Below are 50,561 nucleotides of genomic sequence, written 5' to 3' on the forward strand. Positions count from 1 at the left end.
GAACCCACGTATCCAGCTTGGAAGGCTGGTGTTCTACCATTGAACTACACCCGCACAGCTTGTTGTCTGTGTATCTCTGTCGCATCAACGAATATTAGTATATATGATGAAACTGTATTTGTCAACACTAAATTTAAATTTTTTCTATTTTTTTAACAACATATACAAATTATCATCTGACAAACAATTCTGTCAGGCAGATAAAATCATCCGTTTCGCTGCTCAGCTCTATACCGAATAACTGCTACGCAGTTTATCAGAAGGAGCTTTCACTCCTCCTGATATAAGCAAATTTCCACCTGCTGCTTATTTGTAAAATAATTCCTGTTTACAGTGTTAACCAGAGATCAGTTCTCCCAATCCCATACATTCGTAGCTTCCACTTCACTTTTTGGTTTCTTGATCACAAGTTCAGGACTCTTCGCACTGACCTTGGTGTTTGCCGGAATAGATGCTGTAATAAAGGTATTACCTCCGATGATCGTATTCTCTCCGATCACAGTCTCACCGCCCAGCACAGAAGAGTTAGAATAAATCGTCACATTATCTCTGATTGTCGGATGTCTCTTCACATTGGCAAGCAGCTGTCCCTGACGGGTGGAAAGCGCACCAAGAGTCACACCCTGATATAATTTCACATTCCTTCCAATCTCTGTAGTCTCACCAATTACAACACCGGTTCCATGATCAATGAAGAAATATTCTCCAATCGTTGCGCCCGGGTTAATATCAATTCCTGTATAACCATGTGCATACTCAGACATTATTCTCGGAATAAACGGTACATTCTCAAGATAAAGGACATGTGCAAGTCTATATACATAAATTGCATAAAATCCAGGATAAGAGAAAATAATTTCCTCTTTACTCTTAGCAGCCGGGTCACCGTCAAAACCTGCCTGCAGGTCAGTCAGCAACATACGCTGGATTTCAGGAACATTGGCAAAAAATCTCTCTGTGATCCGCTCTGCATGTTCTTTGGCCTTCTGTTCTTCTTCACCCTGATATAAAAATGCAATCTCAATCTGCTCCTGTAAGCAGTCATACAGATCATTCAGGCGGTATGCCACATAATGCTCCGGGAACACACTGGCACTGGAATCCACACTGAAATATCCGGGAAAAATAATGGATCTCATATCTTTAATAAAGTTAATGATCTCTTTCTTATTCGGAAGACGTTCTCTGTCCTTTCCCAGAAAGAGTTCTTCTTTACGGTAAGTATCTGTCAGCTTCTCCACAGCCTCCAGAATTATTTTCTTTTTTTCTGTCATGATCGTCACCTATCTGCTTTCCTCGCAGCTGCTTATTGTCCCCGGACAATAGCAATCCAGAGTGTACACAACCGCATTTTATTACTATCTTATTACAGCAAAACCATTTCGTCAATAAAAAAAGAATTGACCTTTCCGTAGATTCCTTATATAATAAAAAACAGTTCCGGTTACACTTTAGAACTGTTTTTAATCTTAATATGGAGATGTACCCAAGTGGCTGAAGGGTCCGCACTCGAAATGCGGTAGGCCGGGCAACCGGTGCGAGGGTTCAAATCCCTCCATCTCCGCTCTTTCTTTGTAAAATTCTTTATAATAAAAATGCACAATAAGCTTGACAATCGTTGCTTTTATATGTATAATTGCAACAGTAAAAGAAATTTTACAAGTTGGTTTTGATAGGGGATTGGTCAAATGGTATGATAGGGGTCTCCAAAACCTTTGGTGGGAGTTCGATTCTCTCATCCCCTGCTCTTAAAAACGCTCGAGAACCTTGTATTTACTGGGTTTCGGGCGTTTTCGTTTTATCTCGGATGATCAAAAGTAATCATAGAAGTAATCAAAAAGATACTATATGAATCTATTATACTGATCCACATAGTATCTTTTTCAGGCAATCTACAATATTGTCAACAAATATTTCTTCTTAATCTTCTACTTTTCAATCTTCTCTTTTTTTCTGGGTTTTCTCTGCATTGCTGTATGCCATAGCATAAAAGATTTCCTGGGAATTGAGCTTGACATCATTCAGGCTTCTGTCTGCATAATTTCCGGTTTCTGTCAGTCTCTTTCCTTTTTCATCATCATTCATCATGGTCTCGAACATCCAGTCCAGACGTTCTTTTAATTTCTCATTAAGAACCGGAGCAGCCACCTCCACACGACGAACTGTATTTCTTGTCATAAAGTCAGCAGATGCAATATATATTTTTTCTCTTTCTTTTGTACCGAAACGGTAGATTCTGGAATGCTCCAGATAACGGCCTACAATACTTACAACCTTGATATTCTCTGTATATCCCTTAATCTCCGGAATCAGACAGCAGATACCTCTGACGACCATCTCTATCTTTACTCCTGCCTGAGATGCTTCCACCAGTTTATTGATGATCACCTTATCTGTCAGGGAATTGATCTTGATTCCAATATAGCCTTCCTTTCCCTGTTTCACCTGGTCGATTTCTTCCTGTATCATATCCAGAACTCTGTTCTGCAGACATTTCGGTGCAACCAGAAGAAGATTGGATTTCTCAACAACTTCCCCTTTCAGAAGTGCCGCAAACACTTCTGCTGCTTCTTTTCCGATTTCCTGGTTTGCTGTGATCAGCGACAGGTCTGTATAAAGTGCAGATGTTTTTTCATTATAATTACCTGTACCGATCTGTGTAATATAGGACACACCCTTATCTGTTTTTCTGGAGATCAGGCACAGCTTGGAATGTACTTTATATCCATTCAGTCCATAGATTACTCTGCAGCCAGCTTCTTCCAGTTTTCTGGAATATTCAATATTGCTTTCCTCATCAAATCTGGCTCTCAGCTCTACAAGTACAACAACTTCTTTTCCGTTTTCTGCTGCTTCCACCAGAGCATCTACAATCTGGCTCTTGTCCGCCAGACGATATAATGTCATCTTGATGGATACAACAGAATCATCCTTTGCAGCCTCATTCAGAAGATTAATAAAAGATCTGATATTTTCAAATGGATAGGATAACAGTACATCTTTCTTCATGATCTGTGGAATCAGGGCACTCTTGTCATCTAGCTCCGGTGTCATTCTGGGAGTTCTTCTCTGATAGAAAAGTTTGTCCTGGGCAGTATTCCTCAGATATCCCTGAAGTCCGAATACAAAGGACATATCAAGCGGAACCCTGGTCAAAAATACGTGTTCTTTATCCACATGAAGCTCCTTACAGAGTGAACTTATCATCTTTTTATTTAATTCTCTGGATAATTCCATTCTTACAGGATTCATTCGTCTTCTCTGCTTGATCAGATTCTCCATTGCATCCCTGTAATCCAGATCCTCATCATAAATGGTTTCTGTATCAATATCTGCATTTCTGGTAATACGGAGCAGCGCTTTCTCCCTGATCTCATAACTCTTAAACATTTTCGGCAGAAAATGAAGAATCAGTTCCTCTGAAAGCATGAAAGTCCCTTTTCTTGTAGGAATATCGATCAAACGTCTGAATACAGTATTACTGCAAGGGATAATAGCTGTTTTTGTTTTTCCACCCTTGCTCATCAGTGATGCCACTGCATAAATATTTTTATTTTTCAGGAATGGAAATGGCTGCTGTTTGCTCACAATATTTGCAGACAGATACGGTGCGATCTCCTGATCAAAATATGTTTCCAGAAGCTTGCCTTCCTCTGCCGATAATCTGTTAAAATTGATCAGACGCACTCCGTAAGGCTCCAGTTCTCCCATCAGCTGTTCATAGATAGCTGCCTTTTTCTGATCCAGATCTCTGGTGGCCTGAATGATTGCAGTTACCTGTTCTTCACTGGTCATGTTTGTTTTATTCTCACGTATTACTTCAGATGCTTCCATCTGATCCATCAGAGTTCCGACTCTGACTCTATAAAATTCATCCAGATTTGACTGATAAATAGCGGCAAATGTCAGTCTCTCTGCAAGCGGAACTCTTGGATTTCCCGCCTCATTTAAAACTCTCTCATTAAACTTCAGCCAGGACAGTTCTCTGTTCATCATATATACAGGTACCGTAATTTCTTTTGTCTTTTTCTGTTGTTTTTTCATTCGGATAATTCCTCACTCTTTTTATTCGTGATATCAGTGGCAAAATTTATCAAACCTTTTGACTCTGACATCCCATAACGTTTAGAATTATAAACTTTGAATATCAATTCCATGGAATGTCCATGTTATATTTACGTAAAATTTCCAGTCAAACAAATAAATTTATCTGTTTCTCAATAAAAAAGTGATTTCTGCTATTCTATAGCAGTCCTTTCGCTACCTGTATTTTCTGTACGCTTCCCAGACTTACTGCCATACAAAGAACAGATAATACGAGTTTTGCTTATAGCATAGATGATTATCCAATAAAAAACAAGACTGCCCAGATTATACTTCGGACAGTCTCGCTTTTTATTTACTCATTCACCGGATTCACATGAACCATACAGTGTTTTACATTTTTAAAATTCTTCTCTATACTATGATGAACATTTTCCGCAATGTCATGTGCCTCATTCAGTGGAATCTCACCATCTGCTGAGATTTCAATATCCACATACATCTTAGAACCAAATAATCGTGTCTGGAGAAGGTCGATTCCCTTCACTCCTTTCACTCCCATGATCACTTCTCTCATGCTCTCTTCTGTTGCCTCATCGCAGGAATGGTCAACCATCTTATCAATTGCATCTCTGAAAATATCCACAGATGCTTTCACGATCAGTACACAGATTGCAACACTGGCAATCGGATCCAGGATCGGGAAGCCAAGTCTTGCACCCAAGATACCGATAAATGCACCAACAGAAGACATTGCATCTGAACGATGGTGCCATGCATCCGCCATCAGTGCACCGGAATTTATTTTCTTCGCAGCACTTCTGGTATACCAGAACATCCACTCCTTCACTACAATAGAAACAACTGCCGCAATCAGTGCCAATGTTCCGGGAATTGCAATGCTTGCTCCTGAAGTACTCTTAATAATGTTCTCAATTCCACTCATGCCGATTCCGATACCGGTTGCCAGAAGTAACCCGGACAAAATAATGGAAGATACACATTCCATCCGCTCATGTCCATACTGATGCTCCTTATCGGATTTTTTGCTGGATAAATTCACACCGACTATTACTACGAAAGTACTTCCCACATCAGATGCTGAATGAATCGCATCTGAGATCATGGCACCTGAATGTGCCAGAATTCCGGCAAGTAATTTAAATAAGGAAAGTAACAGGTTTACTGCAATACTCACACCTGATACCTTCATTGCCACCTTATGTTCCCATGCAGGCTCTTCCTTCTTAGCTGTCATGTTACTGTTTGTCTTGTCTGACATTGCTGTCATGTTTAATTTTTTTGTCTGTTCCATAACCAGGACCTCCTAAATTTTCTTTTCAAATATATAAGCTTTTGCACTTTCCTATATTTGAGTTTACAGGTTCTTCCTATGTCACATACATTGCGCCACAGTCAGAAAACATATTTCCTTTCTGTGACTTATCAAAGTGCGGTCTTACAGGGGTCTTTTTGTATTTCGGAACTGCACCTGTCTCAGAAAATCCTCCTAAAAAAATCCCTCTAAAAGAAAATCTTTCCAAAACATACTTTTCAGAAAACAAAAAGACACACCTGCGGAACATACACTGTCCCACAGATATGTCTGAAAATTTTCATATCTGCTGCCGCTTCGCGCGGCCCGGCCCCACGCCCTCGAGCATCTCGGGCATCGCCTGCTCAGTTTGTACTGTTGATCTCGCATTCTGTTGAATGTAATGCAGTGCAAAGAGAATTAATGTTACATATATCAATTCACAAATAGCATGATGTGAATCAAACAACAAGTCATATTATAATAGTTTTATAAGACTGTTTCTAATTGACTTTCACTGATGATACACTATAGTATATCGGTTAGTCAAGCCAAATGTTATTGAATTTTTTTATCATTAATTCAATATGCAATATCTGCCGTTCACATTCCTCTTAATACAGCGCAAATTGAGTTTCTTCTTCATATTCTCTGGCTCTTTCTACAGCTCTCTTGTCAATATCCGAAGTAATCTGATTTTTCCTGCTTATACATCCGCCTATATTTTTCTGTAATTTTCTGCATTATCTCCCATTTATTTTCCATATCCTCAACAAGCTTAAACTGTGTACGACATCGATCCAGATTATGGTTTTCCCTGTGAATCTTAAAATAATGATCTCCTTCAAGATAATCAGTAAGAAAGCGCATACCACATTCAAAAGTCATCACTTTCGCTCCAAACGGGAGCAACTCCATTTCTTTTGAAGTGAGTTTTCCGTTACATCCTTTCAGAAATCCTCTTAAATAGATTTCATATAAATTCATATCACAGGATACTTTGGTCAAATCAATCTCATCTTCTGCTGCTGTACTGGCTCCAAAACGAATAGAATCTCCAAAATCGTTCATAGCCAGTCCTGGCATAATCGTATCAAGATCAATTACACAAATTCCTTTTCCTGTCTTATCGTCAATCATAACATTATTTAACTTTGTATCATTGTGTGTTACACGAAGCGGAATTTCACCTTTTCGAATCAAAGTGTCAAAAACTGTTGTCAACTTTTCATGTTCCAAGACAAACTCAATTTCCTTTTTTACACTTGCTTTTCGTCCACAGATATCTTTTTCTACTGCATTTTGAAATGCAAGAAATCTGGCTTTTGTATCATGAAATCCTCTGATGGTGTCATGCAGAGATTCTGCCGGATAGTCTGATAGTAACCCCTGAAACTTTCCAAACGCTACAGCACTTTCATAAAAGTCTTCAGGTTTTTCCACCTTGTCATAGCTGGTAGCATCTGTAATATAAATGTATGATCGCCAGTATTCGCCCTGGGAATCTATCACGTATTTTTTTCCGTTTTTAGCAGGAATAAGATTTAACGTTTCCCTTTCAGGATCCCCGCCCATTTCCACAATTTTTTTCTTTAAATGTTCTGTAACTCCTATGACATTTTCCATTAGTTCAACAGGTTTTTCAAAAATTTCCCTGTTCATCCTCTGTAAAATCACATTTAATGAACCCATGTATCCGATTTCATATTTCAGTAAAAATGTGTCATTAATATGGCCACTCCCATATGGTTTTATAAAGACCAATTTTCCTTCATATTGAAATTCATTAATAACTTCTTCTAACTCTTCTTTGGAAATTTTATTCATTTTTAATCCTTCCATAAGTGCTGAGGATATATACCTTCATCTTTCAATTTCTCAATTGCATTCATTACCAGTGGTTTATCTTCTCTGTAAGTCACGCCATACCATTTATCTTCTGATTCCAGTACTGTAACTATGGCCTTTTCAGATTCGATCAGTTCACTTACAACTGATGGAAGAAAATATTCACATTTCATAGGATTTTCTTGAAGACCTTTTTCCAGAAAAGCAGGAAATCCTTTTTTTATTTCCTGTAAAATACTTTCTGTAAAGCCCCACATGTTCATAGACACCAGTGTCTCTCCATCCAGTTCTTCCCATGTCTGGCCCTTATCCTCTGTAAAGACAATTCCGGTTTTCCGCTTTTCAATCTGTGTTCTTTCCACAATTTGTACCAGTTTTCCTTCCTGATTAACCGTACAGATTCCTCTGGAAACATCCCCATTATCTGTCACCGTATTTTTCAGACGATATCCCACCATTGTATATGAATATTTTTCTGTATCTTCATGTGTTGTAAGAAAATTATAAATAACAGAAAACGCATGATATCCATAATAATCATCTGCGTTAATTACTGCAAACGGACCATCTATTTTATCAGCCGCGCTAAGCACTGCATGAGCAGTTCCCCACGGTTTTTTTCTCCCATCTGGAACCTGATAATTTTCAGGAATGTTCGAAAGTTCCTGAAATGCATAGGCAACATCCATAAATTTGCTTATTCTGTTTCCGATCACTTCTTTAAATTCTTCTTCATTGTCTTTTTTTATAATGAATACAACCTTTTCAAATCCTGCTCTTCTCGCGTCATAGATAGAAAAATCTATAATGATGTGCCCTTCCCTATCTATAGGATCAATCTGTTTTAACCCCCCATATCGACTTCCCATTCCTGCTGCCATAATCACTAAAACTGGTCTCTTCATAAAGCTGTCATTCCTTTCTCTTCCCACTGATGTCCTGCATTATTTTCTGCCTGTTTTCTGTAAACATACCTTGTTCTGTCCTTCTTTAAAAAAGAATCTGCTGATCTGGCCGTTATATCTGACGATTACATTTCCTTCTTTTAATGCACTGATTTTAATATAGTACACTTTTCCATTTTTCCAGCTAAAATCAACCGTGTATCCTCCTCTTGCCTTAATCCCTTTAATCTGTCCTCTTTTCCATTGTTCCGGTATTGCAGGTAATAATTCGATGTCATTGTTCTGACTCTGTAAAAGCATTTCAGATATAGCTGCTGCAAACCCAAAATTCCCGTCAATCTGAAACGGAGGATGTGCACAGAACAAATTAGGATAAATTCCTCCGCCGGACATATCCACTTCTGTTGTATGAGTAAGATTGACCTGATTTTTTAAAAGTTCAAATGCTTTCTCTCCATTTTTAAGTCTGGCCCAAAGACTTGCTTTCCAAACCATACACCATCCGGTTCCCTGACTTCCTCTGCGGTTTAAGGATATTTCACACGCTTTTTTCAACTCCTGGTCTGTCTCCTTTATAACATTTCCAGGATATAAACCGTACAAATGAGATACATGTCTATGATGAATATCTGTTTCCCTGTAATCTCTGTACCATTCCTGAAGCTGTCCATCATGACCGATTTTAAAAGGCGGCAGCTTCTTCAATGCAAACTCAGTTTCTTTCTCCAACACATCAACTTTAAGAATTTTACATATCTGAAGGTACGTCGCAAACAATTCCTTTAATATGGAAATATCCATAGTAGAAGCAAAAGTTACGCTGTGTTTTTCTCCTTTCCTATCTAAAAAGCAATTCTCAGGAGAAGTGGACGGACAAGTGACAAGATAACCATCATATTCCGTTAAATATCCAAGATAAAAACGAACGGCTTCCCGTATTACCGGGTATGCCCTGTCTTTCAGAAAATCCCCATCTAACGTATAGCAATAATGTTCCCACATATGCCTGCAAAGCCACGCTGAACTCATTGGCCACAAAGCATACTGGCACGGACTGCCATCCTGTGCATATTTCCCAACCGGATCAGAATTCCCCCATATATCTATATTGTGATGACTAACCCAGCCCTCAAGACCATATAGTTTTTGCGCTGTAATTTTTCCCTTTTTAACGGTTCTGTCAATCAGTTCAAAAAGCGCAGTATGGCAGTCACCAAGATTACAACTTTCAGCCATCCAGTAATTCATTTCTGTATTGATATTGACTGTGTAATTTGAGCTCCAGGGCGCTCTCATCTGATTATTCCAGATTCCCTGTAAGTTTGCAGCCTGTGTCCCCGGTTTCGAAGAACAGATCATGAGATATCGGGCATAATGAAATAATAAAGTGGCAAACTCCGAAGTATTTTCACCCTTTTCAAAGGCTTTCATTTGTTGAATTGTGTCTGTCTTCTCAAAATAATCATCAGATTCCCCCATGTGAAGATCTAATCTGTCAAAAAACGAATGGTATGTCTCCAGGTGGTTCTGTTTTAATTGCTTATACCCCTTATACTCAGCACACTTCAATATATCGCTCATAAATTCTATAATATTATCGCAACCATCAAAATCTGTCTTTCCGGTCAGAATAATATAAAAATCATCACCGGTTCTAATGGTCAGACCATTTTCATTTTTTTCTATAGTACCTGATTTCAGAACTGGTTTCAGCATAATTCCAAATTTAATCCCTGAGTTTTCTTTATACCGGATTGGTTCTTCGCATTGATAATAATTGGGAGCTGCATAAACCGGAGCATTTGCCTCGAATACCAGCATATTTTCACTTTTTCTCCAGACGCAGGGCATCTGGCTTCTTAATGAAACATGTACTTTTACTTCTGAATCACTGTCTGTTGATATTTTCATCACCAGAACATTATCAGACATACTAACAAATGTTTCTTTCTGATAAGTTACCCCGCCCTCAATCCAGTGTACTGTATGTAAAGCATCATTTAGTGACAGTTCCCGTTTATACTCCATTATCTCATTGTTTCCATTTTCTGTCAGCATCTGTACATCAACAGTTCCCACAGGAAGATATGCTGCTGTCCAGTCTCTTAGAATATGGGATTTTGCATATTCTTCCGCCTCATTGTATCTGCTTTCAAATACCAGTTTTCTGATATGATTCCAGTCAGGAAGATCAGGATACGGTTCTGACTGCTTCTGACTGCCAGACCACAAAGTATCCAGATTTAACTCTATTGTCTCCTGTCTGGTGCCTCCCGAAACCATGGCTCCAATCTCACCATTTCCCAGAGGAAGCGATTCAATCCATTCTTTTGCCGGTTCCCTGTAGTTTAATTTCCACTGCATATATTCTGTCTCTTCCTTTATTTTATACTATTTTCGATTCATCCATTTCCCACTGGTAAAATCAGGTATAGCAATTGGCTGTCCTCCCATAGAAATAGATTCTTCTGCAAGTACAGATATACTCATCCATGTTGCCATATCATAAACATCTATTACAGCTTCTGAATTTTCCTGAACACATTTGATAAAATCTGAAAATACAAGAAAATCCATTCCATCATGTCCTTTTTTTACTCCGGCATCCAGATATTTTTTCCATACAGGATGTTCATATTTATCTCTGTATTCCTCGACATTTCCCCAATGTTTTTTCCACTCAAAATGATCTTCTGCTGATTTCTCTCCATCAAGGAAAATAGAACGGTTATCTTCCGTATACATTCCTTTTGTTCCCTGAACTGTAAATCCTCTGGAATAATATCTTGGCAATGTGGTATCCAGAGTCAATAAAATTGTTTCCCCATTACTGCATTTAATAATTGTATTAACAATATCTCCCTGATTAAATGTTGTATTTGATAATACCTCATCATCTGCCTTCTTCTCTTTGATATATTCCTTTAAACCGGCTGCCTTTGAGGAAACAGAAGTTAAAGAAAGGAGTCTGTTGCCTCTGTTAATATGAAGTATTTTTGCAATAGGGCCTAATTCATGTGTCGGATAATTTTCTGTATTGCGATGAATGTAATTGGAAAGGCGATAATGTCTGTTTTCCTTTCCAAATGCAACTTCTTCTCTCAGGTCATGACGATAACCCCCCTCACAATGAACAATTTCGCCAAGCACTCCCTGTTCTGCCATGTTTAATACCATCATTTCGTCTCTGCCATACAGACAGTTTTCCAGAAACATAACAGGCACTTTTGTTTCTTCATATGTTTCAATTAATTTCCAGCATTCACGCAATGAATATGCTCCACCTACTTCACATCCCACATATTTTCCTGCTTTCATTGCTTCAATACACATCTCTACATGCATATCCCAGGATGCACAGATGATAACTGCATCTACATCCGGCATCTGCAGTACTTCTTTATAATCTGTCACCATTTTAGGAGTGTTTCTTCCACTCTTTTCAATCACTTTCGCAGCTTCCTGACATCGGTCTTCATATTTATCGCATACTACAACAAACTCTGCATCCGGATGCTCTAAATATGCAGTTTCCAGAAGTCCTTTTCCTCTGGCTCCAAGACCAATCATTCCTATTCTGACTTTATTTCCCATAATATTTTTCCTCCAAATATCAAATGTTTTTATATCTTATCCTTTTATTCCCTGTAAAGCGATTCCTTCAATAAACTGCTTCTGGAAAAGAGCAAATAATATAAGTAATGGAAGGACTGCAAGAACCGCACCTGCCATCATAACCGGATAATCTGTTGCATACTGTCCCTGAAGATAGGATAATCCGGCTGAAAGGGTCATTTTTTCCGGTGATGTGTTAACAATCATCGGCCACATCAAATCATTCCAGGCACTTCTTAAAGTAAGAATAGCAAGAGCTACCAAACCTGGCTTTACAAGAGGAAACATAATTCTTGAAAAAATCATAAAATGATTGCAACCGTCAATTCTCGCCGCATCTTCCAGTTCGTTCGGAAGTGCCATAAAAAACTGTCTCATCAGAAATGTTCCAAAAGCACTGAACAATCCTGGTATAAATAACGCCGGTATTGTGTTTAACAATCCCATTTTCTGTATCATCAGATACTGTGGCAGGATAAAAAAAGATGATGGAACCATCAGTACAGCAAGCAATGTTCCAAAAATAATATTTCTTCCTGGAAATTTGATTCTTCCAAATGCATATGCTGCCATAGAGCAGAGGATTAACTGTACTACTACGATGACAGTGGCCGTAACAGCTGTATTTAAATACATTTTTGCAAATGGAATCTTTGTAAACACTGCCGCATAATTTGAGAATAACGGTTTTTCCGGAAATATCTTTAACGGAATACAAATTGACTCTGCCTGTGTCTTTAATGATGTAAGGATCATCCATACAAATGGCAGTAGCGTTACTATCATACAAAGAATCAGAATTATAAATACAATTACATGACCCCAGTTTACTTTTTTCGACTTCATAAGAGTTCCTCCTATTCGTAATTAACCCATTTTTTCTGAAGTTTCATCTGTAATGCAGTAATGAGCATAATGATCAAAAACAGAAATACTGCAAGTGCTGATGCATATCCCTTCTTTGAGAACTCAAATGCATTCTTATAAAAATAAACTACCATACTTTGTGACGATTCCATTGCAAGACCTGTTTTCTGTATCATCATATAAATGGTATCAAATGTCTGGAAAGTTGAGATCAATGTGGTTACTAACACAAAAAACAATGTAGGTGTTATTAATGGTAATGTAATACTAAAGAACTGTCTGATTCCACTGGCACCATCCATTGATGCAGCTTCATAATAACTTCTGGATATTCCCTGAATTCCAGCCAGCAGAATAATCATATTATAACCAACACTGCTCCATACACTTACAATGCAGATTGCAATCCAGGCTAATTGGGGATTACTTAAGAACTGAACCGAACCCATTCCAAATATATTTAAAATGTAATTGATAATACCATAATCACTATTAAACATCCATCTCCAAATCATAGCAACTGCAGCACTCATTATAATCGCAGGTATGAAATACACTACTCTGAAAAAAGATTTGCCTTTAATCTTCATATTTAAAAATACGGCCAGAAGTAAAGACAAAATAATTACTGATGGCACAATCACAAGAACATATCTCATGGTATTAAATAGTGCATGCCACATTGTTGAATCGTGAAACATTTGTATGTAATTTTCCAATCCGACCCATTTAGTTTTATTAAAAGCACCAACCTCATGAAAACTGTCATAAAACACTTTAAAAATAGGGTAAAAATAGAACACTCCAAGGCCTAAAACCAATGGTAAAATCATGGTATAGCCGGATATATAGTCCATTTTTTTCCGTTTACTGATTGCCTTCATATACCACTTCCCCTTTCGCATTTTATTAAGAAAGGCACTTGCTGACAACGCAAATGCCTTTCCATTTTATCCAATCCTTATTCACTGGCTAAAACTTCGTTCATCTTTTCTGCAAGAGTATCACAGGCATCTTTTACATCTACCTGAAAATTATATGCTTTCTTAAGTTCTTCTGCCTGATATTGTTCCCACTCTGCTGTATTTTTGGATACAGGATATGGATAGGAATATTCCTTTGACGCTGTAACAAATGTAGAAAGATTATAGGCTTTATTCTTATCTACCCAAATATCAGCAGTTCCTTCATAGGCTGGAATTGCAGCTCCCATTTCAGCAGAAAGTTTATTTGCCTCTTCACCTGATAAAAACTCAACCCATTTCCATGCTGCTTCCGGATTTTTCGTATCTTTATAAATACAATTTCCAAGACCATGAATTACTGTGGCCTGTTTTCCATTAATAGATGGAACAGGGGCAACATCAATATCGTCTTTAATATCTGAATCAAGAACCTGACTCAGAAACCATGATCCGCACCAGTACATTCCAAGTCTTCCGGATAAGAACTGTACATTTCCCTTGATCTCTTCCAAAGATGCCTCTGATGGGCTTACTCCATCTTTCATCATATCTACCCAACACTGTACACCTGCCTGAGTTGCTTCTGTATCATAACCGGACGTTTTCTTATCCTCAGATACAATAGTTCCTCCATTGGCAAAAATGGTGTTATAAATAGCTATCTGTGTTTCATATTCGGCAGAAATTCCGTATACACTTCCATCACTCCTGGTTAACTGTTTTGCAATGTCTGCCATATCATCCCATGTCCAGTCATCTGTTGGATATGGAACTCCTGCTTCATCAAAAATCTTCTTATTGTACCATACACCGATTGTGTCAAAATCTTTCGGAATTGCATACTGTTTTCCATCAACATTATAAAGTTCAACCAATGCCTCCGGATACTTTCCTGTATCAATATTATCTTCTTTAATACGGTCACTGATATCCATCAGAACATCTCCGTCCGCATATTTCATGATATTTGGACCGTTCATCCAAAATACATCTGCAATACTTCCGCCAGTTGCTCCTGCCTCAAGTTTTGTCCAGTATTCATCCCATGAACTCGGTTCCAACGTAACTTTCACATCCGGATACTGCTCATTAAACTTCTCTATGCATTTTTCAAAGTATGGTTGCTGGGTTGTATCCCAGAATGCATATCTTATCTCTCCCGAAATTTCTTCTTTTCCGTCTGTTTTTTCTTTCTCTTTAGATGATCCACATCCGGCCATGCTCCCAAGTGCTATCACACAGCTCAGCCCCAATGCTCCCGCTTTTTTCAACTTCATTTTGTCACCCTCCTTTATTTGGTAGATTTATCATAATCGAATTTCAGACAAATCTCCATTCACTTCATTGCCATTAATCTGTACATTATTTCCTTTTTTCTTATAAAAAAAGGCGAAAGATGCATCTATCTCAAGAATCCATCTTCCACCACTTTTTTCTTGCACAATATTTACTTTTTTCTTTTGATTTATTTACTTTTTAATGAGTCCACAATCTCATCTTCTGAAATATCTCCTGACAGATATCTGAAAATATTGGCTTCAAAATCTTCTTTTTGTTCAAAATCCCAGTCATTTCCAGGAAGTTCCCTGATAATATCCGCTTTCTTCAATTTAGCATATGCTTCATATATAACATCGTTTTGTCCCGAAAGATCAGCTATATTTACGTTCGGATTCGAAGGTATCTGACCAGTTTTTTTCCATATTTTCGTCTGCACCTTTTCACTGAGCATATATTTCAGAAAACGTATACAAGCTTCTTTTTGTTTTGTATCACTGGAACTTCCAATAAAATATCCGGGATACGCAGATACCATCGCCACATCTTTATTATTTTTGTCCGGAAACATTGCATATTCCATTTTTAATTTAGGATTTATCTTCTGTTCACTGTCTATACCACCGGCATAAATTGCCGAATGCCCTACATTAAAACTTCTTAATCTATCCCTGTATGTATAATTTTTTTCCACATCAGCATAATCTTTAATTTCATTTAATAATTTCAACGCCTCCGAGATACTTTTCTCATCAGAATCAGTATCTCCAATATATGACTGCATCATACATTCAATTGTGTTATAATCCAGATGCATGGAAACCGTATCCAGTTTCTCCTGCTCTGCCCATTGTTTTATCTTCTTACAACATTCCAGAAATTCTTTCCAGTTTTCCGGCGTTTTCTGTATCTTTGCATTTTCAAATATCTGTTTATTATACCAGTAACCACCTGTATTCAGAACATCTGTAACCGTATAGAGTTTTCCATCTGCAGTTTTCCATTTCATCAAAGTTTCCGGAGCAATCATACTCTGAAATTCTTTATCCTTTTCTATATAAGGCATAATATCAATCACATATCCCTGAGTAACCATAAAAGAATATAATGTATCGATTCCTGTTTCGCCGATATAAATGAGATTTGGCAATTTTCCTACAGAAATCATTTCTTTTACTTTTGATGTTACATTTTCCGGCGAAGGCATGGATATCATTTTCAGAGAAATATCCGGATTATCTTTTTCGAATTCACTATATATTTCCCTCATGGCCTGATTATCTTCTTCCATTGTTCCCCAGCCATGTAAAAGAACAATACTGATTTCATCTGACTGTGACAATGTTCCACATCCTGATAAACACATCAGCAACATCAGAAGAAGTATCAGACATTTTTTCATAACGATTTACCTCCGGTAAAGTTTCTCATACTCCTTCGGGGAATATCCTGTATATTTTTTAAAAACACGTGAAAAATATGCCGTATCTTCCCATCCTATACTGTCTGCTATTTCATAAACTCTCATCTTTCCGTCTTCAATATATTTCCTGGCAATTTCAATTTTTTTCTGATTAATCGTTTCGAACAGTTTCTCGCCTGTCCGTTCCTTATATATTCTGCTGATGTAACATCTGTTTGCATGTACCGCATCCGCAATAAGATCCAGGCTTATTTTCTTCGTATAATTTTTCTCTATAAATTTGTTAATGGAATCAATCAGTTCATCCGCAGTCTGAATTTTTTTATTTTTCTTTCTGACAAATGATAGCATCATACTTTCCAGACAATCTTCAATCTCAATAATCCGTTTTGTTTCAAGAATCAAATTGATAGCATCTTCCTGTTCCATATCGAATCCGGTTACTTCATCATCTCCATATTCAATATACAATCTGTGACACTCGGAAATAAACAGAATAGCGGCACTTCGTATATAAGAGTCTGAGTAATCTCTGATAGCCGAACGTAATTTCTGCATTTCTTCCATGCATACATTCTCATCCCCACTCCGCATACAACTTATAATATTACAGACAATTTTATTCAATTCATTATCATTCAGTTTGTTTTTCTGTCCTGCGTATACTTCTGTTCTGTTCTTCTCTGAACGATTATCTTTCTTCAATTCTTCAGAAATTTCTTCCAATGCTTTGGGAAGATCTTCAAACAAATTACTCTTTATCACATATCTTTTCACCTGAAATACAATCGCCTGTTGAGCATATTTAAAATCTTCATATGCCGTAAGCAGCACAACTACTATATCCGGATAATTCTCATGTATCCACTGCGCAGCCTCCATCCCTGTCATAAGTGGCATTTGTATATCCAGTATTACGATATCCGGTTTGTATTTTTCTACAGCATTTACTACTTCTTTCCCATTTTTTAATGTTTCTGCAAGATGACATCCCAGTTCACCCCACGGAATCATTTCTTTTAATGCTTCTCTTATAAATGGTTCATCATCTGCTGCTATAACCTTCCACATATTAATTCCCTTCCCGCTAAATTCCTATTCAAGCATATATCCGCAATTGAAACAGGGGATACCTGATTCGGTTAAACTGTTCTATCCTTTCTCATAGGAAGACAGACCGTAACTATTGTTCCTTTTCCAATCTCGCTCTGGAATAATACGCCATATTTATCACCATAAAGATTACGTATCAGTCTCTGAATGTTCATGACACCTACTCGAGGATTCTTATTATCTTTCCTGTCATCCATTTCATTCACATTAAATCCTACGCCATCGTCTTCTACAACAATATTTATAGAATCTTCAGAAGCTTCTCTGATTGCTACCCTGATTCTGCCTTCTGTTCCCTTTGGCTCCAGTCCATGGATGACCGCATTCTCTACTATCGGTTCTATACAAAGTCTGGGGACATAACATTCCTTTATCTCATCAGACTCCCATTCAATATTATAGGTAATGATATCCTTAAATCTTTCACTCTGAAGGTATAAGTAAAATCCGGCTATTTCCATTTCTTCTTTTAACTTTATCTCAACCTCATTTCTTCTGAACAATTTTCCTCTCATTAATCCTGCAAAAGATGTTACCGTCTGATATAATTCTTCATCGCGGTGTTTTTTTACCTTAATAGCAATCATTGTCAGTACATTAAACATAAAATGTGGATTTATCTGAGCTTGCAGATACTGAAGCCGCGCTTCTTTCACAAGTAATTGTGTTTCATATACTTCTTTGATCAGAGTTTCAATTCTCACTGTCATTTCATTAAAAGAGTTGCTGATCTGCTGAAACTCTAAAATATTGTAATTCTCCAGCTTTGTTTCAAAGTCTCCCGTTCCAACCTGTTCAATTTTTTTTACAATTCTCTGTAACGGATAAGTAACCCTCCTTGAATAATACAATGCTGAAACTACTACTGCAATAAACATAGATACAGCAATTGTCCAGGCCAGCTGAAATCCCGGTCTAATATCCAGATATAATTTACTTTTTGGTATTATTATGTAAGTAGATAAACCAAAACTGTCCTGATTTTTTTTATACAGATATTTTTTATGATCTTTTTTTATTTCTCCGTCCAGATTAATCAGCTCATCTTTTAAAATTCCATTTAATCCTGTTCCCCCTATTTCAGTCCCATCATTCGTCTGTATTGACCAGTAATATGTCTGATATTTTTCCAGTTTGGAAAAAATCTTGTTGATATTTTCCATATCAAATATTGCAACACAATATCCCATACGTTCCATGTCATCATCATAAACAGAAAAATAACACTCTATTTCCTGACCGTTTTTTCTGTAATAGAACATTTTGTCCTGGTCTCTGTATCTTTTAATTCCATCAATTATACGTGTATTCTTTATATTATCTGCCGATTGTGTCTCCGGATAAAAATGAATCCCTTTATACTCCATATTTTTAGAAAATACATAATAGTCACTTACAATCGGAAATGTATCCGACACCATATTCTGATTGGAAAAAAGGTTGATTCCCTGTTTCATTACTTTCTCAATTCCCTCTGTCGAACCGGTACGGAAAAAATAATTCATATTTTCATTTTCACTCAGATATATCACTGATCTTTCCCAGAACAGCAGATGATTTGTAAACTGCTTTTCCACACTTTCCATATAGAAATCCATATCTTCGCGCAATGCAATTGAAGACCACTGGAATATGATAACGGATAATCCTCCACCAACCAGAAGCATTGTCATAATACTGGTCCACACAAGCATATTCACCATTTCAGACCGAATTGTCTTTTTGTTCTGTCTTTTTATTCTGTCTTTATTCTTTACTTTCATATATTAAAATTTCCTGTTATCTGGAGTATTTTTACTATAATTTTATCATAAGTGTCAGATTATATCCAGCACTATATGCAGAAGATATCCATCTTTCAACTGTCTTAATGTTACTGTTCACTCGGGAGTTTGACACATTGAAATGCAAAAAAGTACCTCAAATCCTTGAAATAGGCTTTTTTTTGTCAAAATTCTATTTTTATTATATAGTAATATTTAGTGATATATTGTATAATAGTGACAGAGGTGATTATTATGCGTATAACAACATCAAAATCAAAAAATTCCGAGTCCTTTTACATCACTCAGTCCTATACAAATGCCAATGGGAAAAGCACTTCCAAAACCATCCGAAAATTAGGTACGTTAGCTGAATTATCAGCGCAGCTCCACACGGATCGTGATGGAGTTGTTGAATGGGCTAATGAACAAGCGCGTCTTGAGACTCTGAAATATAAAAGTGAAAAAGAAGATGCTACTGTTATGATTCCGTTTCATTCCAACAGACTTATGGACTATCATAAACAGAAGCTATTTTCTGGTGGATATCTTTTCCTTCAATCGATTTACTATGGGCTTAAGCTTGATTCTGTCTGCAGAAAAATCAAAAGCCGACATAAATTCGAATATGATCTTAATGCGATTTTATCTGATTTAATTTATACAAGGGTTCTGGAACCTTCCAGCAAAAGTTCTTCCTTCCGAGCAGCAAAACAGTTCCTTGAGCCTCCAACTTATGAACTTCATGATGTGTACCGAGCTCTTTCTGTTCTTGCTTCTGAAATGGATTTTATTCAATCAGAAGTTTATAAAAATAGCTTTTTTCTCGGTGACAGAATGGATCGGATTCTTTATTATGATTGCACAAACTACTACTTTGAAATCGAACAGGAAGATGGTGATAAAAAATACGGAAAAAGCAAAGAACACCGTCCGAATCCCATTATTCAAATGGGACTTTTTACAGATGGTGACGGAATACCTTTAGCTTTCTCACTCTTTCCTGGAAACCAAAATGAGCAGAAATCTTTAAAACCTTTAGAAACAAAGATTCTCCAGCAATTCGGCTGTGATCAGTTTATCTATTGCAGTGACGCCGGACTTGCTTCTGAGGATAACCGTGTTCTTAATCACATGGGACAGAGGGCATTTATTGTCACTCAGTCCATCAAAAAACTGCCTGCCGAAGATCGGGCATGGGCTTTAAAGAAAACTGGCTTCAAACGTCTCGCAGATGATAAACCTGTGGACCTTACAAAACTGACAGGTGATGACAAGAACCAGATTTATTATAAAGACGAACCATTTACAACCAAAAAACTGGATCAAAGATTGATCATAACCTACTCACCTAAATATGCTGCTTACCAGAAAGCCATCCGTGCAGAGCAGATCAGTCGGGCAGAAAAAATGGTTGCAAATGGCTCTCTAAAAAAACAGCGTAAAAATCCAAACGATCCTGCAAGATTTGTAAATAAGATAGCTGTAACCAACGAAGGAGAAAAAGCTAAGATCCACTATTATCTCGATACAGATAAGATTGCTGAAGAAGAAATGTATGACGGGCTTTATGCGGTATGTACAGATCTGCTTGATGATGACGTTGCAGATATCTTAAAAGTCAGTGAAGGAAGATGGCAGATTGAAGACTGTTTCAGAACTATGAAAACAGACTTTGAAGCCAGACCCGTTTACTTAAACCGCGAAGACCGGATTAAAGCCCATTTCCTTACCTGCTTTCTTGCTCTGTTATATTTTCGATTATTAAATCGCTCTCTGAAAGGAACTTATACTACAGAACAATTACTTCGTACTTTAAAGGATATAAAATTTGCGGATATAGAAGAACAGGGCTTCATGCCAGTATATGAACGTCAGGAGATCACTGACGATCTCCATGAAACCTGCGGATTCAGAACGGACTATCAATTCATAACAAAACGGAAAATGAAAGGAATTCAGAAAAAAAGTAAGCGGAGATAAAACATTACTATATTTCATGTATACAGACAAAAGTGCCACACCCCTTGTATTTACAGGGATTGTGGCGCTTTTTTAACTAATCAACTGTCAAAGATGAGACTATAGTATATCGGTTAGTCAAGCCAAATGTTATTGAAAATTTTTATCATGATGAAACAATATTCTGCAGCCACACACCCTTCTTAACCAGCACAAATCCAATCACACACTTAATCAAATCTGCCAGCTGCACACATGCATAAATCACAAGCACATGAATCCCTGTATAACGACTCAGTACAAACGCGATCGGCACACTGACACACCAGATAAACACACTGTCAAACAGGAACGTAATAATCGTCTTTCCACCGGAACGCAGAGTAAAATAGGTTGCATGCAAAAACGCATTCTGCGGCATAAAGAATGCAGTAATCATAATCAGATACTTCGCCAGCTCCCTTGCCTCATCATTGGTATTATAAAGCATCGGAAACAGCGGCGCCATAACAAACATCACCATTGCCACACAGGTACAGCACATCACTGAGAACGCGATCATCTTGTTATCTGTATCTCTCGCTTTCTTCATATCTCCCGCACCCAGAAGCTGTCCCACAATAATCGCAACAGAATCTCCCAGCGCAATAAATACAATATTAAACACATTGTTGATCGTATTGGAAATATTCAGCGAAGCAACCACATTCAGCCCTCGAATCGAATAACACTGAGTCAGCATCGCCATGGCAGAAGCCCATAAAGTCTCATTAAACAACAGCGGTGTACCCTTGACCAAAATCTTCTTTGTCAGATTCGCAGGAACCTTAAGCGTGCTGTACAGCCCCTTTGCAAATGCATTCTTCTCCGTATGCCTGTGTGTCCAGCCTATTACAATTGCCGCCTCCACATAACGTGACAGCACAGTTGCGATTGCCGCACCTCTCACACCCAGTCTAGGGAAGAAAAATACACCATAGATCAACAGATAATTAAACAACAGATTCACACAGATTGCCACAACCCCGGCTTTCATTGGCAGAACAGTCTCTCCGCACTCTCTCAGAGTACTGGAATAAATCTGCACCATCATAAACGGCGGCAATCCCAACAGCATAATATCCAGATACTGTTTTCCATACTTAAGCGTATCTGCGATCTGCTGCGCAGTACCCTCTCCCTGAAGATACATACTGATCAGATTCTCTCCAACAGTAAAAAACAGCAAAATCGTTCCAATCGTCAGAATCACAGCCATCCAGAACTTATACCTGAATGTCTGCCTCACACCCTCGTGATCCTTCTGTCCAAAATACTGCGCCGTGAAAATACCCGCTCCGGACACCCCTCCGAAAATACACAGATTATAGACAAAAATCAACTGATTCACAATGGAAGCCCCCGACATCTGCTCCGTACCGATCCGCCCGATCATAATATTATCCAGCAGACTCACGAAATTCGTAATTCCATTCTGAATCATGATCGGAACAGCCACAGCCAGAACCATCATATAAAACTTCCTGTCACCGATAAACTTCTTACGAAACGATGACCTTTCTTTCGTCCTCTCCATAAAACTTTTCCTCATCCTTCTTCACAAAAACAGACTGTCCCGAGACAGCCCTCGCCTTAAGCGTTGTATCACCTACATTACTATAAAAGCCCCAACATTTCAAGCCCATATCTGTAAAATTTATACTACCATTTTCTATTCCGTTTTTTCTCCACTCCATATCCGATAACACACTTCCATACTATCATTCACAGTCCCAGCCAGTTCACAGCGAAGAAAAATAAATGTTTTTAACCACATCTACAGGGGGTGTAGCAACTCTTAGTCTTTGGGAATTTGCGTTATGTCAGAAAAATTCACTGTCTGAGCGAAGCGAGTTTGAATTTTTCTGGCATGGTTTTAGCAAATTTCCAAAGGCTTAGAGTTCCTGCCCCCGCAGCCGTGGTTCAAAACATTTATTTTTCTTCGCGTCCCCTTTGAAGCCATAAAAAAGCTGCCGTCCCCAATAAGTGAGGAAAACGACAGCCTTTTCAAAAAAGTATTTGCAAGCCTATTTAATAGCACCCTCAACCATACCATTCATAATCTGCTTCTGAGCAATCAGGAATACGATGATCATCGGAATCATTGCCAGGAGTGCTGCAGTAAGGATCAGATCCCACTGTTTTACATAAGAACCAACAAACGCCTGTACAGCAACCGGAAGAGTCTTAACCTTACCATTCTGTCCTAACATCAGAGAAGGAAGAAGGTAATCGTTCCAGATCCACATACCATTCAGAATAGTAACGGTAACAATAACCGGTTTCAGAAGCGGGAGGATAATACGGAAGAAAGTTCCCTCAGGAGAACATCCGTCAATCGCTGCTGCTTCTTCCAGTTCATATGGAATACCTTTAATAAAACCAGTTAAGATAAATACTGTCATAGCACCACCGAATCCACAGTATGCAAATACAATACCAGGAATAGACTGAAGCATATTGATTCCAAGGAATTTACCTACATCACGGAATGTAGAAACCAGAGGAAGCATAACTACCTGGAAAGGAATTGTCATGGATGCGATAAATGTCATGTAAATAGCCGTAGACCATTTTGTCTTGTTACGGCAGATAACCCATGCAGCCATACCGCCGAATAAAGCAAGTAATACAAGGGAAACAACTGTAATGATCGCAGATGTTCCGAATGCACTCCAGAAACTGAAGTTAGAGTTGTTGACAACGTTTGAAATATTTGTCTTAAACTGTGCAAAGCTTGCACCTGCAAAGCTTACAGGGTTGGCAACAATACCGTTTGCATTCTTAAATGTATTAATAAGTACCAGATAGAAAGGAGATAATATGTACGCTGCGATAACAATCGCAACAGCTGTAAGCACTACCTTTGGAGTTTTCTTCGTAACCATTACATTTCAACCTCCTTCTTATTGGAAATTCTAACCTGAATAATAGATACAGCAGCCAGGATAATGAAGAACAGAATAGCTTTCGCCTGACCAAGTGCATAATTGTTCTTGGAGATCGCTGTATTATAAATATTCAGAGCCAGCATCTGAGTACCGTTTGTCAGATAGTTTCCGAAGAAACTTGTGACAGAACCTGTACCATTTGTCAGAGCCATGTTAACATCGAACTGTTTGAATGCAGATGTTAAGGTAAGGAATGTACAGATTGTAATTGTAGCTGCGATCATCGGAATCTTGATCTTAAATAATGTTGTAACAGCATTTGCGCCATCGATCTGAGATGCTTCCAGTACATCTTTAGGTACCTGTGTCAGACCTGTTACATAGATCAGCATGATATAACCTGCATACTGCCAGATATAAACAACGATGATAGCCATCATAGCTGTGTTTGTCTTTGACAGAAGTGAAATATTATTTGTCATCTTGATCAGTACGTTATTAAATACGAACTGCCATACATAACCAAGTACGATACCACCGATCAGGTTTGGCAGGAAATAGGAAGCTCTGAAGAATGAGAGTCCCTTAACCTTAGAGGTACAGAGTAAGGCCAGCATAAACGCTACTACGTTTACCAGAACCATGTTCAGAACTACAAACAGAATTGTGATGATCAGTGACCAGAGAAAACTTGGTTCATTGAACATTGCCTTATAGTTTGTAAATCCTACAAATCCTGTCATCTTGATTCCATTCCAGTCTGTAAAGGAATAAAACACACCAAGGCATAATGGAATAATAACTGTTACTACAAATGTAAATAACAATGGAAATACAAATATAAAGTTAACGATGCTTCTGTGATGTTTTAATGTCGGGAATAAATACATTCCCAGTAAAATGCCGATTGCACCAATGATCAGCGCCGGACCTCTCCAGCCAGCTCCGCTTCCGGAAATATCCTGGATCAATGATGCTGCCAGTAAAATAATACCGGCGATCAAGCATACCATGGAAATTGCTTTTTTACTAGCACTGTTTGTATTCATTTTGCCTCATCCTTCCTATTTTTTATTTCAAAGCAAAAATCAATGTGTCTTAGACTTTTTTGCGTACCTGAATAAAGGTCTGCCGGACCTTTACTCAGGTATGCAGCGCAAATAAAAGTGGGCGGCAACATAAGCGCCGCCCATAAGTTTCAATTATTAGTTTGCGTATGCACCCTGGATAACCTGTTCCAGTGTCTTAACGAATCCGGCTTCATCAAGGCTGCCAGATGCATAGTCAGCAAATACCTGACCTGTATAGTTCTGTGCAAGTCCTTCTTTCTGCTCTAACCAATGCCAAGCAGATGTCTTTCCAGCAGATACATAATCAGTGATTGTCTGAGCAAATGGATCATCACCAACGATTGTGCAGGACTTGAACGGGCTTACGAAACCAGCTTCTTTAACAAGAACTTCCTGAGCTTCATCTGTTGTCAGCCACTGAAGGAATGCTTCTGCTGCTTCTACATTACCATCTTTATATACTGACCACCAGGATGGAGAGTTTGTAAGGATTGTATCAATTCCATCTTCAAATGCGTATGGAATCATACCAACTTCGAAATTACCAGCTTCTTTATAAGCATCTGCATCATCACCTGTCATAGTTGCACCGATCCAGGAGCCCTGAGTAACGAATGCATATTTACCAGATGAGAAGTTAAGGATCTGCTGATCATATGTACCGGATACAAGAAGTGCCGGATCTGAATACTGATTCAGAAGACCTACAAAGTTAGCGAAATCTGTTAAACGATCTTCGTCAACCTTACCGCCATCATTGAGCATATCAATATAAGTAGTGTCATCTCTGTCAAGACCTGAATCCAGATAGTTTCCAAATAAGTGGTTACCTGTTGACCAGTAAAGGTTAACTGGTTCTGCTGCATAACCTACAACTGCTGTCAGTCCAAGCTCATCTTTCTTGGAATCAATTGTCTCAAATGCTTCTTTGATTGCATCAGGACCTGTTAATGTAGAAGGATCAATTCCTGCTTTGTCAAGGATGTCTTTGTTATAAGCAAGACCGATTGCTTCTGTTGTATATGGGAAACCGATTGTACCCTGCTTTTCATCAACATAAGCTGCATCTGTGTCAGAAGCCCATTCCTGATCACTCATATCTACTAAAAGGTCTGTCCAGTTAGCGAAGTCTGTAGCACCACCGTTTACGAAGATGTCAGGCATATTATCTGACTGATAGTATCCTTTCAGAGTACCCTGGATATCGATTCCGCCGCCCATGGATTCGATTTCTACTTTAGTTCCTGTTTCTTTCTCATACATTTCAGCTAATTTCTTCAGCTGAGCGTCAACTTCGATCTTACCGTTTACAAGACGAATACTGTCACCGTCTGCTGCCTGTACGGATACTGCTGCCGGAACCATTGATGCGATCATAGATACTGCTAAAAGTGTTGCAAATACTTTTTTCTTCATTTTCGTCACCTCGTCATTTTTTTAACTGTTTCTTTTTACCTTTTGCGCATAAGGTTTTTTGATAGTTGTATAATACCACTTTGTTTCTGAAATAGCAATACCTTTTTCGCATAAGTTTGAATTTTTTTATCTTTCTTTTTCGTCATTTGTTAAATATGCACAATTTATTTTTTCTATCTTATTACACTATGTCCAAAAAAGTGCTACTTTGAGGTCAAAAAAGTGCATACTCTTTGGGTTGCGTCCTATAACTTGCAATTCTTTCCTTTCACCAGACAGATAAAAGGCTCCTGTTCAGAACATTACGGAGTAATATCTTATAACATAATAAAACCGGCAAAAGCCGGAAGTCTTGCTTCCTCTTTTGCCGTTTTTTTTTAATTTTCTACTTTTAAAAATGTAGCGGATGCTGCCGGTACTTTCCATTTACCATCTGCATAAGCTGCTTCTCCATTATTGGAATAGACTGACTGCGCATGCTGCGGAATCTGTGCATCACATTCCACATCCTGTCCGGATGGGTTGAGTACAATATAAATCGTCTCATCTTTTCCGGTTCTTTTGTATACTAACGGGTATGCAGATTCTTTTACATATACAAATTCCATAGGTGCTGTATTCTGTAATGCCTGATGTTCTTTTCTTACTGCGATCAGTTTCTTTACTTCATCATACAGGCTATTCTTTCCCGCAAGTGCGTCCTCTGCTGTCGGACGGTCTTCATCAGGATCGATTTGGATGTAAAGTTCCTCTGGTTTGCAGCTTGAGAATCCTGCATTTGCGCTGTGATCCCACTGCATTGGGCTTCTGGATCCTGTGCGGTTGAAACCACCCTCCACAGATTTGATTCCTGAGAGATATTTCATACCGATTTCATCACCGTAATAGATGAAAGGTGCACCAGGTACAGATAACAGAAATGCAAATGCGATCTTGATTTCTTCATCATCCAGAGTTTCTTTAATACGGACCATATCGTGGTTTCCGGATGGAATGCAGATCAGTCCTTCTCTGTTGGTAGCTGCATAGTTTTCTTCATAAGTTTTGACAAATTCAGAGATATCTCCTTTTCCTCTTCTGGAGAAATATGGTTCTTCTACACGGAACAGGTCAAGATAATGAGATGGCCCGAAATGAAGAAGGAAATCCATATGGAATCCGCCTCTTAATGAATGTCCCGGTTCGCCCCATTCTGAAAGAAGCGCACATTCCGGAAATTCTTCATCCATAAATTTACGGAAATCCTGCCATAATGCAATCGTTCCCTCCTGATCATCATCATTCTTTACCAGAGATCCGGCCATATCTACACGGAATCCGTCACATCCCATAGACATCCAGAAACGCATAACATCTTTCATCGCTTCTCTGGTCGCCATAGGTCCCGGTGCGTCCATTGGCTGCTGCCATTCTTTGTCACATCTTGCGAAGCCAAAGTTCAGAGCTGGCTGTACAGAGAAAAAGTTTACTGCACAGCAGCCATTTCTGTCTGAAAATCCTCGAATACTTCCTGTGATACTTCCTACATCTTTGAAATCATCCCATATATCATCGGTCCATACATAACGGTCTGTATATTCATTTTTCTCTGCTTTACAGGATTCTCTGAACCATTCATGATCTGTAGAAGTATGTCCCGGTACGAGATCAAGCAGGACTTTCATTCCTTTTTCATGAGCTTTCCGGAACAGTTCTTTTAAATCCTCGTTTGTTCCGTAACGCGGAGCTACTTTCTTGTAATCTGCCACGTCATAACCTGCATCATAAAACGGAGAAGCAAAACACGGATTTAACCAGATTCCGTCACATCCTAAGTTCTTGATATAATCCAGTTTGCGGATGATTCCCTGGATATTTCCGATCCCGTCCCCATCTGTATCCAGAAAAGTCTGTGGATAAATTTCATAAAATACGATGTTTTCTAACCATGATGGCATTCCCATTATAAAAATCCTCCTTTAAATGTTTTTCTTTAAATGTTTTTCTTTATATGCCTGCACAATTGATTATACAGAAAAATTTTCTGAAGCAAGAAAAACTCTTGTCTTTTGCAGCAATTTTTTTACAGTAATTTGATTATATCTCGATTATTCAGGAATCTCCTCTGAAATTTTGACTAATTTTTATACTATTTTGACTTTCTATAACCAGAAGTCTCAATTACATCAGTTAGTTTTCTGAGTGAAGTCATGTCAATCTTCTATCTTCTATCTTCTTATAGCAGTCCTTATAAATAATGCATCTTAATCCTGCCCGGAGAGCTTTATCATGTTACAGGAACATTACTGAGCAATTTTCTACAACATAATAAAACAGCATTTCAGGTTCTGCACCCGAAATGCTGTTTTATTATGTCTTATTCATTTTGTATCCGTTTATGCTGCCTGTTCTTTTTTCTTACCGGTAACTGTAAGCAGATGACTTTTGATCAGTACCGGACGTACTGCATTGTAGATCACTGCTACCAGGATCACAGAAACAACTGCATTGAATAATGTCGCTACAGCACTCATTTTTGCAAGTGCCTGTGCCAGTTCCTGAGGCTGTCCGAGAATATACTGTTTGTAGAAATATCCTACGATCGGATCTGCCACAACATTAAATGCAAGACCTGCTACAGAAGCAATCACACTCCATTTGAAAACATATTTCTTATCTGTACTTTCATTAATCTTTGCAATCTTATGTGCTACCAGACCTGTGATCAGGCCAATACAGAATTTCAGTACAAATGTCTTTGGTGCGCCTGTGATATATACAGGATCCATCAGGTCTGCGATTCCCATTCCGATGGCACCGGATAATCCGCCGTATACACCGCCGATCAGAAGTGCTGCCAGTACGCAGAATGCATTTCCAATATGGATGGATGTTGCATCACCGCCCGGTACAGGAATCTTAATCTGCAGGAATGTAAAAGATACATAGCATAACGCAGCCATAAGAGCTGTCTCTGCAAGTTTTGTAATTGTGCTGTTCTGAGTATTCATAATAACTGTCCCCTCTCATATGATCTGATAGAAGGCCCATATCAATAAGCCAGATTGCCTGTTTGATTCTCACTATCAGATTTTTTATATATTGACGCATCAATATGTTGAAGTTATCATACGCGAAATGTGTCATTATTTCAATGACCAATTTTTTGAATTTTTTAGAGGTCAGATTGGATATTATGTAAAAGAATCCTGCTCGCAGGATTCTCCGACTGCGGCGGGTCGCTTCAGCGACATAATTCCTCTCCGTCGCAGTGCGATCCTGCCCGGAGGGCCTTTTTGTGTTATAGGAACATTACGGAGTAATTTCCTATAACACAAAAAAGCCCTCCGTCTGCATGCTGCTCACATGAAAACAGAGGGCTTCATTATTCTATTTGCTTAGATTCTTGCTACGCCTGATTTTCTTGCTGCTTCTGCTACAGCTTTAGCTACAGCGTCTTTTACGCGTGGGTCAAATGCTGCCGGAAGAATATATTCCGCTGTTAATTCTTCGTCACTTACCAGACCTGCGATTGCATATGCTGCTGCAACTTTCATTTCATCGTTAACATCTGATGCTCTTGCGTCCAGTACACCACGGAAAAGTCCCGGGAAGCAGAGTACGTTGTTTACCTGGTTCGGGTAATCAGAACGTCCTGTGGATACCACTGCTGCGCCTGCTGCTTTTGCTTCGTCAGGGAAGATTTCAGGTACCGGGTTTGCACATGCAAAGATGATAGGATCTTTTGCCATTGAGCGGACCATATCCTGTGTCAGTGTTCCAGGTGCGGATACACCGATGAAGATGTCTGCGCCTTTGATCACTTCTGCAAGAGTACCTTTCTCTTTGTTGAAGTTTGTAATCTTAGCCATCTCTTCTTTAATCGGGTTTAATCCTTCTCTGCCTTCGTAGATTGCACCCTTTCTGTCTGTCATGATTACGTTTTTAAGTCCCATGGACATTAACAGTTTGATGATAGCGATACCTGCAGCACCTGCTCCGGAAGTAACGATCTTCACTTCATCAAGCTTCTTGCCAACCAGTTTCAGCGCATTGATAACACCTGCAAGTGTGATCACTGCTGTTCCGTGCTGATCGTCATGGAAGATCGGAATATCACAGCATTCTTTCAGTTTCTTTTCGATTTCAAAGCATCTTGGTGCGGAAATATCCTCAAGATTGATTCCTCCAAAGGATCCTGCCAGGAGGCTTACTGTCTTAACGATCTCATCAACATCTTTACTGCGGACGCAGAGCGGAATCGCATCTACACCGCCAAATTCTTTAAAGAGTACACATTTACCTTCCATAACAGGCATACCTGCTTCCGGTCCGATATCTCCCAGTCCAAGTACCGCGGTTCCGTCTGTTACAACAGCAACTGTATTCCAACGTCTTGTCAGATCATAGCTCTTGTTTACATCCTTCTGAATCTCCAGACAAGGCTGAGCAACACCCGGTGTGTAAGCAAGGCTTAAAGCATCTTTGGAATCTACTTTGGCTCTTGATACAACCTCAATTTTACCTTTTAAGTCATAATGCATTTTTAAAGATTCTTTTGCGTAGTCCATTTTGTTTTGGCTCCCTTCTGCACTCTTTTTTTGAGACGCCTACATTGTAACATTAACTCGGCTCAGATTCTACTGTTTTTCTGACCTTTTTTTATCAAAATAACTAAAACAGCATCTTTCTGCAGAAAATTGTGAAGATGCTGTTTCAGTTACGGGACTTTATCATCTGATATCAAGGGCAAAAAGGAGCTTTATATCATTATTTATCTGTATCAAAATGTACTTCTGTATCGGCAACTGCCCGCTCATCCAGGAGCTGTTTGAAGGTCTTGGTCTTTGCTTTTTCTTCGTAGTCATCGGACCAGTAGTAGCCTTTCAGCTCATCCATATACTCATAGTAATCACAAAGATAGATATATACTGTTGAAATATCCCTGTCCTGTATTGCATAGGTGCCCGCATTACCGTTTGCCACTCCGCCATCTGGCAGTATATCTCCATTGGCATCCAGCATAACAGCAACATATTTTGTTTCCGGATCCTGCATTTTCATAGTAATTTCAAATGGTGTTTTCGTAATGGAGAGAACGCCGTCTCCATTTTCATCCACCACATTTACATCCTTTTCAACCGTATCAGAAGTATTTTTCTCTACATCTACGTTGAACTTCCAGTCACCCTTCAGTGTCCATGAGTTATATCTGTTATTACCTTCATTTGCCTCAGGATATCGTTCATAATACTCATTCCACATCTCAGTGAAAAACTGATGTTCCAGATTCTTCTGCTCTTCTGTCAGGCTTTCATAATCTGCATCATCTGTGCTGATTCCATGCTCTGCCATTTTCTGATTATATTCATCCCACAGATCCTGAGGGATATCCGGAGTGGTATCCTGGTCATCCGGAAGAGTACCCACAATATCTTTCAGATCCATCTCCATGGTAAACCTGTCAGGTACTTTTATGTCTTTGACATAATCGCTGATTGCCGGACCTCCCACCTGAGGAAGCTTCTCATCACTGTATTCATCCATTCCCAGTGTCTGGGCTAACTTGTCAAAACTAAAATCCTCAGAATCTACATCAATCCCTTTTTCTTTGAAAAATGCATTACGCACCTCATAAAATTTTGTCCATCCTGCCTCATCCACTGTCATATCTTCTACAGGAATACGCAAAACTCCTGCATAGGTGTTATCATCCAGCATTTTTCCATCCAGATAAGCATTGAACAGATTACTTTTTTCATCCATGTAATCATATTTCACTGTAGAATTCTCGCTGAGCTTAATATTGGGTTTTCCATCAGGTGTAATGAATGTATCCGGAAATTTATCCTCTGTATGGATTGTCATGGACAAGTACAGAGCCATTTCATTACAGTATACTTCTGAAAGCGTGACAGTTGTTCCATCTACTGTTTTACTGTATGATTCATTGTCTTTCGTTTTATCTGCATTGTTATTTTCTGTTGTATTCTGATCCTCAGCCTGAGCACTTTGAGGATTACCTCCGTCCTCCTGACTTTCATCAGTATCTGCCAACTCTCCATCTTCTGCAGAATCTGTCAACTGCTTTGCATATTTCGAATAATCGCCATAAAATCCCATGGAATTACCGAGCTGCTTAAATACATTTCCAACCAGAGGGATGTTCTCTGCAAATGCCGGATTTGTGATACATACTGTTGAAAATACAGCTGCAGCTGCAGTCAGTCCCAAAGCTGTTTTGTATACTGCCTTAAATTTCTTGTGCGATTTTGCTTCTCCGGCTGATTTCTTTCCGGAACTTCCTGTTGATTTTTCTGTTGATTTCTCCTGTAATCTTTGCACCATATTCTCTGTATTTTCCGTATGTCCAGAAGCTGCTGCCATTTCTCTGATTCTGGAAAATGCTTCGTTTTTTGCATCTTCTGCCTGCTTTGGCAACGGAAAATCTGCCTGCATGATTTCCTCTATCACATTGTCATTTCTGTTATTCTTTTCTTTATCAAAATCCAACTTCTTCGCCATGATCACTTCATTCCTTTCTTGAACTTACTGTTATGTTTCCTGCTGTTACTGATCCTGTTCTCAGATTTTCATTCTGATATTCTGCAAACCTTCTGCTATACCTGTGAATTCTCTGTTTTTCTTTTTTTTCTGCTGCAGTCTCTTCTTCTGAATATTATCTTCTGCTGAAGTATATTCCTGCTTTAGCTGCATACGGGCTCTGACCAGTCTGGTTTTTACGGTGTTTTCATTCATATTTAATATAGAAGCAATGTCTGCGATCCGAAATCCCTCTACATAATACAGAACCAGTATGATCCTGTAGGATTCGTCCAACATTCCAAGCATTTCCTTGAACTCAAATTCCTCAATGGACATATCCTGTCCGGGGACTTCCGGAAGTTCTTCGGCTCTGCTGAAATTTTTGTAGTGTCTGTGGATTTTATTGCATTCATTGATCAGGATACGGATCATCCAGGTTTTGAAATATTCCGGATTCTTCAGTGTATGTATTTTTTCAAAGCAGGTAAGTATGGTATCCTGTATGGCATCTGCGGCATCCTCATCATTATCCAGGATTCCCCTTGCCACCTTGTACATTGCCAGAGAATTCTTTTCCATCAGTTCCAGAAATGCATCCGCATCTCCTGAGATGGAGCGTTTTACCAACTGTATCAAATGCTGATCCTCCTTGCTTAAAGTTTTATGTGTTACTGTTTACTTCATGTCCAGTAGCTCTTATGTTTTTACAAATATGTTTCATTCGAATGAAGCTTTGTTGTTTTGTTTTACACTTATTAGATGGGGAAATATAAAGAAAAGTTTCATATCTTTTAACTAAATTTTCAGGTGTGAGATTTTTTATATTTATTATAACCTCTCATCCGCATATAATTGTAATACAAACAAATTATAAGCCCTGAATTTTCCCACAAAAAAAAACGGCACATTTCTGCACCGGTTTTTATCACTCATAATCTTTCTTAATGTTTTCCTTTTATTCTTCAGCATTCAATCTCTTCTGATACATAGACTGGAGCAGGAATTTTCCTGTCTCTGTTTTGAATACTTTTTCCAGCATGTTTCTCACATTGTTTCCGGAAAAATTACTCTCATCTGCATTTACCAGATAATCTGCCTCTATCATAATCTGATAATCAATACCATCGATTCCGGTTATTGTATGATGATGACTTACAATATAAGAAACACGATCTACAAATTCTTTCGGCAGATCTGAATCTGCGAAAAATTCCTCTAGCAGTGCCGCACTTTCTTCTTCCTGATGTTTGCCGTTGGCATTTCCGTATTTTACTCTGCAGAGAGGGCAGGCAATGTCGTGGACAACCGCAGTCACCTCCACCAGCTTCTGCTGCTCCGGTGACAGATTTTCGCCTTCTGCGATTGTTTTTGCATATGCGTATACTTTCATGAAATGGCTGATGTCATGAAGATCTCCCTTGGAATACTCTACCATTTTTTTTACAACTTCTGCTACTGTCATGTTTTGTTCCTGCCTTTCTCTTACGGGTTTAGTTACTTGTGCACTCCGTTCTCAGTAACCGGGTTTATCTTATTCTGAAAAACAGCAGAATCTTTCGATCCTGCTGTTTACAATTATCAATTATTTGCAAAGTTCCTCTGCCATAGCCTCAATCTCTGCTTCGTTTGCTTCGCTTAAGGAAGAAGTGATCTTTACATTATTTTCAAGCCATGTGATATTTTTACTCTTTTCAAACATTCCCTGCATGATTCTTGCTGCTGCAGGTGCCCAGCTTCCGTTTTCGATGAGACCGATAGTACGGTTCTGGTAGCTACGTTCTGTAAGGTTCTCTATGTAGGTACGCATAAACGGGAAAATATCTCCGTTGTATGTAATTGTGGCAAGTACCAGCTTGCCGTAACGGAAAGCATCTTCCACTGCTTCTGCCATGTCATCTCTTGCAAGGTCAAATACAGTTACTTTCGGGCATCCTTTTTCTTCCAGTTTCTGTGCCAGAAGTTCTACTGCTTTCTTTGTGTTTCCGTAAACAGATGTATAGGCGATCACAACACCTTCGCTCTCTACTTTGTAGGAGGACCAGATATCATATTTCTCAATGTAATGTCCCAGGTTCTCTGTGAGGATTGGACCATGAAGCGGACAGATTGTCTGGATATCCAGAGTTGCGGCAGCTTTCAGAAGCTTCTGAACCTGTGCACCGTATTTTCCAACGATTCCGATATAGTAACGACGTGCTTCGCCGTCCCAGTCTTCTTCTACGTCAAGTGCTCCGAATTTGCCGAAACCGTCTGCTGAGAACAGAACCTTATCAGTGCTGTCATAGGTAACCATAACCTCCGGCCAGTGAACCATTGGTGCAAATACGAAAGTCAGCACATGTTTTCCAAGTGTCAGACTGTCACCGTTTGCAACCACCAGTTTCTTTCCGTCCAGATTCAGGTTTCTGAAGAAATTTCCCATCATAGTGAAGGTCTTGGTATTTGCAACTACGGTTGTGTCAGGATATGCTTTCATGAAGTTCTCGATATTTGCGGCATGATCCGGCTCCATATGCTGTACTACCAGATAATCCGGTTTCGCACCGTCCAGAACTCTGGCTACATTTTCAAGCCATTCATCTTTGAAATTAGCATCTACGGTATCCATAACTGCAATCTTTTCATCCATGATCACATATGAGTTATAGGACATACCGTTTGGCACTACATACTGGCCTTCAAACAGATCTATCTGATGATCATTTACACCTACATAATAAATATCATTTCCGATTTTCATGATAACATGTTCCTCCTTAGCGATATCAGGGCCGGTCAAATCCGGTTAAAAATTCCAATTTTTTTATTTCTGAACCTATTATATCCACATTCATATCGTTCGTCAAGTTGCATTTTATCTCTAAAATTTCATCCCTTAACTCACATATAAAAAGTAATACTATAGTTTTATTTAATATCTATTCTGACAGAATTCCATATTCCTTATATAACCGTTTTCGAGTCTCTGCGTTTGTCACAACAGACTGTATTTCTGCACTTCTTCCATCCATAATCAAACGATTAAGCAAAGTGCTTAACCGTTCTTCGCCGATTGCTTCTCCAATTGCTCTGCCCTTTGCTTCTCCAATTGCTCTGCCCCTTGCTTCTCCAATTGCTCTGCCCCTTGCTTCTCCAATTGCTTTTGCCTCTGCTTCCGCCTCTTTTTGAAGCCGTTCAAGCCTTTCAGATTCCAGTTCAAGAACTTTTCCACCCATAATCTCACCTATTCCTTTCCGGACTGTCTTTTCATTCTGACATATATAGTCCGCTATTTTTATGATCAGTTTATTTAAATTCATGTATAAAGCCGTCTTATCTGCTCCTGAAAGTTCTCTTTCCAGATTTATCCGGATTTCCTCATAGTCATTTAGCAAACTCTGGAACATTTCCGGATTCTCACTCATTTCATGAATATCCTTTTCATATCGCATAATATAAAACGGCAGAAGCATCAGTAAATTTTTTTCAAAAATACTGTCTCTCGTATATGTCTCCAGTTTCATTGTCGGAACCCGATAATGTACTATGTTCTCATCCGGAAGCACCATCTCTATCTCCAGAAAATCCGGCGTATTCTTTCCGCTTCTCAAATATAATACGCAGGACTTTGGAAAATCCATCCTGTATTTGCGTCCCTGTTTCTGTGCATTTTCGATTGCTATGGAGAAATCATATTCTATCATACGAATTGCCATAGTTGTATCGTCTACACTTTGACATTCAATATGATACAATTTACCAGCAATCTTTAAACAGGAATCCGTGATAATCTCTCCGTTTTCCTGCTGATGTTCATTGCGCAACTGCACAATCGGTACATTCTCCGGATAAGAAGTATGGAATACTTCATTAATCAAAGGTACTGCCAGATATGGCATTTTCTCAATCATTGTACGAAATACATCATCAAATATCGTATTATTCATTAGATACCTCACTTCTATTCTAACATACGGTAACAATGTTTGAATACCCAATTTGTACAAATATCATAAATCGGATAATCTTTATCTTTCGTACATGCTTTCATAAAGGGAAATAGATGACCGGCTGGTCTGGAACTCAGATATATAAATTCAGTGTAACAAACGCATGCTGTTCCGTCAATCAATAGTTTTCGACACATCAACACTACTTTTGAAAATTTATTCCTTACGTTTCAGTAACAAATTCTCAGTTCACAATACACAAGGCTGTCACACTACATAAGCAATTAGTGTAACAGCCTCTTTTCTATTCTCTGAGATCAGGCTCATGAGATCTTGCCGTCTTTCATTTCAAATACAGTATCAACGATATTCATAGTAGATTTTCTGTGTTACGTAACGTAATTTCTGTTTATACCTCACACTTTTTTAATTCTCGTTCTAACTCTAAAACTTCTGTTCTGCACAATTCTATTGCATCATTACAGGTTTCCACATCATCACCATCTATCTCTATGCTATCGTCACCAGGATATCTGGTTGAAAAATAAAAACCATCTATCATTCTCATATGTGTCTGCGTATTTTTTGAAAACTCTGCTCCCATATTTCCTTTTAGAAATTTCATCAGTCTGTTCAGACTATGTGTACGCAAAATATTTTCAAAATCTTTCTGTTGCATAGCATCATCCGGTTTATAGTATTCTGAGATCAGATGCTTCATATATTTTTCGCATATTCCCTGTGCCATGGCACCCATCATATTTGCCACTATCCCCGCATCATAAGAGACCTTAAAATATTGAAAATCATTTTCTGCAAAATCAAAATAACTGTTCAAGGCCATATCTGAATTCCTTCCTTTCGCACATTTGTATAATACAGCATTTTGTTTCTTTTCCAGTCATCGCCAACTACAATTTTCAGATCCGTTTCTGCATCATCCAATTCCTCAGAGGATACTTCTGATTTTAGAAGATAAAGATATTTTTTAAGTTCCGGCCGGGAGCGGAATGACTCTGACAGTTCCAGAAACAGATCAACATCACTGCTATATTTCTCTTCTCCCCGTGCACAACTGCCATACAGATATATTGTCTTAATATAAGGCCTTATGCATGATGACTGAATAGTTCGTAAAGCATACTCCGCTGCATCTCTCTGCCGTTTTGATCTGATACATGTCAGCATTTTCTATCCCTCCGTTTTCTCTGTATATTATTTCCAGATTGTACTTACATTTTTTGCTTCAGGATTTCTTTGTAAAAAAATTATAACATTCCTTATCTTCTATGTCTATCTTCCATTTATTTGGTGAAAAATTAGAGTGTATTATTGTTACTTTCTTTTATTTTCCTTCAAAGATCTGAGCGATCGGTGAATCTGCAGACAGTATCACTGTTTTGTCCTCACCTTTCATAGATGTCTTCAGCGCATCCAGGCTTCTCACAAATGAATAAAACTCACTTCTGTCCTCTTCTCCATAAGCCTGCGCAAGAATTTTCATATATTCCTGCTCCCCTTCCGCCTCCAGGATCTCTGCCTGTTTTTTAGCATCAGAAATCTGGATTGCTACTTCTTTGTCGGTTTTATTTCGAATCACCTTTGCTTCAGAGTTTCCCTCTGCCTTGTAAGTCGCTGCAATATTATCTCGTTCAGATATCATTCGTTCATACACAGCTTCCTTATTATCATCCGGCAGATCCAGCTGCTTGGTTTCGAATTTAAGAAGCTCAATTCCATACTGATCCATGTTTGTTCCTATTGCCTCCATAACCATATCAGACAGTTCTCCGTCACGGCTTGTGATCACCTGATCCTGTGACATACTGCTGATCGCATTTTTAGTGGCATTATACACAGCAGTATTAATTCGGCTTTCACCACTTTCCACAGAAGAGTTTAATGTCTGTGCAAATTTAAGCGGGTCGCTGATTTTCCAGAGAACATAGCTGTCGCTGATCATCGTTTTCTTATCTTTTGTAATTACATCAGATGCTGCCAGATCATACAGCAGTGTTTCCTTTGGCAATGACTGTGTACTCTCTATAAATGGAATCTTAAAACTGATTCCCGATGAGCTGATCACCCTGTCAACCTTACCAAACTGACGGATCAGCTTATATTCATTTTGCTGAGTTACTGTTACCGACGCTCCGACAGCTACAACCACTGCAGACACACCAATTAATATTCCAATTTTCTTACCTTTCATAAATTAGTCCTTTCCAAATTATATCTCTATCTTTCGTATTTCATTTACCAAAACACTTTTTATATGAAATATTTTCTGTCATTTCTTTATTCGTTCTCAGAATCATTTAAATCTTGTGTGTCCTGAGCAGGATCCGTGTTCAGTGTCTCTGCCGGATTCTCTGAACTGTTCCCTGTAAAAGAATCTAGCGGCAGAACCTTCTGCACTCCATCTCCATTATCAATCACAATCTTCATTCCCGGCAGCACATCTTCCATTGCCTCATAGAACATACGCTTCTTTGTGATCTCCGGATTCTTGACATACTCCTCATACATGGCATTAAAACGTGCAACCTCAGCTTCTGCTTCATTAATCCTTACCTGCTTCTGCGCCTCAGCATCCTGAATGATCTGGTCTGCTTCTGCCTCAGCCTCCGGAAGCTTTTCGTTTCTGTATTTATTGGCATTATTCAAAGCAGTTTCTTTTCCCTGCTTGGCAGTTTCTACTGCTTTAAATGCTTTCATAACCTCCTGTGTGGGTGGTTCTGAATCCTGGATTGTGATATTCACAAGCTGAATCCCCAGATCCTGTTCCTCCATCTGCTTCAGGATCATTTCTTTAATCTTACTCTGGATCTCACCTTTTCCGGTGGTAAGCACTTCATCCACATCATAACTTGCGATTACTGTACGGATACAGCTTTGAGAAATATTTTTCAGAATATCTTCCGGTTCCTCTGAATTATAAAGATATTTTACCGGTTCTAAAATTCTGTACTCAACAAAGAAATCTACATCAATAAAGTTATAATCCGAGGTAATCATAATGCCCTCATTCTCAACCACCGAATTATCTCCCATACTATATCCAATAGGAAATCCCTGGATCGTTGTATTTACTTTCTGTACTTTCTGTATAAAAGGAAGCTTAAAATGCAGTCCTGTTTCTGCCACTGCCTTCGGCACTCCGAAAGTTGTCAATACTGCCTGTTCCTGCTCCTGGATCTGATAGGTAGCATCTCCTGCAAGCCCTGCAATAATCACCAACCCTGCTGCTCCTATTACAATACGTTTCACATGTTTTCCCGGCTTCTGTAATTTTTTAAATGGATTTACTCTTTCGTTCACTTTTCTCCTCCGTTTCACCATTTGACATAATTAAATTTTTTGCTTCTAAAAATTTCTGAAGAAAAGAAAAAGACTTTCATTTCAGACATAACATGAGCTCTTCTCTTAATGTCTAAAACAAAAGTCTTGCCGATTATATCATAATGCGGGCATTCTTAATCTGCCGTTCTGACGCATTTATGTACCATTTATAGGAAAAACAAGTCCAGTTCTTCATAACGATGGCCGCTACTCCCTTTTCTTTGAGCAGCATCATATCATAACTATTTACAAAATGCAAGAAATATTTTTCTCAAACGCCCCATACAGTCCTCAGCGTTTCCAAATCCTTATTTATAATTTGCATCTGATTCTGCTCATTACATTTTCTCAACGGAAGCAGGTTATAATAATTCTCAATGATGATCCATCCTTCATAGCCATGTTTTTTCAGGATTTCCATCTGAGGGAAGAAATCTGTGTTTCCCTCTCCCAGCAGACAGCCGCCTGGTTCATTGATACCATCTTTTACATGAAGCTGACTATCCATATACGGATAAAGACCTTCAAGCTGTTCACACTGGTTCATATTAAAATTAAATTTGAAGTTCTGTGTATCAAAGTGTACTGTCAGATTCGGCATACGGATTTCTTTCAGCAGCTGAATTTGTTCTTTATAATCCAGCGCATTTTCTGTCATAACAGTAATATCTTTCCTAATCGCTTTTTCACAGATAAATCTCAGTGCATCCTTTGTTGCTTCTACATGAGATTCTTCTGTAATCAGATTTCCAAGGAAGTTTGGAACCATGATCTTGGATATTCCCATTTCTGCCGCTACCTGAACTGCCAGTTCCATCTGGTCATACGCGATCTTTCCATTCTCTGTATCTTTTCCATGGATAAATTCATGATCCATCACATCATTAAGAACAATAGACGGATATTCGATTCCTAACCTGTTTCCCTCTTCAAGATACGCTTCCTGAACCTGTTTCTGAGCTAACGGATAACCCCATTCATAACTTCCAAGTTCAAGTTGAATTCCATCCAGTCCAGCTTCCTTTGCAATCTGTGGTCCAAAATATCCACCACCAGGAAGTCCCCATGCCACACAGCCAAATTTAATCTTTTTCTCCATATATGCCACCTACTCTAAATTTGCATGATTCTTAAACATTTCTTCTTCTGTTTTTCCAAGTTTCTTCATAAGAATCATAATAACTGCGTCATAAACGATCCAACTCATCTGTTCAAACGCATTTCCCATAGGCTGAGCAGATTCACTTGTATCTTCCAGGTTACTCTTTGGAGTTGCACCCGGAATTACGATACAGCTTTCACATACCTTGCCAATGGAAGCTTCCGGATGAATTGTTACTGTCACAACAGATGCTCCTGCTTTTTTTGCTTTATTTGCCATAACAATCAAACTGTCAGTTTCTCCTGAACCTGAACTGATAATAAGAAGATCTTTTTTTTCAATTGCCGGTGTTGTCGGTTCTCCCACAAAGAATACTTCCAACCCCAAATGCATCAGGCGATTTGCAAACCCTCTTGCTACAAACCCAGAACGTCCAGCTCCTGCTACAAAAATATGCCTAGCTTTAATAATCTCATTAGCAAACTTTTCAAGTGAAGAAGAAGAAATATGTTTTGCATTTTCTGTCAATTCTTCAAGAATTTCCTCCAGTATAATTGAATTTTCCATTTCTATCATCTCCTTTTCCATTGCCTTTTTTATTCAGGCTTTTATTTTTCTGGAAAATTTGAATCCGGTCTGTTTAAACCAGTCAATATAAACTGCAATCAGAATTACAATACCCTGTACAATATACTGCCAGGAAGAGTCAATACCAAGAAGGTTCATACCATTTTTCAGAACACCGATTACAATTGCACCGATAACAGTTCCTGCGATGGTACCACGACCTCCGTTCATACTTGTTCCACCAAGAACAACTGCAGAAATCGCATCCATTTCAGCTCCGTCTCCCAGTGTCATCATTGCAGTAAAAGTACGTCCTACTGTAAGGATTCCTGCTAAAGATGCAAGTAACGCACTATATACAAATACGAAAAATGTAACCTTTTTTACATTAATACCAGAATATTCAGCAGCCTGTTTATTACCACCAACTGCATAAATATGACGGCCTAATTTTGTTTTATTAAGGATAAAAGAAGAAACTGCAATTACTGCAACAATACAATATAACTGAATCGGAATTCCAAAGATAGTACCCATTCCCCAAAAAGTATAGCTGTCATCAAGAACAGAAATTGTCTGAGCCTTTGTATAAACACGGGCAATACCACGACCGATATTCATCATTGCAAGAGTAACGATAAATGCCGGAATATTTGTAGAAGAAACAATGTAACCGTTAATAAGACCAATTACAACTCCAGCAAGGATTCCTCCAAGGATACCAACATAAACAGGAAGTCCATTCCATGAAATGAGTCCTGCACTGATACATCCTGAAACCGCAATTACTGATCCTACAGAAAGATCAATTCCTGCAAGCAGAATTACGAAAGTCATTCCACATGCCAGAAACAAATTGATTGTAATCTGTCTGACTACATTAAATAAGTTTGTAACTGTTGCAAAACTGCTGGTTGTAAAACTTAATACAACGCAAAGAATAACCAGTCCCGCAAGAATACCCATATTAGATTTAATTGTCTGTATTACAGATAAATTTTTCCAGTTTTTATTTTCCATAATCGTCACCCTATTTCCTTTGTCGCAAACGCCATAATTTTTTCCTGATTAAATTCATTTCTGTTCAATATTCCTGTGGTGTGTCCCTGATTCATTACCACAATACGATCGCACATGTTGATCAGCTCCGGCATCTCCGAAGATATGAAAATAATTGATAAACCTGTTGCTGTCAGATCATCAATCAGATGATAAATATCTGATTTTGTTTTTACATCAATGCCTCTTGTCGGCTCGTCCAGAATAAGAATTTTTTCTGTGACCAGAAGCCATCTGCTGATAATAACTTTCTGCTGATTACCTCCTGAAAGCTTTCCTATTTCCTGCTCTATAGAGGAATATTTTGTCTGCATAACTTCATCAACATATTTTCTGGCAAGTTCAATTTCTTTCTTCCTGTTATATCGGCCTTTTTTCAAAAATTTGTCCAATATTTCAATCGTTGCATTAAAACGTATTCCCTGGATCGGATAAATTCCTGACTGCTTTCTGTCTTCCGGAACAAGTCCGATTCCTGCATTTATTGCAGTTTTTACATTTTTAATATCAACTTCTTTATTTTCAATATAAATATGTCCGCTATCCTTATGACGAAGTCCAAAAATACATTCCATTGTTTCACTTCGTCCGGATCCAACCAGTCCTGAGAACCCAAGAACCTCTCCTCTTCTCAGTTCAAAATCAACATTTTTTACTTCTTTTCCAGAAGCAAGTTTTTCTACCTTGAGAATAATATCATCTGAATAGTTTTCATGTTTCTGATACAAATCTCCAAGTTTTCTTCCAACCATGAGCGCCACCAGATCATCATGTGTGGTCTCTTTTGTAACTACTGTATCGATATATTCACCATCTCGCATAACTGTGATACGATCAGTGATTGCATCCAATTCAGCCATTCGATGACTAATATAAATAATTCCAACATTCTTTGCTTTTAAAGCTTTGATCGCCTCAAAAAGAGCATCTACTTCATTTTCTGTCAAAGATGAAGTCGGTTCATCCATAACGATTATTTTTGCGCCAAAGGAAATAGCGCGAATAATTTCTACCATCTGCTGCTGTGCAATATTTAAATCTCGGATAAATTGAGTTGATTTCAGATCAAGGTGCATAGAATCCAAAAATCCCTGCGCCATTTCATTCATTTTCTTTTTATCGACAGTACCTGCTTTTGTTTTTGGTTCCTGTCCAATAAAAATATTTTCTGAAATTGTCATATCTGGAATCAACATCAGTTCCTGATGTATAATACGAATTCCGTGCTCTTTTGCGCTCTCAACACCTGTAATTTCTACTTCTTGTCCATCAACCAGAATCTGTCCGCTGTCTTTTGTATAAACTCCACCGAGAATTTTAATCAATGTAGATTTTCCGGCACCATTTTCACCTAAGAGAGCATGAACCTCACCTGCTTCCAGTTCCAAGTGATTGTTCTTCAGCACAGAAACTCCGGAAAAAGACTTACAGATATTTTTCATTTCCAATAAATGTGCCATAAATTTTCTCCTCTAAATAACAAACATTTCCCACCTTTTTCTATATGGGGCAAAAATGGGTGCAGCCTACGCTGCACCCGCTCAGATTTACTGCCAGTCAGCGTCTAAATATTCATCAATATTTGAAGAATCAATTGCAAATGCAGGTACATCTACTTCGAATTCTTCCGGTTTTTCCCCTGCGATAAGAGTTTTAGCTGCCTTATAGCACTCTTTACCAATTGTAATCGGGGACTGAGCTGCTGTCATACGATAAATGCTGTTGTCTTTAGCAATTACTTTCTTAGCTTCTGGAGCACCATCAACACCGTAAACATATACTTCTTTTCCAGCTGTCGTAAGTGCTGCATATGCCCCCATACCAGCCTGGTCATTAATGGAGAAGATTGCCTTTATATCTGGGTTAGCCTGGATGATATCACTTGTGATTGTCTGTCCTTTTTCTACAGTTCCCTCTGCATCAAATGTTGCCACAACATCAAATCCTTTTCCTTCAATTGTATCTAGGAATCCCTGTTCACGATCGTTGCAGGCATTGTTTGCAGGATAATCAAGAACTGCAATTTCTCCACCATCCGGGAAATCTTCAATCATTGCTTCTGCACAAAGTGCACCAGCCTGATAATTATCAGTTGCAACATAAGAACCAACCAGATCAAGATTAGATACAGAAGTATCAAAGTTTACTACTGGAATCCCTGCTTCGTCTAATTTCTGCAGTGCAGGTTCAATTGCATCTTTGTCAACTGGATTTAAAAATACTGCTGAAACACCCTGTGCAATAAAGTCTTCAATAATCTGAATCTGTTTTGCGCTGTCCTGCTGAGCATCCACTACAACTGTTTTATTTCCATCAGCTTCTGCTTCTTCTGTGATGGAATCTGCAACTGTTTTAAAGAAATCCGATTCACACCAATATGTAACTCCATAAGTCTGTCCACCATCTTCAGCTGCAAAAACACTTGCCGGAATTGTTGTTACTGCCATTGCTGCTACGCCTGCTGCCATCATAAGTTTTGTTACCAGTCTTCTTTTCATTGTAAAGTCCTCCTGATTTTAAATAATTTATATAGTTTTTGTCTAAAGCTCATAGAGAGCATGTAGATTCTCTTTTATGTTCTCATAAAATCTATCATAAATTTTATGGAACTTCTCGTATTCCTCTGCTTCTTTCAAATCGCATTCAGTAATTCCATCTTCTTCAATAAAAGCATCGCATGCTTCCTGTATCGAAGAATAAATTCCAGCTCCAACTCCGGCCAGAATTGCTGCACCGTATGCCGGTCCCTCTTCCTGCTTCAATGTATGTACATCGCATTTATAAAGATCTGCCATAATCTTTCTCCATACAGGACTTCTGCTTCCGCCTCCGCATGCACGCATGGACACAACCTCTGTTCCCAGTTTCTTCAAGATTTCATTACAGTCTGCAAGGGAATAAACAACGCCTTCCATAATTGCCCTAAGCATATGTGCCTGTCCATGTATGATATTCAGTCCGATAAATGCACCTCTGTATTTGGGATCAATATGAGGTGTTCTTTCGCCCATCAGAAATGGCAGATAAATCAATCTTTCGCTTCCTAACGGAATATCTTTTGTAAGTTCATTTATCTTGTCATAAAATGATACATTTTCCTCTTCTGCTTTCTGAATCAAATCCCGACAGAAATTATTTTTCATCCATTCAATCGAAAGACCTGCCGACTGAGGACCTCCCATTGTATGCCAGCACCCAGGCACTGCACAGCAGCACAAATGAAGTGCACCTTCAGGAATTTCCTGATATTTTTTCAGATGAGTATATACAATACTTGAAGTACCTATTGTTGTAAAAGCCTGCCCCTCTCTTACAATACCTGTTCCAATTGCTGCACAGGCATTATCACTTCCTCCGGCAACCACAACTGTTTCTGTTGATAATCCACACTTCTCTGCAATTTTCGGTAAAAGGTTTCCAACAACTTCCGGTGATTCATACACATCTCCAAGAAGTTCTCTGTCTACTTTCAAAAAATCAAGAATTTCCTGCGACCAACATCTGTTTTTTACATCTAACATCTGCATTCCACTGGCATCTGATGCATCTGTCGCATACTTACCAGTAAGAATAAAGCGGACATAATCTTTTGGAAGCATAATGTGTCTGCACTTTGCAAAAAGCTCCGGCTCATTTTCTCTTATCCAGAGGATCTTTGCTGCCGTCCATCCTGCCATTGGCGGATTCGCTGTGATCTTCATCCATTTTTCCATTGGCAGTTCCAGCATTTCCTCTACCTGCTTCGTAGCTCTCTGGTCACACCAGATAATGGATCTTCTTATAACCTGATTCTCCTCATTCAACATCACAAGTCCATGCATCTGACCAGAAATTCCAATTCCCCGCACATCTTTTCCATTAACCTGACCTTTTTCAACTACACTTTTAATTGTTGAAATCGCTGCTTCTGACCAGTCTGATGGATCCTGTTCTGCCCATCCGTTTTCAGGCTGATACATTGGATATTTGACAGACGCTTCGGCTACGATTTTTCCATTCTGATCTACCAGAATCGTCTTTGTCGCACTGGTTCCCAGATCCACTCCAATTACGTATTTCATCTTATTCCTCCATGGCTGCCTGTTGCTTCATATTGGCAATGTTCTCTGCAAGATTTCCATTAAATAATGCCTTTCCTGAAACAATGATATTTGCTCCGGCCTTTATTACTTTTCCTATATTCCCACAGTTGATACTTCCATCAACTTCTATATCTTTCCACTCTCCGGTATCTGTTGACCGTCTTCTGATATCTTTTATTTTGTCAAGTGTATCTTCAATAAAGTGCTGGCCATCTCTTCCCGGATGAACGGTCATAACCTGTATCACATCTGCAAGCTTCCAGATTTCTTCTGTAAGAACTTCTGCCGAGGTTTCCGGATTCAGAACAATTCCTGCACGAATTCCACATTGCTTTATTTCTTTTAAAGTTTCTGCTACATTGCTGCAGGCCTCATAATGAACAGATATTACATCAGCTCCAGCCTCCTGCATTCTTTTTACAAATCGAACAGGTTCATTTACCATCAGATGAACATCAAATACCAGATCAGCTACACCTTTCAATCCATGAATCATTTTCATTCCACATGCCAGATTCGGTACAAAGCTTCCATCCATTACATCTATATGAACATATTCAGCTCCGGATTTTTCCATTGTTTTTAATTGTTCTCCCAGGCATTTATAGTCTGCTTCCAGTAAGGACGGTGCTATAATGCACATTATTGATCACCTCGTTTATATTTTATTACAGTCAATTACTGTCTGAATTTTCTGAAATTGTTTTTTATAACCTTTGTTTATTTTCGTCGTATATCCCAGATAAAGTGCATCCAATATAAACTGATCTGAAACTCTTCTGGTTACTTTATCTCTTCCCACTGTCAGGTCATTTACTGCCGTAAATAAACTGATATCTGTATATCTGAGAAGAGGAGATTTATTCATTTTTGTAATACTAATTGTAACTGCACCTCGCTCTTTTGCGATTTTCATTGCCTCTACTACATTTCTGGATCTACCCTCATAAGAGACAGCTAACGCAACGTCTTCACTTGTAAGATTGCCTGCAGTCATCATCTGCAGCATTACGTCACTATGTACGGAACACGGAATCCCCAATCTTCCAAATTTCATGTATGCCAGCTGACATACTGCAAAGGCATCTCCAACACCGAAGAAATGTATCTCTCTGGCTTTAAGAAGAGCATCCAATGCTTTTTCATAATTTTCGTCATCTGCCAAAACTAATGTATCACTCAACATCTGTACATTACTCTGATAAACCTTTTTCAAAATCGTCTTCATATCGTCTGATACTTTAATATCTTCTGAATGAATTTCCATTCCTTCTGCCAAAGCTCTGATGAAATCCTCCTTCATAGAAGAATATCCATCATATCCCATTCTTTTACAGAATCTGATAATTGATGCTTCACTGCTTCCTGATTCTCTTGCAATCTCTGCAAGCGTTAAATGTGTAATTGCTTCCGGGTTTTCAAGTAATGCAGATGCTATTGCTTTCTCTGCTCTTGGTAACGACGGTAACAAAAATCTGATGCGAACAAATAAATCATTCATATGGCGTGCACTCCATTTCTACTTCATTTATTTAATTTCACTTTGAAGTTTTTTGTTGATTAGAATATAGCATTCTGTTTCAGTGAAGTAAATATCTATAAATATTTTTGTATATTTCCACGTTTTGGCGTGTGTTTTTTGTTGATTACATCCAATTTTTTGGTTGATTTGACGTTTTTACATTTTATTTCACTTCATTTTGAAATTTACAAACACTTAAATACTTCATTTTATTTTTGTAATACGAAGTATAAGCTATAAATATATATAATACCTGTATTCATTTCTATCACTTAGATTCTTTTTTACCTCGACATTTTTTTGAAATATTTCAGAATAATTTTTAGCGATGATCCCTGCTCTCTTTTGAGAAACAGAGCTACTGACTACTGACAAGAAATATTTTTACGTAAACTCCATAACATGTTATACTTACTATACAATGCTAAGATAAATATCTATCTCAGCCCAATACCAGGAGGATTAATTCATGAAAGCATACGAACGCTTATTATCTTATGTAAAAGTATTCACTCCAAGCAGTGAAGAAACCGGTACTTCCCCATCTACACAATATCAGTTTGACCTTGCCAGACTGCTGGTTCAAGAATTAAAGGAACTGGGTGTGAAAGATGCCGATGTAGATGAACATTGCTATGTCTATGGACATATTCCGGCAACCAGAGGATATGAATCCCGCCAAAAACTGGGCTTTATCGCTCACATGGATACAGTCTCTGATTTCTGCGATCATCCGGTTACTCCGGTTATCACTCCGAATTATGACGGCAAAGACCTTGCACTTGGAACCAGCGGCAGAATTCTCTCCCCGAAAATGTTCCCTCATCTCTCCACATTAAAAGGCAGAACTCTCATTACTTCCGATGGAACCACCATCCTCGGTGCAGATGACAAAGCCGGAATTGCCGAGATCATGACAATGATTGAGACCCTCAATGACAATACTATTCCGCATGGTCCCCTCTGTATTGCATTTACCCCGGATGAAGAAATAGGAATGGGACCAGCCCATTTTGATATAAAAAAATTTGGAGCTGATTTTGCTTATACACTTGATGGTGATACAGAAGGTGAAATCCAGTATGAAAACTTTAATGCTGCCAAAGCAGTAGTAGAATTTACCGGTGTAAACGTACATCCAGGTTCTTCTAAGAATACAATGGTCAACGCAGCACTTGTTGCCATGGAATTCAATTCCATGCTCCCTTCCGCTGACACACCAAGAAATACGGAAGACTATGAAGGATTTTTCCATCTCTATTCCATAAAGGGAGATGTCTCACACGCTGCTCTCGAATATATCATTCGTGACCACAATGCAACTACTTTTGATGTCCGTAAGAAAACTATGGAACACATCACTAAAATTTTAAATGAAAAATGGGGAAAGGGAACTGTCTCACTTACCATCACAGAACAGTACCGAAATATGAAAGAAATTATCGACACCTGCATGGAACTAATCGAGCATGCAACTGTAGCATGCAAGGAATGCAATATCCCGCCGCTTATCACCCCGATCCGCGGAGGCACAGACGGCGCCCAGTTAAGCTTTATGGGTCTCCCATGCCCGAATCTCGGAACAGGAGGACATGCTTATCATGGACCTTATGAACACATTACTGTTGAAGGAATGGATATTGCTGTAGATGTAGGATTAAAGATTATCGAATTATTTTATAAATAATTTCGATTACAATATCCCCTTGTTGTTATTTTAACCGCTAAATTAATCTTAAATAATTTTGCGATTAACGTAACAACAAGGGGATTATCTATAAACTCGGAATATTTTTTTTACATACAAAAAAACCAGCTAACTGTTAGCTGGTTTCTCATTGTATCTTCAAAACTACATACATGCTGACATTTCCTTGAGATTCATTCTTCCTGCGATTCTTGGTCAAGCCCTCACCCGA

The 50,561-nt window shown here is 38.6% G+C and carries 40 protein-coding genes, 2 tRNA genes and 1 riboswitch; of the genes, 4 read left to right on the forward strand and 38 right to left on the reverse strand.

Features of this window, described 5'->3' with window-relative positions; translation table 11 throughout:
• Window positions 1-347: 347 nt before the first annotated feature.
• A complete protein-coding gene (gene epsC / locus LJE09_RS10660; RefSeq protein ID WP_055200027.1) occupies window positions 348-1,274 on the reverse strand; it encodes a serine O-acetyltransferase EpsC in 927 nt (308 codons plus the stop codon).
• 202 nt (window positions 1,275-1,476) lie between these two features.
• Here epsC and LJE09_RS10665 point away from each other — a divergent pair.
• Both LJE09_RS10665 and LJE09_RS10670 read left to right on the forward strand, forming a co-directional pair.
• Window positions 1,477-1,564, forward strand: a tRNA-Ser gene (locus tag LJE09_RS10665).
• Window positions 1,565-1,674: 110 nt separating this feature from the next.
• Window positions 1,675-1,745 (forward strand) — tRNA-Trp (locus tag LJE09_RS10670).
• 190 nt (window positions 1,746-1,935) lie between these two features.
• Here the strand turns inward: LJE09_RS10670 and ppk1 are convergent.
• The 12 genes from ppk1 to LJE09_RS10730 all read right to left on the reverse strand — a co-directional run bounded on the left by ppk1 (window position 1,936) and on the right by LJE09_RS10730 (window position 19,136).
• The gene (ppk1, locus tag LJE09_RS10675) at window positions 1,936-4,044 is read right to left on the reverse strand and encodes a polyphosphate kinase 1 (protein ID WP_020993411.1); all 2,109 of its coding nucleotides are present in this window, start codon (window positions 4,042-4,044) and stop codon (window positions 1,936-1,938) included.
• 355 nt (window positions 4,045-4,399) lie between these two features.
• A complete protein-coding gene (locus tag LJE09_RS10680; protein ID WP_055060716.1) occupies window positions 4,400-5,326 on the reverse strand; it encodes a cation diffusion facilitator family transporter in 927 nt (308 codons plus the stop codon).
• A 305-nt stretch (window positions 5,327-5,631) separates the two neighbouring features.
• Window positions 5,632-5,738, reverse strand: a riboswitch (NiCo riboswitch).
• Between the two features lie 296 nt (window positions 5,739-6,034).
• On the reverse strand, window positions 6,035-7,186 hold the full coding sequence (locus tag LJE09_RS10685) for a phosphotransferase enzyme family protein (protein ID WP_173701207.1): 1,152 nt from the start codon (window positions 7,184-7,186) through the stop codon (window positions 6,035-6,037).
• Between the two features lie 2 nt (window positions 7,187-7,188).
• Window positions 7,189-8,112, reverse strand: coding sequence for a sugar phosphate nucleotidyltransferase (locus LJE09_RS10690; RefSeq protein ID WP_055060717.1), 924 nt, complete (start codon window positions 8,110-8,112; stop codon window positions 7,189-7,191).
• Window positions 8,113-8,151: 39 nt separating this feature from the next.
• The gene (locus LJE09_RS10695; RefSeq protein ID WP_070100694.1) at window positions 8,152-10,476 is read right to left on the reverse strand and encodes a glycoside hydrolase family 95 protein; all 2,325 of its coding nucleotides are present in this window, start codon (window positions 10,474-10,476) and stop codon (window positions 8,152-8,154) included.
• 27 nt (window positions 10,477-10,503) lie between these two features.
• Window positions 10,504-11,706 (reverse strand): Gfo/Idh/MocA family protein, encoded by a 1,203-nt coding sequence (locus tag LJE09_RS10700; RefSeq protein WP_026649903.1) that lies wholly within the window; start codon window positions 11,704-11,706, stop codon window positions 10,504-10,506.
• Between the two features lie 36 nt (window positions 11,707-11,742).
• Window positions 11,743-12,573 (reverse strand): carbohydrate ABC transporter permease, encoded by an 831-nt coding sequence (locus LJE09_RS10705; RefSeq protein WP_026649902.1) that lies wholly within the window; start codon window positions 12,571-12,573, stop codon window positions 11,743-11,745.
• A gap of 11 nt (window positions 12,574-12,584) precedes the next feature.
• Window positions 12,585-13,478 carry a carbohydrate ABC transporter permease gene (locus LJE09_RS10710; protein WP_227311309.1) on the reverse strand — a complete coding sequence of 298 codons (894 nt, stop codon included), beginning with the start codon at window positions 13,476-13,478 and terminating at the stop codon, window positions 12,585-12,587.
• A 77-nt stretch (window positions 13,479-13,555) separates the two neighbouring features.
• The gene (locus LJE09_RS10715) at window positions 13,556-14,836 is read right to left on the reverse strand and encodes an ABC transporter substrate-binding protein (RefSeq protein ID WP_227311311.1); all 1,281 of its coding nucleotides are present in this window, start codon (window positions 14,834-14,836) and stop codon (window positions 13,556-13,558) included.
• A gap of 188 nt (window positions 14,837-15,024) precedes the next feature.
• Window positions 15,025-16,239 (reverse strand): extracellular solute-binding protein, encoded by a 1,215-nt coding sequence (locus tag LJE09_RS10720; protein ID WP_227311313.1) that lies wholly within the window; start codon window positions 16,237-16,239, stop codon window positions 15,025-15,027.
• A gap of 6 nt (window positions 16,240-16,245) precedes the next feature.
• On the reverse strand, window positions 16,246-17,331 hold the full coding sequence (locus tag LJE09_RS10725; RefSeq protein ID WP_227311315.1) for a response regulator: 1,086 nt from the start codon (window positions 17,329-17,331) through the stop codon (window positions 16,246-16,248).
• A gap of 71 nt (window positions 17,332-17,402) precedes the next feature.
• Window positions 17,403-19,136: a sensor histidine kinase gene (locus tag LJE09_RS10730; RefSeq protein WP_026649897.1), complete on the reverse strand. Its 1,734-nt coding sequence runs from the start codon at window positions 19,134-19,136 to the stop codon at window positions 17,403-17,405.
• A gap of 255 nt (window positions 19,137-19,391) precedes the next feature.
• Here LJE09_RS10730 and LJE09_RS10735 point away from each other — a divergent pair, with 255 nt between their 5' ends.
• Window positions 19,392-21,119: an IS1634 family transposase gene (locus LJE09_RS10735; protein WP_055060600.1), complete on the forward strand. Its 1,728-nt coding sequence runs from the start codon at window positions 19,392-19,394 to the stop codon at window positions 21,117-21,119.
• 145 nt (window positions 21,120-21,264) lie between these two features.
• Here the strand turns inward: LJE09_RS10735 and LJE09_RS10740 are convergent, their stop codons facing one another.
• From LJE09_RS10740 to LJE09_RS10860, 25 genes are all read right to left on the reverse strand, one after another.
• A complete protein-coding gene (locus LJE09_RS10740) occupies window positions 21,265-22,674 on the reverse strand; it encodes an MATE family efflux transporter (RefSeq protein ID WP_022380860.1) in 1,410 nt (469 codons plus the stop codon).
• Window positions 22,640-22,834 (reverse strand): hypothetical protein, encoded by a 195-nt coding sequence (locus tag LJE09_RS10745; protein ID WP_128867637.1) that lies wholly within the window; start codon window positions 22,832-22,834, stop codon window positions 22,640-22,642. Before LJE09_RS10745 ends, LJE09_RS10740 begins: the two co-directional genes overlap by 35 nt.
• A gap of 330 nt (window positions 22,835-23,164) precedes the next feature.
• On the reverse strand, window positions 23,165-24,025 hold the full coding sequence (locus LJE09_RS10750; RefSeq protein ID WP_022380861.1) for a carbohydrate ABC transporter permease: 861 nt from the start codon (window positions 24,023-24,025) through the stop codon (window positions 23,165-23,167).
• Window positions 24,025-25,077, reverse strand: a complete 1,053-nt coding sequence (locus tag LJE09_RS10755) for a carbohydrate ABC transporter permease (protein ID WP_022380862.1) — start codon at window positions 25,075-25,077, stop codon at window positions 24,025-24,027. Before LJE09_RS10755 ends, LJE09_RS10750 begins: the two co-directional genes overlap by 1 nt.
• A 156-nt stretch (window positions 25,078-25,233) precedes the next feature.
• A complete protein-coding gene (locus LJE09_RS10760; protein WP_416386421.1) occupies window positions 25,234-26,475 on the reverse strand; it encodes an ABC transporter substrate-binding protein in 1,242 nt (413 codons plus the stop codon).
• 416 nt (window positions 26,476-26,891) lie between these two features.
• On the reverse strand, window positions 26,892-28,457 hold the full coding sequence (locus LJE09_RS10765; RefSeq protein WP_243262149.1) for an alpha-amylase family glycosyl hydrolase: 1,566 nt from the start codon (window positions 28,455-28,457) through the stop codon (window positions 26,892-26,894).
• 432 nt (window positions 28,458-28,889) lie between these two features.
• Window positions 28,890-29,504: an ECF transporter S component gene (locus tag LJE09_RS10770; protein WP_008705795.1), complete on the reverse strand. Its 615-nt coding sequence runs from the start codon at window positions 29,502-29,504 to the stop codon at window positions 28,890-28,892.
• Between the two features lie 387 nt (window positions 29,505-29,891).
• Window positions 29,892-31,064, reverse strand: coding sequence for an NAD(P)-dependent malic enzyme (locus LJE09_RS10775; RefSeq protein WP_008705797.1), 1,173 nt, complete (start codon window positions 31,062-31,064; stop codon window positions 29,892-29,894).
• Between the two features lie 199 nt (window positions 31,065-31,263).
• Window positions 31,264-33,018: a DUF4179 domain-containing protein gene (locus LJE09_RS10780; protein ID WP_227311317.1), complete on the reverse strand. Its 1,755-nt coding sequence runs from the start codon at window positions 33,016-33,018 to the stop codon at window positions 31,264-31,266.
• 60 nt (window positions 33,019-33,078) lie between these two features.
• Complete coding sequence (locus LJE09_RS10785; RefSeq protein ID WP_020993416.1) at window positions 33,079-33,675, reverse strand: RNA polymerase sigma factor; 597 nt, start codon at window positions 33,673-33,675, stop codon at window positions 33,079-33,081.
• Window positions 33,676-33,994: 319 nt separating this feature from the next.
• Window positions 33,995-34,501, reverse strand: coding sequence for an HD domain-containing protein (locus LJE09_RS10790; RefSeq protein ID WP_008705803.1), 507 nt, complete (start codon window positions 34,499-34,501; stop codon window positions 33,995-33,997).
• Window positions 34,502-34,621: 120 nt separating this feature from the next.
• On the reverse strand, window positions 34,622-35,779 hold the full coding sequence (locus LJE09_RS10795; protein ID WP_055151612.1) for an FprA family A-type flavoprotein: 1,158 nt from the start codon (window positions 35,777-35,779) through the stop codon (window positions 34,622-34,624).
• Between the two features lie 178 nt (window positions 35,780-35,957).
• The gene (locus tag LJE09_RS10800) at window positions 35,958-36,965 is read right to left on the reverse strand and encodes a hypothetical protein (RefSeq protein WP_195278129.1); all 1,008 of its coding nucleotides are present in this window, start codon (window positions 36,963-36,965) and stop codon (window positions 35,958-35,960) included.
• A gap of 412 nt (window positions 36,966-37,377) precedes the next feature.
• Complete coding sequence (locus tag LJE09_RS10805) at window positions 37,378-37,812, reverse strand: HEPN domain-containing protein (RefSeq protein WP_195278130.1); 435 nt, start codon at window positions 37,810-37,812, stop codon at window positions 37,378-37,380.
• A complete protein-coding gene (locus LJE09_RS10810) occupies window positions 37,803-38,156 on the reverse strand; it encodes a nucleotidyltransferase domain-containing protein (protein ID WP_008705807.1) in 354 nt (117 codons plus the stop codon). The genes LJE09_RS10805 and LJE09_RS10810 overlap by 10 nt, the downstream gene beginning before the upstream one ends.
• A 157-nt stretch (window positions 38,157-38,313) precedes the next feature.
• A complete protein-coding gene (hflC, locus tag LJE09_RS10815; protein WP_055058728.1) occupies window positions 38,314-39,180 on the reverse strand; it encodes a protease modulator HflC in 867 nt (288 codons plus the stop codon).
• An 86-nt stretch (window positions 39,181-39,266) separates the two neighbouring features.
• Window positions 39,267-40,289 (reverse strand): FtsH protease activity modulator HflK, encoded by a 1,023-nt coding sequence (gene hflK, locus LJE09_RS10820; protein WP_227311319.1) that lies wholly within the window; start codon window positions 40,287-40,289, stop codon window positions 39,267-39,269.
• Window positions 40,290-40,581: 292 nt separating this feature from the next.
• Window positions 40,582-41,409, reverse strand: a complete 828-nt coding sequence (locus LJE09_RS10825; RefSeq protein ID WP_215680274.1) for a sugar phosphate isomerase/epimerase family protein — start codon at window positions 41,407-41,409, stop codon at window positions 40,582-40,584.
• Between the two features lie 9 nt (window positions 41,410-41,418).
• Window positions 41,419-41,979, reverse strand: a complete 561-nt coding sequence (gene hxlB / locus LJE09_RS10830) for a 6-phospho-3-hexuloisomerase (RefSeq protein WP_022379835.1) — start codon at window positions 41,977-41,979, stop codon at window positions 41,419-41,421.
• 33 nt (window positions 41,980-42,012) lie between these two features.
• Window positions 42,013-42,999: an ABC transporter permease gene (locus LJE09_RS10835; RefSeq protein WP_022379836.1), complete on the reverse strand. Its 987-nt coding sequence runs from the start codon at window positions 42,997-42,999 to the stop codon at window positions 42,013-42,015.
• 5 nt (window positions 43,000-43,004) lie between these two features.
• On the reverse strand, window positions 43,005-44,498 hold the full coding sequence (locus LJE09_RS10840; protein WP_022379837.1) for a sugar ABC transporter ATP-binding protein: 1,494 nt from the start codon (window positions 44,496-44,498) through the stop codon (window positions 43,005-43,007).
• Window positions 44,499-44,585: 87 nt separating this feature from the next.
• Window positions 44,586-45,536: a sugar ABC transporter substrate-binding protein gene (locus tag LJE09_RS10845; RefSeq protein WP_022379838.1), complete on the reverse strand. Its 951-nt coding sequence runs from the start codon at window positions 45,534-45,536 to the stop codon at window positions 44,586-44,588.
• Between the two features lie 42 nt (window positions 45,537-45,578).
• Complete coding sequence (xylB, locus tag LJE09_RS10850) at window positions 45,579-47,099, reverse strand: xylulokinase (RefSeq protein WP_022379839.1); 1,521 nt, start codon at window positions 47,097-47,099, stop codon at window positions 45,579-45,581.
• A gap of 1 nt (window position 47,100) precedes the next feature.
• Window positions 47,101-47,763 (reverse strand): ribulose-phosphate 3-epimerase, encoded by a 663-nt coding sequence (gene rpe, locus LJE09_RS10855; RefSeq protein WP_022379840.1) that lies wholly within the window; start codon window positions 47,761-47,763, stop codon window positions 47,101-47,103.
• Between the two features lie 15 nt (window positions 47,764-47,778).
• Window positions 47,779-48,621, reverse strand: coding sequence for a MurR/RpiR family transcriptional regulator (locus LJE09_RS10860; protein WP_227311321.1), 843 nt, complete (start codon window positions 48,619-48,621; stop codon window positions 47,779-47,781).
• A 490-nt stretch (window positions 48,622-49,111) separates the two neighbouring features.
• Here LJE09_RS10860 and pepT point away from each other — a divergent pair, with 490 nt between their 5' ends.
• Window positions 49,112-50,329 (forward strand): peptidase T, encoded by a 1,218-nt coding sequence (gene pepT, locus LJE09_RS10865; RefSeq protein WP_227311323.1) that lies wholly within the window; start codon window positions 49,112-49,114, stop codon window positions 50,327-50,329.
• The last annotated feature ends 232 nt before the right edge of the window (window positions 50,330-50,561 follow it).

It is taken from the genome of Blautia sp. DFI.3.45 (assembly GCF_020593505.1).
Taxonomy (GTDB): domain Bacteria; phylum Bacillota; class Clostridia; order Lachnospirales; family Lachnospiraceae; genus Blautia_A; species Blautia_A wexlerae.

Excerpts from the sequence above, each read along its gene's own strand:
- LJE09_RS10780 (WP_227311317.1), bottom strand. The coding sequence starts at position 33,018 with ATGGCGAAGAAGTTGGATTTTGATAAAGAAAAGAATAACAGAAATGAC.
- LJE09_RS10810 (WP_008705807.1), bottom strand. The coding sequence starts at position 38,156 with ATGCTGACATGTATCAGATCAAAACGGCAGAGAGATGCAGCGGAGTAT.
- LJE09_RS10735 (WP_055060600.1), top strand. The coding sequence starts at position 19,392 with ATGCGTATAACAACATCAAAATCAAAAAATTCCGAGTCCTTTTACATC.
- LJE09_RS10685 (WP_173701207.1), bottom strand. The coding sequence starts at position 7,186 with ATGAATAAAATTTCCAAAGAAGAGTTAGAAGAAGTTATTAATGAATTT.
- ppk1 (WP_020993411.1), bottom strand. The coding sequence starts at position 4,044 with ATGAAAAAACAACAGAAAAAGACAAAAGAAATTACGGTACCTGTATAT.
- hxlB (WP_022379835.1), bottom strand. The coding sequence starts at position 41,979 with ATGGAAAATTCAATTATACTGGAGGAAATTCTTGAAGAATTGACAGAA.
- LJE09_RS10760 (WP_416386421.1), bottom strand. The coding sequence starts at position 26,475 with ATGATCGCATCAATGGTTCCGGCAGCAGTATCCGTACAGGCAGCAGAC.
- LJE09_RS10860 (WP_227311321.1), bottom strand. The coding sequence starts at position 48,621 with ATGAATGATTTATTTGTTCGCATCAGATTTTTGTTACCGTCGTTACCA.
- xylB (WP_022379839.1), bottom strand. The coding sequence starts at position 47,099 with ATGAAATACGTAATTGGAGTGGATCTGGGAACCAGTGCGACAAAGACG.
- LJE09_RS10835 (WP_022379836.1), bottom strand. The coding sequence starts at position 42,999 with ATGGAAAATAAAAACTGGAAAAATTTATCTGTAATACAGACAATTAAA.
- LJE09_RS10680 (WP_055060716.1), bottom strand. The coding sequence starts at position 5,326 with ATGTCAGACAAGACAAACAGTAACATGACAGCTAAGAAGGAAGAGCCT.
- LJE09_RS10710 (WP_227311309.1), bottom strand. The coding sequence starts at position 13,478 with ATGAAGGCAATCAGTAAACGGAAAAAAATGGACTATATATCCGGCTAT.
- LJE09_RS10805 (WP_195278130.1), bottom strand. The coding sequence starts at position 37,812 with ATGGCCTTGAACAGTTATTTTGATTTTGCAGAAAATGATTTTCAATAT.
- LJE09_RS10795 (WP_055151612.1), bottom strand. The coding sequence starts at position 35,779 with ATGAAAATCGGAAATGATATTTATTATGTAGGTGTAAATGATCATCAG.
- LJE09_RS10845 (WP_022379838.1), bottom strand. The coding sequence starts at position 45,536 with ATGAAAAGAAGACTGGTAACAAAACTTATGATGGCAGCAGGCGTAGCA.
- LJE09_RS10730 (WP_026649897.1), bottom strand. The coding sequence starts at position 19,136 with ATGAAAGTAAAGAATAAAGACAGAATAAAAAGACAGAACAAAAAGACA.
- LJE09_RS10725 (WP_227311315.1), bottom strand. The coding sequence starts at position 17,331 with ATGTGGAAGGTTATAGCAGCAGATGATGAACCATTTATAAGAGAAGCA.
- LJE09_RS10740 (WP_022380860.1), bottom strand. The coding sequence starts at position 22,674 with ATGGAGAGGACGAAAGAAAGGTCATCGTTTCGTAAGAAGTTTATCGGT.
- LJE09_RS10765 (WP_243262149.1), bottom strand. The coding sequence starts at position 28,457 with ATGGGAATGCCATCATGGTTAGAAAACATCGTATTTTATGAAATTTAT.
- LJE09_RS10695 (WP_070100694.1), bottom strand. The coding sequence starts at position 10,476 with ATGCAGTGGAAATTAAACTACAGGGAACCGGCAAAAGAATGGATTGAA.
- hflC (WP_055058728.1), bottom strand. The coding sequence starts at position 39,180 with ATGAAAGGTAAGAAAATTGGAATATTAATTGGTGTGTCTGCAGTGGTT.
- LJE09_RS10745 (WP_128867637.1), bottom strand. The coding sequence starts at position 22,834 with ATGGAGTGGAGAAAAAACGGAATAGAAAATGGTAGTATAAATTTTACA.
- LJE09_RS10790 (WP_008705803.1), bottom strand. The coding sequence starts at position 34,501 with ATGACAGTAGCAGAAGTTGTAAAAAAAATGGTAGAGTATTCCAAGGGA.
- LJE09_RS10775 (WP_008705797.1), bottom strand. The coding sequence starts at position 31,064 with ATGGACTACGCAAAAGAATCTTTAAAAATGCATTATGACTTAAAAGGT.
- LJE09_RS10770 (WP_008705795.1), bottom strand. The coding sequence starts at position 29,504 with ATGAATACTCAGAACAGCACAATTACAAAACTTGCAGAGACAGCTCTT.
- pepT (WP_227311323.1), top strand. The coding sequence starts at position 49,112 with ATGAAAGCATACGAACGCTTATTATCTTATGTAAAAGTATTCACTCCA.
- LJE09_RS10700 (WP_026649903.1), bottom strand. The coding sequence starts at position 11,706 with ATGGGAAATAAAGTCAGAATAGGAATGATTGGTCTTGGAGCCAGAGGA.
- LJE09_RS10755 (WP_022380862.1), bottom strand. The coding sequence starts at position 25,077 with ATGAATACAAACAGTGCTAGTAAAAAAGCAATTTCCATGGTATGCTTG.
- LJE09_RS10715 (WP_227311311.1), bottom strand. The coding sequence starts at position 14,836 with ATGAAGTTGAAAAAAGCGGGAGCATTGGGGCTGAGCTGTGTGATAGCA.
- LJE09_RS10690 (WP_055060717.1), bottom strand. The coding sequence starts at position 8,112 with ATGAAGAGACCAGTTTTAGTGATTATGGCAGCAGGAATGGGAAGTCGA.
- epsC (WP_055200027.1), bottom strand. The coding sequence starts at position 1,274 with ATGACAGAAAAAAAGAAAATAATTCTGGAGGCTGTGGAGAAGCTGACA.
- rpe (WP_022379840.1), bottom strand. The coding sequence starts at position 47,763 with ATGTGCATTATAGCACCGTCCTTACTGGAAGCAGACTATAAATGCCTG.
- LJE09_RS10750 (WP_022380861.1), bottom strand. The coding sequence starts at position 24,025 with ATGGTTACGAAGAAAACTCCAAAGGTAGTGCTTACAGCTGTTGCGATT.
- LJE09_RS10720 (WP_227311313.1), bottom strand. The coding sequence starts at position 16,239 with ATGAAAAAATGTCTGATACTTCTTCTGATGTTGCTGATGTGTTTATCA.
- LJE09_RS10705 (WP_026649902.1), bottom strand. The coding sequence starts at position 12,573 with ATGAAGTCGAAAAAAGTAAACTGGGGTCATGTAATTGTATTTATAATT.
- LJE09_RS10840 (WP_022379837.1), bottom strand. The coding sequence starts at position 44,498 with ATGGCACATTTATTGGAAATGAAAAATATCTGTAAGTCTTTTTCCGGA.
- LJE09_RS10825 (WP_215680274.1), bottom strand. The coding sequence starts at position 41,409 with ATGGAGAAAAAGATTAAATTTGGCTGTGTGGCATGGGGACTTCCTGGT.
- LJE09_RS10800 (WP_195278129.1), bottom strand. The coding sequence starts at position 36,965 with ATGAATAATACGATATTTGATGATGTATTTCGTACAATGATTGAGAAA.